This window comes from Azospirillum sp. UENF 312511, from assembly GCF_058780635.1.
This window is the reverse complement of sequence record NZ_JBSNCG010000002.1, coordinates 62,493-118,543: the sequence shown is the minus strand read 5'-3', so window position 1 is coordinate 118,543 and position 56,051 is coordinate 62,493. Positions and strand designations below refer to the sequence as shown.

The 56,051-nt window shown below is 69.4% G+C and carries 50 protein-coding genes and 1 tRNA gene (2 of these 51 cut by a window edge); 24 read left to right on the top strand and 27 right to left on the bottom strand.

What is annotated here, in order from left to right:
- Positions 1–533, bottom strand: partial view of an SDR family NAD(P)-dependent oxidoreductase gene (locus ACWPN7_RS08915; protein ID WP_200475391.1) — the 5' portion only. It extends 232 nt beyond the left edge of the window; only the first 533 of its 765 coding nucleotides appear in the window; it begins with the start codon at positions 531–533; the stop codon falls past the left edge of the window.
- A gap of 101 nt (positions 534–634) precedes the next feature.
- Between ACWPN7_RS08915 and ACWPN7_RS08910 the strand changes: the two genes are divergently transcribed.
- Together ACWPN7_RS08910 and ACWPN7_RS08905 are read left to right on the top strand one after the other, a co-directional pair.
- Positions 635–1,567, top strand: coding sequence for a LysR family transcriptional regulator (locus ACWPN7_RS08910; RefSeq protein ID WP_456511493.1), 933 nt, complete (start codon positions 635–637; stop codon positions 1,565–1,567).
- Between the two features lie 86 nt (positions 1,568–1,653).
- Positions 1,654–2,874, top strand: coding sequence for a S41 family peptidase (locus ACWPN7_RS08905; protein ID WP_137118149.1), 1,221 nt, complete (start codon positions 1,654–1,656; stop codon positions 2,872–2,874).
- A 4-nt stretch (positions 2,875–2,878) separates the two neighbouring features.
- Here ACWPN7_RS08905 and ACWPN7_RS08900 read toward each other — a convergent pair whose 3' ends face one another.
- The 4 genes from ACWPN7_RS08900 to ACWPN7_RS08885 all read right to left on the bottom strand — a co-directional run bounded on the left by ACWPN7_RS08900 (position 2,879) and on the right by ACWPN7_RS08885 (position 5,010).
- Positions 2,879–3,052, bottom strand: coding sequence for a DUF1328 domain-containing protein (locus tag ACWPN7_RS08900; protein ID WP_014199667.1), 174 nt, complete (start codon positions 3,050–3,052; stop codon positions 2,879–2,881).
- Between the two features lie 147 nt (positions 3,053–3,199).
- Positions 3,200–3,529, bottom strand: coding sequence for a hypothetical protein (locus tag ACWPN7_RS08895; RefSeq protein ID WP_040138316.1), 330 nt, complete (start codon positions 3,527–3,529; stop codon positions 3,200–3,202).
- 100 nt (positions 3,530–3,629) lie between these two features.
- A complete protein-coding gene (locus ACWPN7_RS08890) occupies positions 3,630–4,055 on the bottom strand; it encodes a PAS domain-containing protein (protein WP_201043938.1) in 426 nt (141 codons plus the stop codon).
- A gap of 28 nt (positions 4,056–4,083) precedes the next feature.
- Positions 4,084–5,010, bottom strand: coding sequence for a PDR/VanB family oxidoreductase (locus ACWPN7_RS08885; RefSeq protein WP_200475396.1), 927 nt, complete (start codon positions 5,008–5,010; stop codon positions 4,084–4,086).
- Positions 5,011–5,301: 291 nt separating this feature from the next.
- On the opposite strand from ACWPN7_RS08885, the gene ACWPN7_RS08880 reads away from it, so the two are divergent.
- Positions 5,302–7,056: a thiamine pyrophosphate-dependent enzyme gene (locus ACWPN7_RS08880; RefSeq protein WP_459197550.1), complete on the top strand. Its 1,755-nt coding sequence runs from the start codon at positions 5,302–5,304 to the stop codon at positions 7,054–7,056.
- A gap of 30 nt (positions 7,057–7,086) precedes the next feature.
- Here the strand turns inward: ACWPN7_RS08880 and ACWPN7_RS08875 are convergent, their stop codons facing one another.
- Positions 7,087–8,214, bottom strand: coding sequence for a saccharopine dehydrogenase family protein (locus tag ACWPN7_RS08875; protein ID WP_149649253.1), 1,128 nt, complete (start codon positions 8,212–8,214; stop codon positions 7,087–7,089).
- Positions 8,215–8,345: 131 nt separating this feature from the next.
- Here ACWPN7_RS08875 and ACWPN7_RS08870 point away from each other — a divergent pair, with 131 nt between their 5' ends.
- A complete protein-coding gene (locus tag ACWPN7_RS08870; protein WP_040138311.1) occupies positions 8,346–8,774 on the top strand; it encodes an Lrp/AsnC family transcriptional regulator in 429 nt (142 codons plus the stop codon).
- Between the two features lie 169 nt (positions 8,775–8,943).
- Complete coding sequence (locus ACWPN7_RS08865; protein WP_459197551.1) at positions 8,944–9,327, top strand: bleomycin resistance protein; 384 nt, start codon at positions 8,944–8,946, stop codon at positions 9,325–9,327.
- 117 nt (positions 9,328–9,444) lie between these two features.
- Here ACWPN7_RS08865 and ACWPN7_RS08860 read toward each other — a convergent pair whose 3' ends face one another.
- Together ACWPN7_RS08860 and ACWPN7_RS08855 are read right to left on the bottom strand one after the other, a co-directional pair.
- Complete coding sequence (locus ACWPN7_RS08860; protein WP_459197552.1) at positions 9,445–11,646, bottom strand: xanthine dehydrogenase family protein molybdopterin-binding subunit; 2,202 nt, start codon at positions 11,644–11,646, stop codon at positions 9,445–9,447.
- 3 nt (positions 11,647–11,649) lie between these two features.
- Positions 11,650–12,108: a (2Fe-2S)-binding protein gene (locus ACWPN7_RS08855; RefSeq protein ID WP_014199673.1), complete on the bottom strand. Its 459-nt coding sequence runs from the start codon at positions 12,106–12,108 to the stop codon at positions 11,650–11,652.
- Positions 12,109–12,385: 277 nt separating this feature from the next.
- Here ACWPN7_RS08855 and ACWPN7_RS08850 point away from each other — a divergent pair, with 277 nt between their 5' ends.
- The 5 genes from ACWPN7_RS08850 to ACWPN7_RS08830 all read left to right on the top strand — a co-directional run bounded on the left by ACWPN7_RS08850 (position 12,386) and on the right by ACWPN7_RS08830 (position 21,035).
- Positions 12,386–13,279, top strand: a complete 894-nt coding sequence (locus ACWPN7_RS08850; protein WP_137118141.1) for a LysR family transcriptional regulator — start codon at positions 12,386–12,388, stop codon at positions 13,277–13,279.
- 127 nt (positions 13,280–13,406) lie between these two features.
- Positions 13,407–15,791: a bifunctional diguanylate cyclase/phosphodiesterase gene (locus ACWPN7_RS08845; protein WP_459197553.1), complete on the top strand. Its 2,385-nt coding sequence runs from the start codon at positions 13,407–13,409 to the stop codon at positions 15,789–15,791.
- An 87-nt stretch (positions 15,792–15,878) separates the two neighbouring features.
- Positions 15,879–17,270, top strand: coding sequence for an ABC transporter substrate-binding protein (locus tag ACWPN7_RS08840; protein ID WP_459197554.1), 1,392 nt, complete (start codon positions 15,879–15,881; stop codon positions 17,268–17,270).
- The gene (locus tag ACWPN7_RS08835) at positions 17,267–19,681 is read left to right on the top strand and encodes an ATP-binding protein (protein ID WP_459197555.1); all 2,415 of its coding nucleotides are present in this window, start codon (positions 17,267–17,269) and stop codon (positions 19,679–19,681) included. The genes ACWPN7_RS08840 and ACWPN7_RS08835 overlap by 4 nt, the downstream gene beginning before the upstream one ends.
- Before the next feature lie 10 nt (positions 19,682–19,691).
- Positions 19,692–21,035: a sigma-54-dependent transcriptional regulator gene (locus ACWPN7_RS08830; RefSeq protein WP_459197556.1), complete on the top strand. Its 1,344-nt coding sequence runs from the start codon at positions 19,692–19,694 to the stop codon at positions 21,033–21,035.
- A 16-nt stretch (positions 21,036–21,051) separates the two neighbouring features.
- Here ACWPN7_RS08830 and ACWPN7_RS08825 read toward each other — a convergent pair whose 3' ends face one another.
- Together ACWPN7_RS08825 and aspT are read right to left on the bottom strand one after the other, a co-directional pair.
- A complete protein-coding gene (locus ACWPN7_RS08825; RefSeq protein WP_459197557.1) occupies positions 21,052–22,683 on the bottom strand; it encodes a bifunctional aspartate transaminase/aspartate 4-decarboxylase in 1,632 nt (543 codons plus the stop codon).
- 21 nt (positions 22,684–22,704) lie between these two features.
- Complete coding sequence (gene aspT / locus ACWPN7_RS08820) at positions 22,705–24,393, bottom strand: aspartate-alanine antiporter (protein WP_459197558.1); 1,689 nt, start codon at positions 24,391–24,393, stop codon at positions 22,705–22,707.
- A 511-nt stretch (positions 24,394–24,904) separates the two neighbouring features.
- Here aspT and ACWPN7_RS08815 point away from each other — a divergent pair.
- The 5 genes from ACWPN7_RS08815 to ACWPN7_RS08795 all read left to right on the top strand — a co-directional run bounded on the left by ACWPN7_RS08815 (position 24,905) and on the right by ACWPN7_RS08795 (position 30,426).
- Positions 24,905–26,251 carry an ABC transporter substrate-binding protein gene (locus ACWPN7_RS08815; RefSeq protein WP_040138303.1) on the top strand — a complete coding sequence of 449 codons (1,347 nt, stop codon included), beginning with the start codon at positions 24,905–24,907 and terminating at the stop codon, positions 26,249–26,251.
- A 75-nt stretch (positions 26,252–26,326) separates the two neighbouring features.
- Positions 26,327–28,039 carry an ABC transporter permease gene (locus ACWPN7_RS08810; RefSeq protein WP_035674852.1) on the top strand — a complete coding sequence of 571 codons (1,713 nt, stop codon included), beginning with the start codon at positions 26,327–26,329 and terminating at the stop codon, positions 28,037–28,039.
- Between the two features lie 14 nt (positions 28,040–28,053).
- Positions 28,054–29,169 carry an ABC transporter ATP-binding protein gene (locus tag ACWPN7_RS08805; protein ID WP_247887655.1) on the top strand — a complete coding sequence of 372 codons (1,116 nt, stop codon included), beginning with the start codon at positions 28,054–28,056 and terminating at the stop codon, positions 29,167–29,169.
- Positions 29,170–29,182: 13 nt separating this feature from the next.
- Positions 29,183–29,878: a phosphoglycolate phosphatase gene (gene gph, locus ACWPN7_RS08800; RefSeq protein WP_459197559.1), complete on the top strand. Its 696-nt coding sequence runs from the start codon at positions 29,183–29,185 to the stop codon at positions 29,876–29,878.
- The gene (locus tag ACWPN7_RS08795) at positions 29,872–30,426 is read left to right on the top strand and encodes a histidine phosphatase family protein (RefSeq protein WP_456525813.1); all 555 of its coding nucleotides are present in this window, start codon (positions 29,872–29,874) and stop codon (positions 30,424–30,426) included. Before gph ends, ACWPN7_RS08795 begins: the two co-directional genes overlap by 7 nt.
- Here the strand turns inward: ACWPN7_RS08795 and ACWPN7_RS08790 are convergent.
- The 3 genes from ACWPN7_RS08790 to ACWPN7_RS08780 all read right to left on the bottom strand — a co-directional run bounded on the left by ACWPN7_RS08790 (position 30,410) and on the right by ACWPN7_RS08780 (position 32,563).
- Positions 30,410–30,574, bottom strand: a complete 165-nt coding sequence (locus ACWPN7_RS08790; RefSeq protein WP_014199676.1) for a hypothetical protein — start codon at positions 30,572–30,574, stop codon at positions 30,410–30,412. The genes ACWPN7_RS08795 and ACWPN7_RS08790 overlap by 17 nt on opposite strands.
- Before the next feature lie 118 nt (positions 30,575–30,692).
- On the bottom strand, positions 30,693–32,201 hold the full coding sequence (locus ACWPN7_RS08785) for an FAD-binding oxidoreductase (RefSeq protein ID WP_459197560.1): 1,509 nt from the start codon (positions 32,199–32,201) through the stop codon (positions 30,693–30,695).
- Between the two features lie 286 nt (positions 32,202–32,487).
- Positions 32,488–32,563, bottom strand: a tRNA-Phe gene (locus ACWPN7_RS08780).
- A gap of 340 nt (positions 32,564–32,903) precedes the next feature.
- Here ACWPN7_RS08780 and adhE point away from each other — a divergent pair.
- The 3 genes from adhE to ACWPN7_RS08765 all read left to right on the top strand — a co-directional run bounded on the left by adhE (position 32,904) and on the right by ACWPN7_RS08765 (position 38,523).
- Complete coding sequence (gene adhE, locus ACWPN7_RS08775; RefSeq protein WP_492273253.1) at positions 32,904–35,564, top strand: bifunctional acetaldehyde-CoA/alcohol dehydrogenase; 2,661 nt, start codon at positions 32,904–32,906, stop codon at positions 35,562–35,564.
- Positions 35,565–35,859: 295 nt separating this feature from the next.
- Positions 35,860–37,509, top strand: coding sequence for a helix-turn-helix domain-containing protein (locus ACWPN7_RS08770; protein ID WP_040138298.1), 1,650 nt, complete (start codon positions 35,860–35,862; stop codon positions 37,507–37,509).
- A gap of 156 nt (positions 37,510–37,665) precedes the next feature.
- Positions 37,666–38,523 carry a hypothetical protein gene (locus ACWPN7_RS08765; protein ID WP_103040596.1) on the top strand — a complete coding sequence of 286 codons (858 nt, stop codon included), beginning with the start codon at positions 37,666–37,668 and terminating at the stop codon, positions 38,521–38,523.
- A gap of 123 nt (positions 38,524–38,646) precedes the next feature.
- Here ACWPN7_RS08765 and ACWPN7_RS08760 read toward each other — a convergent pair whose 3' ends face one another.
- The 11 genes from ACWPN7_RS08760 to ACWPN7_RS08710 form a co-directional block, all read right to left on the bottom strand.
- Positions 38,647–42,171: a hypothetical protein gene (locus ACWPN7_RS08760; protein ID WP_459197561.1), complete on the bottom strand. Its 3,525-nt coding sequence runs from the start codon at positions 42,169–42,171 to the stop codon at positions 38,647–38,649.
- 139 nt (positions 42,172–42,310) lie between these two features.
- On the bottom strand, positions 42,311–42,847 hold the full coding sequence (locus tag ACWPN7_RS08755) for a hypothetical protein (RefSeq protein ID WP_198129140.1): 537 nt from the start codon (positions 42,845–42,847) through the stop codon (positions 42,311–42,313).
- A gap of 179 nt (positions 42,848–43,026) precedes the next feature.
- The gene (locus ACWPN7_RS08750; RefSeq protein ID WP_459197562.1) at positions 43,027–44,106 is read right to left on the bottom strand and encodes a hypothetical protein; all 1,080 of its coding nucleotides are present in this window, start codon (positions 44,104–44,106) and stop codon (positions 43,027–43,029) included.
- A 22-nt stretch (positions 44,107–44,128) separates the two neighbouring features.
- The gene (locus tag ACWPN7_RS08745; protein ID WP_035680645.1) at positions 44,129–44,479 is read right to left on the bottom strand and encodes a hypothetical protein; all 351 of its coding nucleotides are present in this window, start codon (positions 44,477–44,479) and stop codon (positions 44,129–44,131) included.
- A 61-nt stretch (positions 44,480–44,540) separates the two neighbouring features.
- On the bottom strand, positions 44,541–44,996 hold the full coding sequence (locus ACWPN7_RS08740; protein ID WP_459197563.1) for a RebB family R body protein: 456 nt from the start codon (positions 44,994–44,996) through the stop codon (positions 44,541–44,543).
- Entirely contained in the window at positions 44,993–45,226 is a 234-nt protein-coding gene (locus ACWPN7_RS08735; RefSeq protein ID WP_040138293.1) for a RebB family R body protein, read from the bottom strand. Before ACWPN7_RS08735 ends, ACWPN7_RS08740 begins: the two co-directional genes overlap by 4 nt.
- Positions 45,227–45,350: 124 nt before the next feature.
- On the bottom strand, positions 45,351–45,623 hold the full coding sequence (locus ACWPN7_RS08730) for a RebB family R body protein (protein WP_014200162.1): 273 nt from the start codon (positions 45,621–45,623) through the stop codon (positions 45,351–45,353).
- Positions 45,624–45,719: 96 nt separating this feature from the next.
- The gene (locus tag ACWPN7_RS08725; RefSeq protein ID WP_014200161.1) at positions 45,720–45,986 is read right to left on the bottom strand and encodes a RebB family R body protein; all 267 of its coding nucleotides are present in this window, start codon (positions 45,984–45,986) and stop codon (positions 45,720–45,722) included.
- Between the two features lie 91 nt (positions 45,987–46,077).
- Entirely contained in the window at positions 46,078–46,347 is a 270-nt protein-coding gene (locus ACWPN7_RS08720) for a RebB family R body protein (RefSeq protein ID WP_014200160.1), read from the bottom strand.
- A 100-nt stretch (positions 46,348–46,447) separates the two neighbouring features.
- Entirely contained in the window at positions 46,448–46,738 is a 291-nt protein-coding gene (locus ACWPN7_RS08715) for a RebB family R body protein (protein WP_014200159.1), read from the bottom strand.
- Between the two features lie 407 nt (positions 46,739–47,145).
- The gene (locus ACWPN7_RS08710; RefSeq protein ID WP_162473423.1) at positions 47,146–47,337 is read right to left on the bottom strand and encodes a hypothetical protein; all 192 of its coding nucleotides are present in this window, start codon (positions 47,335–47,337) and stop codon (positions 47,146–47,148) included.
- On the opposite strand from ACWPN7_RS08710, the gene ACWPN7_RS08705 reads away from it, so the two are divergent.
- Entirely contained in the window at positions 47,336–47,875 is a 540-nt protein-coding gene (locus ACWPN7_RS08705) for a YitT family protein (protein WP_246654170.1), read from the top strand. The genes ACWPN7_RS08710 and ACWPN7_RS08705 overlap by 2 nt on opposite strands.
- A 235-nt stretch (positions 47,876–48,110) precedes the next feature.
- On the top strand, positions 48,111–49,298 hold the full coding sequence (locus ACWPN7_RS08700) for an arabinose transporter (RefSeq protein WP_459197564.1): 1,188 nt from the start codon (positions 48,111–48,113) through the stop codon (positions 49,296–49,298).
- Position 49,299: 1 nt separating this feature from the next.
- Here ACWPN7_RS08700 and ACWPN7_RS08695 read toward each other — a convergent pair whose 3' ends face one another.
- From ACWPN7_RS08695 to ACWPN7_RS08685, 3 genes are all read right to left on the bottom strand, one after another.
- Entirely contained in the window at positions 49,300–50,250 is a 951-nt protein-coding gene (locus ACWPN7_RS08695; RefSeq protein ID WP_459197565.1) for a flagellar motor protein MotB, read from the bottom strand.
- 9 nt (positions 50,251–50,259) lie between these two features.
- Entirely contained in the window at positions 50,260–51,147 is an 888-nt protein-coding gene (gene motA / locus ACWPN7_RS08690) for a flagellar motor stator protein MotA (protein WP_094305778.1), read from the bottom strand.
- Between the two features lie 70 nt (positions 51,148–51,217).
- The gene (locus tag ACWPN7_RS08685) at positions 51,218–53,605 is read right to left on the bottom strand and encodes a hypothetical protein (protein WP_459197566.1); all 2,388 of its coding nucleotides are present in this window, start codon (positions 53,603–53,605) and stop codon (positions 51,218–51,220) included.
- 143 nt (positions 53,606–53,748) lie between these two features.
- On the opposite strand from ACWPN7_RS08685, the gene flgF reads away from it, so the two are divergent.
- The 4 genes in view from flgF to flgH are tightly spaced (at most 20 nt apart) and all read left to right on the top strand, a layout consistent with a single transcriptional unit that may run on beyond the window.
- On the top strand, positions 53,749–54,477 hold the full coding sequence (gene flgF, locus ACWPN7_RS08680; RefSeq protein ID WP_014200151.1) for a flagellar basal-body rod protein FlgF: 729 nt from the start codon (positions 53,749–53,751) through the stop codon (positions 54,475–54,477).
- Between the two features lie 18 nt (positions 54,478–54,495).
- A complete protein-coding gene (gene flgG / locus ACWPN7_RS08675; protein ID WP_459197567.1) occupies positions 54,496–55,281 on the top strand; it encodes a flagellar basal-body rod protein FlgG in 786 nt (261 codons plus the stop codon).
- A 5-nt stretch (positions 55,282–55,286) separates the two neighbouring features.
- Complete coding sequence (gene flgA / locus ACWPN7_RS08670; RefSeq protein ID WP_459197568.1) at positions 55,287–56,018, top strand: flagellar basal body P-ring formation chaperone FlgA; 732 nt, start codon at positions 55,287–55,289, stop codon at positions 56,016–56,018.
- Positions 56,019–56,038: 20 nt separating this feature from the next.
- On the top strand, positions 56,039–56,051 hold the start of the coding sequence (gene flgH / locus ACWPN7_RS08665; protein WP_040138285.1) for a flagellar basal body L-ring protein FlgH. Its footprint extends 731 nt past the window's final position; only the first 13 of its 744 coding nucleotides appear in the window; its start codon is at positions 56,039–56,041; the stop codon falls past the right edge of the window.

Genomic DNA, 56,051 nt, shown 5'->3' with positions numbered 1-56,051 from the left:
CGGATGCCGCGGTCCTTCAGGTCCAGGATCCAGCTGCGGGCGAAGTTGCGCACCGCCGCCTTGCTGGCGCTGTAGACGCTGAAGGCCGCCGTGCCCATGCTGCCGGCGGTGGACCCGGCGAGGATCACCGACGCGCCCCGGCCGAGCAGCGGCAGCGCCTTCTGCACGGTGAACAGCACGCCCTTCACATTGCGGTTGAACGTGTCCTCGTACTGTTCCTCGGTGATGGCGCCCAGCGGCAGCATGCCGCCGCCGCCGGCGTTGGCGTACAGCACGTCGAGACGGCCCGCCTCGCTCTGGATTTGGGCATAGAGCCGGTCGAGATCGGCCAGATTGGACGAGTCGGCCTGCACCCCCGTCGCCGTGCCGCCGGCGTCCCGGATCGCGGTGACCGCGGCCTCCAGTTCGGATTGGCGGCGGCCGGTGAGATAGACGGCCGCACCTTCGGCGGCGAAGCGCTTGGCCGCGGCGAGGCCGATGCCGCTGGTGGCGCCGGTGACGAGGACGATCTTGCCGTCGAGCTTGCGTGACATCGGAAGTCTCCTTGATTGGGTTGTTCGCTGGAGACAAAGCTATCGACGGCGGACACCCATCGAAATAGAAACGACTGAAGACCATCGTTGCAGGAATGGCGATGTCGAAGCTGCCGGATTTCGAAGGGCTGGCGATGTTCGCCAAGGTGGTGGAGGAGCGCTCCTTCGCCGGTGCGGCCCGCGCCATGGGGGTGTCGGTCGCCACGGTGTCGCGCGCGGTCGGCCGGCTGGAGGAACGGTTGGGCGGACGGCTGTTCAACCGCACCTCGCGCCGGCTGGCCTTGACCGATTTCGGCCATTCCCTGGCCGAGCGCGCGATGCGCCTTTATGACGAGGCGGAGGCGGCCGAGAACGCGGCGCGCGAGCTGTCCAGCCGCCCGCGCGGCCTGATCCGGCTGGCGGTGCCAATGTCGTTCGGGTTGCGCTGGGTGGCGCCCCTGCTGCCGGACTTCTTCCGCCTCTATCCGGAGGTTTCCATCGACCTGCATCTGAGCGACGCGACCGTCGATCTGGTGGGGGAGGGCTTCGACGCCGCGCTGCGGATCGCCGTTCTGCCGGACAGCTCGCTGGTGGCGCGGCGGCTGTGCCCCATCGCCCCCGTCGTCCTTGCCGCCCCCGGCTACATCGCCCGCCACGGCTTGCCCCTGCATCCACGCGACCTGAAGAACCACCATTGCCTGGGCTACGCCTACCGGCGGCGCCAGGACATCTGGCACTTCACCAACGGCGCCGGCGAGGAGGAGAGCGTGACGCCGTCCGGCCCGCTGCGCGTCACCAACGCCGACGCCCTGGTGCCGATGCTCCTGGAGGGGCTGGCAATCGCCGAACTGCCGGAGTTCATGGCCGCGGAGCATCTGGCGAACGGGCGGCTGACCGCCATCCTGACCGACTGGTCGCTGCCGAAAGGCGGGCTCTACTTCGTCACGCCGTCAGCCCGCACACGCCCGGCGAAGGTCGGGGTGCTGGCCGACTTCCTGGTCGAGCGCCTGTCCGAGCCGGTATGGCGGCGGTCCATCGACGCGGACAAGGTCTAACACGTTCCGGTTATGGTTAACGGTACATAAACCAATTCACGGCTAATTTCGAAGCATCGCCGCTCCAATCCCGAGAGATTGCCGCCGTGAAGCTGCGCCTCGTCACTGCCGCCGCCCTTTGCGCCTTCCTCGCGATCCCGGGTGGCATGACCACCGGACGGAGCGCGCAGGCCGCAGGCGACTCCACCCCCTACGGCCACAGCACGGAGGCGGAAGAGGTCGACCGTTTCCTGCGGGCGCTGCGCACCATCCGCGGCCAGTATGTCGAGCCGCTGACCGACCATGAGTTGGTCGACATCGCCATCAGGGCGATGGCCGGGCGGGACCGCTACTCCGCCTATCTCGACGACGGCGAATACCGGCAGTTGCAGGCGTCGAACGACGGCGCCTTCGCCGGGCTGGGCATCCGCTACGAGGCCCACGGCACCCGCGTCCGCATTGTCGAGACCGTTCCTGAATCCCCTGCGGAGGCCGCCGGGCTGCGCTCCGGCGACGTCATCCTGGCGGTGGACCAGCAGCCGGTGGGCGGGGCGGAGCTGGCGACCGTCAAGCAGATGCTGAGCGGGCCGGAAGGGGCGGCGGTGTCGCTGACCGTCCTGCGCGCCGGGACGCCGGACCCCTTCGAGGTCAGCGTGGTCCGCGGCAAGCTGCGCATCCCCTCGGTCCGGTTGGCCGCCGTCGGGACGGTGGGCTACATCCGCATCACCCGCTTCGACCGCCAGACCGCCACCGGGGTCAGCACGGCCATCCGCTCGCTGCGCGAGCGGATCGGGTCGGACATCGGCGGCTTCATCATCGATGTGCGCGACAACCCCGGCGGGCTGGTGCAGGCGAGCGTCCGCGTCGCCGACGCCTTTCTCGACAAGGGAACGATCCTGACCGCCCGCGGCCCCGGGCGCGGGGCGGACAAGACCTACACCGCCACCCCCGGCGACGAGACGGACGGCCTGCCGCTGGTGGTGCTGGTGAACGCGAAATCGGCCTCCGCCGCGGAGATCCTGACCGGGGCGCTGAAGGACCACCGGCGTGCCACGGTGATCGGCACGACGACCTTCGGCAAGGGGATCATCCAGAGCGTCATCCCCTTCGACAGCGGGGCGCTGAAGCTGACCACGGCGCGCTACTACACACCGTCGGGCCAGTCCATTCACCAGATCGGCATCCAGCCCGACGAGACCATCGCGGAGCCGGCCGCGGAGGACGGGCAATCCGCCCCGCCGTCCAACGGCATCCCCAGCGCGGCCAACGATCAGGCCTTCGCCCGTGCGCTGTCCATTCTCCGTCCCCAGTCAGCGGGGCTCCGCTGACGGATCAGAAGATCACCTCGCCGGCCAGCAGGGCGAGGACCAGGAAGACCAGGAAGATGATCAGTGCGATCCCGAAGAGGATCTTCGCGACTCCCGCGGTGGCCGACGACACGTTGGTGAAGCCGAGCGCGCCGGCGACCAGAGACACCACGAAAAAGATCAACGCCCATTTCAGCATGGACCGCTCCTGCGCGTTCTGAAACCCAGCCGGCACGTCCGGCAGGGTAGGAACCTCGCGGACCGCCGCAGGTTCCAGCGCAGGCCGGTCAGGCTCCCCCTATTCGCCCGGGTCCGGAATTCCGCGGGATGGCCGTGCCGTTGCGGGTTACCACCCGGTGCCGGAGCGGTTCGGCAGGGATTGGCGCGTCATGCCCTGGTCCATGCCGGACTCGTTGGGCGACCGCGTGCGGCTTTGCGGCTCGCTCACGCCCGACCCGTAGTAAGAACCGCCGTTATAGGGGCCGGGGCTGGAACTGGTCCCGTTCGGGTTGACGTTGGGCTCGTCCACGCCCTGGCTGCCGGACGTGCCGCCGCCCGTGAGGCCGCTGCCGGGGCCGCCGCTGTTCATCCCGCTGCTGCCTGTTCCGCCGCCATCCATGCCCGAACAGGCGGCCAGAAGCATCGCGGCCGACGCCGCGATCATCAGATTGCGCATGACGCACTCCCTACGCTGATGTCTTGAAGGTATCGCCTCCTCTCAACGGACCCCGTCCGGGAGGGTTCCGATTTTGGAAGCCCGGGCATCCATGGGCGTTTTAGCGTCCGGCGGCTTGGCGGCGCAGGGCCTTCACTTCGTCGAACCGGGCGGTGACGTCGCGCATGACCGCCGCCATCCCCATCATCGTCCCATCGGCGTCCTTCAACGGCACGATGGTGAACTCCACCGAGATGCGGGTTCCGTCCTTGCGCGTCGCCGGCACCGACAGAAGATCGCCGCTGCCGTAACGGCTCTCGCCCGTCTTCATCACCTGATCGTAGCCGTCCCAATGGCGTTGGCGCTGACGGTCCGGAATGATGATGTCCAGCGACTGGCCGAGCGCCTCGTCGGCGGTGAAGCCGAACACACGCTCGGCCCCCGCGTTCCAGAAGCGGATGACACCGTCCCGGTCGGAATAGGCGATGGCCTCGGCCGGGCTGTTCAGCAGCGCCAGCCCCAGCCGTTGCAGGTCGTTCTCGGTCATGAGTTCCCCCCTCGTCCCTGTGTTTCGGTCAAATGTCCAGAACCAGGCGTGCACTGCGGGCGCGCGACACGCAGATCATCATCGTCTTTCCGGCGACGCGTTCGGCGTCGGACAGGACGCTGTCGCGATGGTCGGGCTCCCCCTCCAGCACCGCCGTCTCGCAAGTGCCGCAGATGCCCTGCTCGCACGACGAGGCGACGGAAACGCCCGCGGCGTCGAGCGCGTCCAGCACGCTCACCCCCTCCTTCACCGTGACGGTCACGCCGGAGCGGGCGCAGACGACCTCGAAGCGATCGTCCGGCGCCGCGTTACGCCCCGCATCCGCGCGCGGCGTGAACCATTCGAAGCGCACGTCCTGCGACGGCCGCGCCGCATCCGCGACCGCGTCCATCAAGCGCTGCGGGCCGCAGCAGTAGACGAGGGCATCGTCGGGCGTCGCCGCGAGCAGATCGGCCACCGCCAGCCGCCGGCCTTCGTCCGCGGCGTGGAGCACCACCTCGCCGTTGCCCAGCTCGCGAAGCTCGGCGAGGAACGGGGCCTCGGCCGCGCTGCGCACGCAATAATGCAGGACCCAGTCGGCTCCCCGGCGCGACGCCGCGCGGATCATCGGCAGCAGAGGCGTGATGCCGATGCCTCCGGCGATGAACCGGTAGCGCGGGGCGGCGTCGAAGCGGAAGTTGTTGCGGGGCGGAGCGACGGTGACGGCGGTGCCGAGCCGCAATTCCCCATGGATGAAGCGCGATCCCCGCCCGCCCGGCAGATTCAAAACGGCGATCCGATAGGCGGAGCGATCCGCCGGGTCGCCGCACAACGAGTAGGAGCGCACCGCCCCGTCCGGCAGATGCACGTCGATGTGCGCACCCGGCTCGTAGGGCGGCAGGTCCTCGCCGTCCGGGTCGCGAAGCTCCACCAGCAGCACTTGCGGTGTGACGCGCGCCATATGATGGACACGCATCGACCGCGTCGTTGCCGCCGACCGCTGCGCATTCTCCGTTAGACCGGTTGTCGTCATTCTTTCGCCCGCCCGGGTGGTTGCTCCATCCTGCACTCCGGCCTGCCTTTGGACGCCTGGACTGAATGGGGCATCACTGGCATGCCAGATACATTAAGCGTCACTCTAAAACCTCAACTTAACTTGAGGTCAAGGGCTAAGAACGTCCCATTGTTCGGGGAACCGTCCCGGCTCCGCTCGGTTGCCGATGGATCGAGCGACTTCATCACGACCGTTTGCGACGGAGACTCCCTTATGGCGAGCACGGCTTCCGACATCCTGGTGGATGTTCTGGTGGATTGGGGTGTGGACACGATCTTCGGCATGCCCGGCGACGGCATCAATGGCATCGTCGAGGCGTTGCGCCGCCGCCAGGACGAGATCCGCTTCATCCAGGTTCGTCACGAGGAGGCGGCGGCCTTCGCCGCCTGCGGCTACGCCAAGTTCACCGGGCGGCTGGGCGTGTGCATCGCCACCTCCGGCCCCGGCGGGCTGCATCTGCTGAACGGTCTCTACGACGCCAAGCTGGACCACCAGCCGGTGCTGGCGATCACCGGGCTGCAATACCACGACCTCGTCGGCACCTATACCCAGCAGGATGTGGAGCTGGACAAGGTGTTCCAGGACGTCGCGCTCTACAACCAGCGCATCATGGGGGCGGCGCATGTCCGCAACATCGCCAATCTGGCCTGCCGCACCGCGCTCGCCCACCGCGGCGTGTCGCACATCACCATCCCCGTCGATTTGCAGGAGCAGGGCATCGGCGCCGACATGCGGGCGCCGCGCAACGTGAAGGGCCACAACACCGCCCTGTTCGCCCCCCAGCTTCCCGTCCCGTCGGAGGCGCAGACCCGCCGCGCCGTGGAAATCCTCGACGCCGGCAAGCGCGTCGTCATCCTGGCCGGCCAGGGCGCGCTGAGGGCGACCGACCAGCTCGAACGGCTGGCCGACAAGCTGGGGGCGGTGATCGTCAAGGCGCTGCTGGGCAAGGCCGCGGTGCCGGACGACAGCCCCTTCACCACCGGTCAGGTCGGGCTGCTCGGCACCGCCCCCTCGCAGGAGGCGCTGGAGACCTGCGACACGCTGCTGATCGCCGGCTCGACCTTCCCCTACATCGAGTATTACCCGAAGCCGGGGCAGGCCCGCGCCATCCAGATCGACATCGACGCGGCGCGCATCGGCCTGCGCTACCCGGTGGAGGCCGGGCTGGTCGGCGACTGCGGGCTGGCGCTGGACATCCTGACCGAGCGGGTGCGGCGGCACGAGGACCGCTCCTTCCTGAAGACGGCGCAGGCGGGCAAGGCGGAGTGGATGAAGCTGATGGAGGAGCGCGGCACCCGCCCCGACCTGCCGATGAAGCCGCAGGTCGTCGCGTGGGAGCTGGGAAAGCGCCTGTCCGACACGGCCATCGTCGCCTGCGACAGCGGCACCATCGCCACTTGGTGGGCGCGTCAGATCCCGGCGCGGCGCGGCCAGATGCACTCCCTGTCCGGCAACCTCGCCACCATGGCGCCGGGCGTCCCCTACGCCATCGCCGCCCAGCTCGCCCATCCCGGACGGCAGGTGATCGCCTATGTCGGGGACGGCGGCTTTTCCATGCTGATGGCCGACTTCGCCACGGCGGTGAAGTACAAGCTGCCGATCAAGGTCATCATCAACAACAACAATTCGCTCGGCCAGATCAAGTGGGAGCAGATCGCCATGCTCGGCAACCCCGAGTATGTCTGCGACCTCCAGCCCATCGACTTCGCCAAGGTGGCCAAGGCCTGCGGCGGCAAGGGCTTCACCGTCACCGACCCGAAGGACTGCGGCGCCACGCTGGACGCCGCCCTTGCCCATCCCGGACCGGTGGTGGTCGACTGCCTCGTCGATACCAACGAGCCGCCGATGCCGCCGAAGGTCCAGGCCAAGCAGGCGCTGCACTTCACCGAGGCGCTGGCCCGCGGCACCCCCGACGCCCTGAAGATCGCCGCCACCGTCTTCAAGGGCCGCGCCCGCGAGGTGATCTGAGACGCGGCCCGTTGGGGGGTGAGGCGCCCCTCAGGCGGCGCGCCCCACCCCCTGCTGCGATCCCTGCTGGGGGGCCGCGTCGGTCATCGCGTAGTTGCGCCCGAAGCGGTTGGCGATGAAGTCGGCGTAGCGCACCTCCTCCTGCTTCACGAAGCCCCGCTGCGGCAGCGTGCCGTCGGCCAGCAGGTCGAGCACCGCGCACATGCCCGACGCGGTGGTGATCTGGATGCCGTTGTAGAAGGTGCCGCCGATCTCCCGCCCGTAGATCTTGTTGGCGTAGGTTTCCTGGAGCAGCCGGCCCCGCTTCGTCCCGGTCACCGTCACGAAGATCAGCACGACGTCCTGAAGGGTTGCCGGGATCGAATGCTCCAGGATGTCCTTCAGCAGCTCCCGCCGGCTGCCCAGCCGCAGGTCGTGCAGCAGCGCCTTCATCAGGTCGCGGTGCCCCGGATAGCGGACGGAGCGGTAATTGAGCGTCCGCACCTTCCCCGCCAGCGTCTCGCACAGCGTGCCGAGGCCGCCCGAGGTGTTGAACGCCTCGTACAGCACGCCGTCGAGGGAGAACTCCTCGCGCTCTTCCAGCGGCGGCACGGAGACGAGGCGGCCTTCGACGATGGCCTCGCAGGGCTCCAGATACTCGTTGATGACGCCTTCGGTGCTCCAGGTCAGGTTGTAGTTCAGGGCGTTGGACGGATATTTCGGCAGCGCGCCGACGCGCATCCGCACCGTATCCAGCGCGTCGAAGCGCGAGGCCACATCGTTGGCGACGATGGAGATGAAGCCCGGCGCCAGCCCGCATTGCGGAATGAAGGCCGAGCGCGCGCCGTCGGCCAGCTCCTTGACACGCCGCGTGCTCGCCACGTCCTCCGTCAGGTCGAGGTAATGGGTGCCGGCGTCCCGCGCCGCTTCCGCCACGCCGACCGTCAGGTGGTAGGGCAGTGCGCTCAGCACCGCGAACTTGCCGCGCATGGCCTCGGCGAGGTCGGCGGGATCGGCGGCGTCCACCACGCGCGTCTCCATCCGCGGGTGCGTCGGCAGCCGCTCCAGCGCCTCCGCCGAACGGTCGGCGACGGTGACCCGGTAATCGCCCGTGGCCTTCAGGAAGTCGCCGATGGTCTCGCCGATCTTGCCGCCGCCCATCAGAAGAATGTCGCGCATCGTCCCGTACCCCCGCTTCGTTGGTTTGCGTCGTTATGACGCAATCTTGACCGGACGGCCTGTCGATGTGCAGGGTACAGGGTGCCGAAACGCTTCAAACATGTCGGCAGATTGACGGAAAGGCCGGCGATATGATGGACGAGCTGGATCAGCATCTTCTCGACGCGCTTCAGGACAACGCTCGGGAGCCCACCGCCGCGCTGGCCCGCCGCCTGCGCGTGTCGCGCAGCACGGTGCAGAGCCGCATCCAGCGGCTGGAGGAGCGCGGGGTGATCGCCGGCTACACGGTGCGGCTGTCGGACGAGACGGCGCGCCGGATGATCCGCGCCCATGTCTCCATCAACCTGTCGCCCAAGCTGACCGCCGCCGTGGTCCAGGCGTTGAAGCGGATTCCCGAGGTGCGGGCGCTCCACGCCATCAGCGGCGCGCACGACCTGATCGCGGTGGTGCGGACTGGAACCATGGAGGAGATGGACGCGCTGATCGATCGCATCGGCGCCATCGACGGCATCGAGCGGACGACCTCGTCGATCATCATGGCGACGAAGTTCGAGCGCTGAAAAAAGGGATGTTCGCATTTCGTGGTTGGAGAGCAAAAAGGACGCGAACACACGGCACCGCGCATTCGTCTGTTTCCGAGCCCCGTTGAGGTCGGCCCCCTCAGGCTTGTGCTTCGCCGCGCCTCTCCTGCATCTTGGGCTACGGTTGGCGACTGGGGATGAGAGCACGATGGCTGTTCAGTTCGAACGGGTAACGCCGATTTTGCCGGTCCGGGACGTGCGCGCAGCGCTCGCTTATTACCGGCGTCTTGGCTTCGAGGCGTCCGCCTACAATGATGCGGTCGAGGAACCGATTTACGGCTTTCTTGCCTGGGGTGACGTGAACCTTCACTTGGCGCGGGTTCCCGACCTGGAACCGGCACGCTCAACGGTGGCCTGCTATCTCTACGTCAACGACGCTGATGCGTTGTATGCGGCGTGGCAGGCCGCCAAAGTCGATGGTCGTCTGACCGCCCCTGCCGACACGCCCTATGGCCTGCGCGAGTTTGCCCACATCGATCCGGACGGCAATCTGCTGCGGATCGGCGCGCCCATAACTCCGAACCCCAGGTAAGGTCGCAGCCGGGGCGCTGCGTCGCTGATGGTCAGATCAACCGCGAAATGCGAATGGCCAAAAAAAGAAGCCCCTCTCCCTGGACGGGAAGAGGGGCTGTTTTCAACGTGACGGCGCTTACACCATGCCCGAGCGGGTGAAGGGCAGGTGGTGCAGGCGCTTGCCGGTGGCGGCGAAGACCGCGTTGGCGACCGCCGGGGCGGCGGTCGGCACGCCGGGCTCGCCGACGCCGGTCGGACGGGCGGTGGAGGGGAGGATGTGCACCTCGACCGGTGGCATCTCCGAATTGCGGAGCGGCTGGTAGGTGTCGAAGTTGCTCTGGTCCACCAGCCCGCCGGTCAGCGTGATCTCATCGCGCAGCGCGTGACCGATGGCCCAGCCGGTGCCGCCGGAAATCTGCGCCTCAACGATGTTGGGGTTCACCACCTGCCCGCAATCCACCGCGCAGACCACGCGGTCGATGGTGACGCGGCCCTGCTCGTCCACCGAGACCTCCGCGACGTGGGCGACGAAGCTGCTGAAGCTCTCATGCACGGCGATGCCGCGGCCCTTGCCCTTGGGCAGCGGCTGGCCCCAGCCGGCCTTCTCCGCCGCCAGCTTCAGCACGCCCTGGAGGCGCGGGTGGTCCTTCAGCATCTCCAGCCGAAAGGCCACCGGGTCCTTGCCCGCCGCCGCGGCCAGCTCGTCGATCATCACCTCCTTGGCGTAGGCGGTGTGGGTGTGGCCGACCGAGCGCCACCACAGCGTGGTGACCGGGGACTTCGGCGACTGCAGATCGACGTACAGGTTCGGCACGGCGTAGGCCATGTCCGAGGACCCCTCGACCGAGGTCGCGTCCACGCCGTTCTTGACCATCACGGCTTCGAACGGGGTGCCCTCCATGAAGCTCTGCCCGACGATCTTCTGCCGCCATGCCACCAGCTTGCCGGAGGCGTCGAGGCCGGCCTTCACCATGTGCAGGAACAGCGGGCGGTAGCGGCCGCCGTGGATGTCGTCCTCGCGCGTCCACACCAGATGGACCGGAGCCTTGCCATAGGCTTTGGCGATGGACACCGCCTCGGCGATGTAGTCGGCGTCGGTCGTGGCGCGGCGGCCGAAGCTGCCGCCCGCCCAGACGGTGTTGATGACCACCTGCTCCGGCTTGCAGCCCAGCATGGCGGCGGCGACCTTCTGCTCGACCCCCTGGAACTGCGAGCCGGCCCAGATGGTGCAGCCGCCGTCCGGGTTCAGCTCCACGGTCGCGTTCAGTGGCTCCATCGGGGCGTGGGCGAGGTAGGGGAAGACGAACTCCGCCTCCACCACCTTGGCGGCGCCGGCCAGCGCCTTGGCCGCGTCGCCGGTGTCGGTGGCCACGTTGCCCGGCTGGTCGGCCAGCTTGCGGTAGTCGGCGAGCATCTCCTCGGTGCCGCGCATCTCCGCCTTGGCGTCGTCCCACTCCACCGTCAGCGCCTCGCGGCCCTTCATGGCGGCCCAGGTGTTTTTGGCGACGACCGCGACGCCCCTCGGCACGGTCAGCACGTCCAGGACGCCCGGCACCTGCTTCGCCGCGGCGGCGTCCACCGACTTCACCGTGCCACCGAAGCGGGGGGAGCGGGCCATCACCGCCGTCACCTGGCCGGGGCGGCGGATGTCCATGGCGAAGATCGCCGTGCCGTCAGTCTTGGACACATGGTCCAGCCGGTGCAGCGACGGGTTGCCGATGAGTTTGTAGTCCTTGGCGTCCTTAAGCGCGACGTTCTGCGGGACGGGCAGCTTCGCCGCGTCCTCCGCCAGCTCGCCGAAGCGGGCGCTGCGGTTGGAGGCGGCGTGGCGGACGACGCCCTGTTCCACCGTGACGGACGAGGCCGGGACCGACCAGCGCGCCGCGGCGGTGGCGACCAGCATGGCGCGGGCGGCGGCGCCGGCCATGCGCAGCTCGTCCCAGCTGTTGGCGACGGCGGTGGAGCCGCCGGTGCCCTGGATGCCGAAGAAGTGGTTGGCGTAGAGCGCGCCGTCCGCCGGGGCGAAGGCGCCGCGCATCTGCGCCCAGTCGGCGTCAAGCTCCTCCGCGACGATGGTGGTCAGGCCGGTCATGATGCCTTGGCCCTTGTCCAGATGCTTGACCAGCACGGTGACCGTGTCGTCGGCGGCGATGCGGATGAAGGCCTGCGGCCGCGGGTCCGCCGGGCCGACAACCTTGGGGGCGGCGGCCTCGCTGGCAAAGCCGGTCCGGGGGAGCATGGCGCCGAGAACCAGGGCGCCGCCGGCCCCCTTGAGGAAGCCGCGGCGCGAGGGGGAGGCGACGTCCGCCGCCGCCTGCTTGATGAGCTGGTTCAGCATGGCTCAGGCCCCCATCGCCTTGGCGGCGTCCTTGATGGCCGCGCGGATGCGCGGGTAGGTGGCACAGCGGCAGACGTTGCCGTCCATCGCCGCGTCGATGTCGTCGTCCGTGGGGTTGCGGTTGTCGGTCAGCAGCGCCACGGCGCTCATGATCTGGCCGGACTGGCAGTAGCCGCACTGCACCACGTCCAGCTTCTGCCAAGCGGCCTGGACAGCCTGGGCGACCGTGCCGGACACGCCCTCGATCGTGGTGATCTTCGTGCCAGCGGCGGATTCCGCCGGGGTCTGGCAGGCGCGGATCGGCGTGCCGTCCATATGGACGGTACAGGCGCCGCACTGGGCGATGCCGCAGCCGAACTTGGTGCCGGTCAGGTTCAATTCGTCCCGCAGGACCCACAGAAGCGGCATGTCGCCGGGCACGTCGACGTCCCGGTCCTGCCCGTTGATGTTCAAACGAATCATCGGATGATCCCTGTCTCTCGACTCTGCCTGTCGGGTATTATGATGCGGGCCTTCGGCGGGCAATTCCTGCGTGAATCCCAGCTTCGAAAAGACCGTGTGCAGTGTGGTCCCGTTCGGCGGGCGTGGCAAACATCCCAGTGTGGGAGTTGGTCTTCCGCGGAAGCGCCGGCCCTATCCGTTCGTTCGGCCCGCAAACGTGACCACGATCATCCTAACCGCTTCGCTGCGAGCCGAATAGCCGGTACAATCCGCTTGAGCTTATGAATTTGGTGCATGAATGAACCGGAACGACCTCAGCGATCTGGCGGCCTTCGCCGTCGTGGCGGAGGAGGGGAGCTTCACGCGGGCGGCGGCCCGGCTGGGGATGTCCCAATCCGCGCTCAGCCACGCCATGAAGGCGCTGGAGGACCGGCTCGGCCTGCGTTTGCTGGCCCGCACCACCCGCAGCGTGTCCACGACGGAGGCCGGGCAGCGGTTGCTCCGCACGCTGCGGCCGGCGCTGGACGACATCGCCGCCGGGCTGGCGGCGGTGGGAGAACTGCGCGAGAAGCCCGCCGGCACGCTGCGCATCACCACTGGCAAGCACGCCGCCGTGCGGGTGCTGTGGCCCGTGCTGTCGCGCTTCCTCGCCGACTATCCGGAGGTGCAGGTGGAACTGTCCATCGACAGCAGCCTGACCGACATCGTGGCCAGCCGCTTCGACGCCGGGGTCCGGCTGGGCGAGCAGCTCGAAAAGGACATGATCGCGGTGCGCATCGGCCCGGACATCCGGGCGGCCATCGTCGGCGCGCCCTCCTACTTCGCGCAGCGTCCGGTGCCCTGCGCCCCGCAGGATCTGGCCGGGCACGACTGCATCAACTACCGCTTCACCACGTCCGGCGCCGTCTATGTCTGGGAGTTCGAGGAGGACGGCCACCCGGTGAACGTCCGGGTGTCGGGATCGCTGGTCTCCAACGACATGGACGTCATCATGGCCGCCGTCCTGGACGGGCGGGGGCTGGCCTACATCTTCGAGGACGAGGTGGCGGAGCATGTCGCCGCCGGGCGGCTGGTCCGCGTGCTGGACGACTGGTGCACACCGTTTCCCGGCTATTACCTTTACTACCCCAGCCGCCGGCAGATCCCCCCGGCCCTGGCCGCGCTGGTCGACGCGCTGCGCTACCGACTGTAGCAACCGTGCAACTTACGCATGCCGATTCCGCGCTCTGGACGGATCCGAAAAAGGATTATTAACGTACCAAAAGATTAAGGTAATCGGATCAAGCGGCGTCGAGCCGCCGGAACGGGATGAACGCCGGATGATGCGTGTGTATGCCTGCATAACCCAGCAACACGATCTGTGGCTCGTGCTGCTGGCGGGGGCGGTCTGTGGATTCGGTGCCTGGGTGTCCCTGAACCTTGCCCGCCGCGCCGCGGCGGCGGTGGGACGGGCGCGCTGGGGGTGGCTGGCCGGTGCCGCGACGGCGACCGGCGGCGGCGTGTGGGCGACCCATTTCATCGCCATGCTGGCCTTCCAGACGAGCCTGCCCACGGGCTACGACATCGGCCTGACGGTCCTGTCGAGCCTGATCGCCATCGGCGGCGCCGCGGTGGGCATCCGCCACGCCATCGGCGGCGGGCGGCTGGCCGCCCCGCTGGGCGGGGCCATCGCCGGGGCCGCGGCGACCGCCATGCATTTCACCGGCATGGCGGCGCTCCAGGTGCCGGCCAACCTGCATTACGACCCGGCGTACGTCGCGGTGTCGCTGGGCCTGGGCGTCCTGCTCGCCGGGGCGGGCTTCACCGCCGCCCTGCGGAGCGGATCGCTGAAGGGGCTGGCGGCGGGGGCGGCCCTGCTGGCGCTGGGCATCTGCGGGCTGCATTTCACCGGCATGGCCGGCGTCACGCTGATCCCCGACCCGCTGCACGACATGTCAGACCAGATCATGGAACCGGGCCTGCTGGCGGTCGCCATCGCGGTGACGGCCACGGTGGTGATGGCGCTTGGCCTCGCCGGGGCCATCGTGGACCAACGGCTGGCCGCGCGCACGGCGCACGAGGCGGACCGTCTGCGCGCCAGCGAGGAACGGTTCCGCCAGCTTGCCGACGCCACGACGGAAGGCATCGTGATCCACCGCGACGGCGTGGTCCTCGACGTCAACCGCGCCATGGCGGAGCTGCTGGGCAAGCCGCAGGTCGATTTCATCGGCCAGTCCATGCTGCGCTTCGTGGTGCAGAACCGCCGCTCCGACATCGAGCGCAAGCTGACCCATCCGACCTCCGAGCGGGTCGAACTGGACCTGCTGCACGACGACGGCACGCTGGTGATGGTCGAGGCGCACGGGCAGGACATCACGCACGAGGGCCGGCCGGCCCGCGTCGTCGCCGTCCGCGACATCCGCGAGCGCAAGCGGGCGGAGGAGCGCATCCGCCATATGGCCAACCATGACCTGCTGACCGGCCTGCCCAACCGCTCCCTGTTCCTCGACCGGCTGAACGGCGCGCTGACCAGCGCGGGGCGGGCGCGCACCGGGGTGGCGGTGCTCTATCTGGATCTCGACCGCTTCAAGGCGGTGAACGACCTGCTGGGCCACCCGGCGGGCGACCGGCTGTTGCAGGAGATGGCGCGCCGCATGCTGGAGGCGGTGCCCAGCCACGACACGGTGGCGCGGCTGAGCGGCGACGAGTTCGCCGTGCTGCACCGCATCGCCCAGCCGGGCGAGGCTCTGGCCCTGGCCGACCGGCTGGTCAAGACGCTGGGCCTGCCCGCCGAGCTGGACGGCCAGCGCATGGTGGTCGGGGCGAGCGTCGGCATCGCCCTGTTCCCGCAGGACGGCAGCGGGGCCGAAGCGCTGCTCCAGCACGCCGACACCGCCCTTTACCGTGCCAAATCGGAGGGGCGGAACACCTTCCGCTTCTTCGAGGCGGAAATGGACGAGCGTCTGCAGGCCCGCCGCGGCCTGGAGCGCGATCTGCGCCAAGCGCTGAGCGACGGCGCGCTCAGCGTCCATTACCAGCCGCTGGAGGATTGCCGGACCCACCGCGTCCTGGGATTCGAGGCGCTGGTGCGCTGGAAGCACCCGGAGCGCGGCATGATCCCGCCGTCGGAGTTCGTGCCGCTGGCCGAGGAAAGCGGGCTGGTCATGCAGCTCGGCGAATTCGTGCTGCGCACCGCCTGCCGGGACGCCCGGAACTGGCCCGATCCGGTCAAGGTGGCGGTGAACCTGTCGCCGGTCCAGTTCCGCCATTCCGACCTCCCGGCCACCATCCTCGGCATCCTGGAGGAGGAGGGGATGGCGCCGCACCGGCTGGAGATCGAGGTGACCGAGGGGGTGATGATCGACGACACCGAGCGCGCCCTGGCCGCGCTGAGCGCCCTGAAGGCCGCCGGGGTGCGCATTGCCCTGGACGATTTCGGCACCGGCTATTCCAGCCTCAGCTACCTGCAGAAATTCACCTTCGACAAGCTGAAGATCGACCGCTCCTTCGTCCAGCTGATGGCGGAGAACCGCGAGTCCCTGTCGATCATCCGCACCATCCTGGCGCTTGCCAAGAGCCTGGACATCGCCGTCACGGCGGAGGGCGTGGAGACGGAGGAGCAGCGGACCCTGCTGAAGAACGAGTCCTGCAACCAGCTCCAGGGCTATCTGATCGGGCGTCCGGTCCCGGCGTCGGAGCTGGTGCGCTTCTACGAGCCGGCGTGAGGCCGGGCCGGCCGCCCCCACGGCACGGGGCGATGTGACGGAACCGTTGGACAAACGGACGGAGGCCGCCGCACAGTGGCGCCCGCCATGACCGGATTGCGTGCCTTCGCCGGGCGTCTCATCGCCGCACTTCTGTTGCTTCCCGTCCTGCCGCCGGAGAGCGCGGCCGGGCGGGAGACCCGCACCGCCGTCACGGTGCTGACCTCCTTTCCCGCGGGCTTCTACGAGCCGGTGCGCGAGGCCTTCGAGGCGGCGCACCCGGACTGGCGCCTGCGCATCGTCAACACCAAGACCACCGCCGCGATCAGCCAGTTGCAGGAGCGGAGCGACGATGGGGTGGACGTCTTCTGGGCATCCGCCCCCGACGCCTTCGAGGTGCTGAAGGCGGCCAAGCGCCTGCAGCCGCTCGCCGCCCGCCCGACGGGGGCGCCGCCGACCGTGGGAAACCAGCCGATCAACGATCCGGACGGCGCCTATCTCGGCTTCGCGCTGTCGGGCTACGGGCTGCTGTGGAACCAGCGCTATCTGGATCGGCACGGCCTGCCGGCGCCCAGGCGGTGGGAGGATCTCCGCCGCCCCGTCTACGCCCGGCATCTCGGCATCACCGCGCCGTCGCGGTCGGGCACCATGCATCTGATGGTCGAAACCGTGCTGCAGATGCAGGGGTGGGAGCGCGGCTGGGCGACGTGGCTGGAGATCGCCGGCAACCTCGCCACCGTGACGGCGCGCAGCTACGGCGTGGTGGACGGCGTCGCCAAGGGGCGCTTCGGCGTCGGGCTGAGCATCGACTTCCTCGGTCAGTCCGCCGGGTCGGAGGAGGAGGACCTGCGCTTCGCCTATCCCGCCGACAGCCTGTTCCTTCCCGCCAGCGTGGCGCTGCTGCGCGGTGCGCCGAACCCGGAGGGGGCCGGGGCCTTCATCGATTTCCTGCTGTCGCCGGCCGGTCAGACGCTGCTGGTTCGCCCGGACATCCAGCGGCTGCCGGTGCGGCCCGATGCCTACGCGGCGGCCCCCGCCGGCTATCCCGACCCCTACCGGACGGAGACCGGGGACGACCTGTTCCTGTTCGACCGCGCTCTGTCCGGTGCCCGCTACGAGCTGGTGAACCTGCTGTTCGACGAGTTGGTGACCTTCCGGGTCAAGACGCTGAACCGGGTCTGGCAGCTGATCCACGAGGGGGAGGCGCGCCTCTCTGCCCTCTATGGTGCCGCCGCCCACGAGCCGGTGGCGGCCGACCTGCTGCGCGCCGCGCGGGCGGCGGCCACCGCCGTCCCGGTCTCCACCGCGGAGGCCGCCGACCCCGCCTTTTCCATGGCGCTGCGCCGGCCGGCGCGCGGGCTTCCCGTGTCCAGCCGGCAGGCGGAGCTGGAAGCCGCGTGGCGGGCCTTCTCCCAACAGCGGCTGGACGAGGCGCTGGCCCTGGCGGAGCGCGCGCTGATCATCCTGCGTGTGGCCAGCGGCGAAGGGGTCTGGCCGTGAGCGCGGAGGCCGTCGCCGGGCGGGATCCCGGTCCCGTGCGGTTCGGCATCCGGGCGCGGCTGCTGCTGGCCTTCGTCGCGGTGGCGGCGCTGTCGGTGGTCGCCTGCGGGCTGGGCTGGCTGTCCTACGACCGGCTGGGCGGCACGCTCGACGAATTCGCGGAGAACCATCTGCCCGCCCTGGGCCTTGCCGCGCGCTTGGCGGAGGAGGGCGGCAGCATCATCGCCACCGCGCCGATCCTCGCCAACGCCCAGACGGAGCAGGAGCTGGGGGCCATCCGCGACGCGCTGGGCCGCCGGCTCGCCGCGCTTCGCGCGCTGGCGGCGGAGGGGGAGCGCGGCGTTCCCGGGCTGCGCCCGCTGGTGGACGCCCTCGGCCACAACCTGACCGACCTCGACGCCACCGTGCGGCACCGGCTGGCGCTGGCCCGCCGCAACCAGGAGGGCATCGAGCGGCTGCGCTGGCTGCACGCCGATTTCCTCGACGAGATCGAGCCGCTGGTCACCGACGCCCGCTTCAACATCCAGAGCGCGCTGGACCTCGTCGAGGCCGGCACCCGCTCCGCCGAGGCCGTCCGCACCCTGCGCGCGGAAAGCCGGCGCAGCGAGGCGGTGCTTCAGATCGGCGCGAACGGCAACCTCGCGGTCGGGCTGATCGCGCGGGCCGCGACGCTCGCCACCACCGAGGCGCTGGACGACAACGCGGGGTTCCTGGAGGAGACGGCCGACCGGCTGCAGCGCGACCTCGCCACCCTGGCGGACTGGGCGGATGGCGTGTCGCTGGCGCAGCTGGTCTCCCGCCTGCTGGAGCTGGCCCGCGGCGAGGGCAGCGTCCCGGAGCTGCGCCGCGCGGAGCTGGCCGCGGCCGACCAGGGGCAGGGCCTGCTGGCCGAGAACCGGACCCTGGTGGCCCGGCTGAACGGCCTGATCGCACAGCAGGTGCAATCGGTGGAAACCACCTCGCGCGCCGCCGCGGCGCGGTCGGCCCAGGCCATCGCCGAGGGACGGTCGGCCCTGCTGGCGAGCGCCCTGGTCAGCCTGTTGGTGGCGGTGCTGGTGGCTTGGCTGTACGTCAACCGCAGCATCATCTCCCGCCTGACGCGGCTGGGCAGCGCGGCGCACGAGATCGCCGCCGGCAACCTGAAGGCGGACATCCCGCTGGGCGGCAACGACGAGCTGTCGCAGATGGCCGCGGCGCTTCTGGTCTTCCGCGACACCGCCATCGCGGTGGAGGAGGCCAACGCCCAGGCCATCATCGACAACGCCCAGGCCGGGCTGGCGACCACCGATGCCGACGGGGTGATCGAGTTCGTCAACCCGCTGGCCGCCGCCCTGATCGCCGCGCCGGAGGGCGGGGCGGATGGGCGTCTGGCGGACCGGCTGGACCCCGCCGGCGCGCGGCGCGTGGAGGATTTCTTCCGCGAGGCCCGCGCGGCGCCGGACGAGGCGGCGCCGTCCCTCTCCATCCTGACCGCCGGGCGGCGGCCGAACGGCCGTCCGGTGCCGGTCCAAGTGGGTATCCGCCCCTTCCGGCGGCGCCAGCAGCAGCGCTTCATCGTCACCCTGACGGACATGACGGAGCGGGTGGAGGCGCAGCAGCTTCTGGAGCGCACGGTGGCGGAGCGCACCGCCGACCTGCGCACCACCAACGCGCGGCTGGAGCGGTCCATCGCCGAGCACCAGCGCGCCGAGCGCGACCTGCGCGACACCCAGGCGGAGCTGGTGCAGGCCGGCAAGCTGGCGGCGCTGGGCCAGCTCGCCGCCGGGGTGGGGCACGAGCTGAACCAGCCGCTGTCGGCCATCCGCTCCTACGCCCACAACGGGCGCAAGCTGATCGCGCTCGGGCGGGTCGCGGAGGCGGAGGGCAACCTCGGCAAGATCGCCGACCTGACCGCCCGCATGGCCAACATCACCAACCATCTGAAGCGCTTCGCCCGCCGCCCCGACACCCGGCTGGGCGCGGTCGAGCTGGCGCCGGTGGTGCAGGGCGCGCTTTCCCTGTTCGGCGACCGGCTGCGCGAGGAGGCGGTGGAGCTGGTGGTGGAGCTGCCGGAAGACGGCGAGCCGTTGCGCGTCCGCGCCGAGGAGGTGCGGCTGGAGCAGGTGCTGGTCAACCTGCTGAGCAACGCGCTGGACGCCGTGGCCGGCGCCCCCCAGCGCCGCGTCGCCATCGCCGCGGAGGCGGCGGACGACACCGTCCGCATTATGGTGCGCGACAGCGGTCCCGGCATCCCCGACGCGGTGGCCGGGCAGGTCTTCGACCCCTTCTTCACGACCAAGCCGGTGGGCGCCGGGCTGGGTCTCGGCCTCTCGATCTCCTACAACATCGTGCGGGACTTCGGCGGTGCCCTGTCGGTGGCCGAGAGCGGCCCCGGCGGAACCGCCTTCCTGCTGACCCTGACCCGTGCCTGAGCGACATCGCATGACCGTTCTTCTGATCGACGACGACCACGAGGTGCTGGACGCCAGCCGCCAGACGCTGGAGCTGGAAGGCTTCGCGGTGGAGGCGACGACCCGGCCCGAAGACGCCCTGGATCGGCTCGGCCCGTCCTGGCCGGGCGTGGTGGTGACCGACGTGCGCATGCCCGGACTGGACGGCTTCGCCCTGCTGGAGCGGGTGCGCGCCGCCGACCCGGAGGTGCCGGTGGTGCTGGTGACGGGGCACGGCGATATCGCCATGGCGATGCGCGCGGTGCGTGGCGGCGCCTACGACTTCATCGAGAAGCCGGCCGAGCCCAGCCATCTGGTGGAGGTGGTGCGCCGCGCCCTGGAGCACCGGCGGCTGGTGCTGGAGAACCGCAGCCTGCGGGCGCAGCTGGCCGGCGGCGGTTCGTTGGAGGCGCGCATCATCGGCCGATCCGCCGCCATCGAGCGGCTGCGCACCGCCGTGGCCGGGCTGGCCGACGCGGAGGTGGACGTCCTGCTGTTCGGCGAGACCGGTACCGGCAAGGAACTGGTCGCCCGCAGCCTGCACGACGCCGGGCGGCGGCGGGCCGGAAATTTCGTCGCCCTGAACTGCGGCGCCCTGCCCGACACCATCATCGAGAGCGAGCTGTTCGGCCACGAGCCCGGCGCCTTCACCGGCGCCCAGGGGCGGCGCATCGGCAAGCTGGAGCACGCTGATGGCGGCACGCTGTTCCTCGACGAGATCGAGAGCATGCCGATGCATCTCCAGGTCAAGCTGCTGCGCGTGCTGCAGGAGCGGGTGATCGAGCGGGTCGGCGGCAACCGGCCGATCCCGCTGGACCTGCGCGTGGTCGCCGCCACCAAGGTCGATCTGCTGCGGCAGGCCGGGGAGGGCAAGTTCCGCGAGGATTTGTACTACCGCCTCAACGTGGTCACCGTGCCGCTCCCGCCCCTGCGCGAGCGGCGGGAGGACGTGCCGCTGCTGCTGCGCCATTTCCTCGACGCCGCCGCGGCCCGCGCCCGCCGTCCGGCGCCGCCGGTGGACGCGGCGGCGCTGGCCCGTCTGGCCGCCCACGGCTGGCCGGGCAACGTCCGCGAGTTGCGCAACGTCGCCGAGCGCATGGCTCTGGGCTTTGGTGACGGTCTGGCGGGCGGACCGGTGACCGGAGCGGGTGGCGGCGGGATCGAGCCCTTGGCCGAGCAGATGGACCGCATCGAAAAGCAACTCGTCGAGGACGCGCTGGCCCGCTGCGGCGGGCGGGTCGGCGAGACGGCGGACAAGCTGGGCATCACCCGCAAGACCCTGTACCTGAAGATGCGCCACCACGGTCTTCACCGCGGCGACTTCACCGAGGAATGAAAGCGGGCGGGGGCGGTCAGTTGGGCTTCGTCTTGCCGTCCGGTGTCTTCCCGTTCTGCCGTTGCCTTTTGAACTCCTCGTAGGACTGGTCGGCCATTCCGCGCAGCGAGTGCCCGATCGCCGCGTACTCGTACTCGTTCAGATTGGCCAGCGAGACGCGGGCGGCCGGTTGCAGGGTCCCGAAGCCCTTGCCCGGCAGCAGGACGATGCCGGTTTCCGCGGCGATGCGGAACAGCAGATCGTTCGGAACGAAGTTCGCCTTCACCCAGGCCGCGTAGTCCGGGCCGTAGAGCTTCAGCGCGATGTCCTCGAGATCGAGGAGCGTGTAGTAGTCCACCGCGTTCGGGTCGGACAGCGTCGGCAGGCCCAACTCGCGGTACAGGGCGGCCTCGCGCCGGCGGATGACCTTTTTCAGCTCGGCCTTGTAGCCGTCCTGCTCGTCCATCAGGGCGAACAGCGAGAACAGCACCATCTGCACCTGCTGCGGCGTGGACAGCCCGGCGGTGTGGTTCAGCGCCACGGTGCGGCTGTCGGCGACCAGCCGGTCGATGAAGCGCAGGCCGCGCGCGTCCGGAACCAGCGAGCCGTAGCGGCGGTCGAGCACGGCCTTCCGCTCCTCCGGCAGGCTGGCAATCTTCTGGTCGCAGACATTCCGCTTGTGCGTGGCGATCACGCCCAGCCGCCATCCCGTCGCTCCGAAGTATTTCGAGAAGGAATAGACCAGCATGGTGTTCTCGGGGCAGACGGCGAACAGCGACCGGAAATCGTCGGCGAAGGTGCCGTAGACATCGTCCGTCAGGATGATCAGGTCCTTCCGCTCGGTCTTCACGATGGCGGCGATGCGGTCGAGGCTGCGGTCGTCCATCTTGACCGAGGGCGGGTTGCTGGGGTTGACACAGAAGAACACCTTGATCGCCGGGTCCTTCAGCTTGTCCAGCTCGGCGTCCGGGTACTGCCAGCCCTTGGCCGGGTCGGCGTTGATGGCGACCTCCGTCAACCCGTATTCGTCGAGTTCCGGAATCTCGATGTAAGGGGTGAAGACCGGCAGGCCGATGGCGACCTTGTCGCCCCGCTCGACCAGCCCGTTCTGCTTCATCGAATTGAAGATGTAGGTCATCGCCGCGGTGCCGCCCTCGACCGCGAACAGGTCGACGCTGCCGGGCGGCAGGAAACCCCCGACCATCTCCTTCACCAGATAGTGCCGGACGACGTCCTCGCTGATCGTCAGCATGCGCGGGGGCACCGGGTAGTTCGCCCCCAGCACCCCTTCCACCATCTCGTGCAGGAAGCCGGAGCCCGACAGGCCGAGCTGGTCGCGCACATAGCTCAGCGCGCGGCCGAGAAACACGACGCCCTCCTGGTCGCGGTGCTCCGAGACGTAGCGTTCGAACCGGCCCTCGATGCCCTCGATCCGCGGCAGGCCGCCGACGCCGTTCGGCATGTAGGAGAAGGATAGCTCGGCCTCGGCGACGGCGAACAGGCCCAGCCGGAAGAAGGCGCGGCGCGGCAGGGTCGCCAGGAAGTTAGGGTTGCCGCGCCCCGCGTTCAGCATCAGCCGGTTCTCGCGGCCGGAGGCGAGCTTGATCAGTTCGTCCTTCAGTTCGAAGGGACTGAGCTTCGCGTATCGGCTGTAATCGACAGAGTCCATCAGGGGATCTCCTCGCATGGATTACACGAAGGCCACCACCAGCGGCCCCAGCAGGGTCAGGAAGACGTTCGCCAGCGCGTAGGTGATGGCGAAGGGAACGGTCGGGATGGAGTTGCCCGCCTTGTCGAGCACCTCGCCGAAGGCGGGGTTGGCGCTTCGCGATCCGGCGAGCGCGCCGGCGAAGATGGCCGCGTTGTCGTAGCGCAGCAGGTAGCGCCCGACGAACAGGGTCAGGATCATCGGCACCAGCGTCACGACCACGCCGACCAGGAAGATGCTCAACCCGCTCTCGATCACGGTGCTGACCGCCTGCCGGCCCGATTGCAGGCCGACCACGGCGACGAAGCCGGCCAGACCCAGGTCGCGCAGCAGCGTGGAGGCCGGCGTCGGCATGTTGCCGATGGCGAGGTTGCGGGTGCGGTAACAGCCGAACAGCAGACCGGCCAGCAGGGCGCCGCCGCCGCTGCCCAGCGTCAGCGGGATGTCGCCGATGCGGATGACGGCGAGGCCGACGAGCAGGCCCAGCGCCAAGCCCAGCCCGTGGTAGATGAAGTCGGTCTTGTCGCTCGCGATGACCTCCGTCCCCACCGACGCGGCGACGCGCTGAACGTCCTCGGCGGTGCCGTAGAGCGTGACGACGTCGCCGGCCTCGATCACCGTGTCGGGGGCGATCGGCAGCGGCCGGTCGCTCCGCTTGAGGCCGGTCACATAGACGCCGTGGTACAGGTTGGCGGAGGACAGCTTGCGGATTTCGGCGACGGTTCGGTGCACGAAGGCGGGGTTGGTGATGGCGACGTCGCGCACCAGCATGATGAGGTCCATGCCCTGCGAGGACTGAAGCTCCGGGCCGAGCGTGTCGGCGAGGCCGACCACCCCGGACCGCCTCCCGACCAGCAGCGCGACGTCCCCGGCCTCCAGCCGCAGGTCCGGCTGCAACCCGATCAGCGCGTTGTTGCGCTTCACCCGTTCCACGCTGACCGGACCGTCGGTGGAGTCCGCCTCGATCTGCGCCACCGTCCGTCCCGCCGCCCGCTCGATGCGGTAGAGGCGCCCGACCAGGGGCGGCATGGCGTATTCCTCGCCCCGCGCCAGGAAATGGGCGCCGGCCAGCATCGCGGTTTCCGCCTTGATGGCGTCGTCGCGGATGCCGCGCTTCATGATCCAGGGCAGCAGGTTGACGCAGACCAGGATGGCGCCGAACGACCCGAAGATGTAGGTGACGGCGTAGCCGACCGCGACGTTGCCCTGGAGGCGCTGCACCTCCTCCGCTGGCAGCCCGAGCTTGCCGATGGCGGAACTGGCGGTGCCGATGATCGCCGACTGGGTCAGCCCGCCGGACGCGATGCCCGCCGCCAGACCTTTGTCGAGGCCGGTCAGGCGGGCCATGATCACGACGGTGACCAGACCGCTGATTGCGAGAACCGCCGCCAGGACGATTTCGCGGATCGACTGCCGGCCGAGCGATTGAAAGAACTTCGGTCCGCTTTCAAAGCCGACCGCGTAAATGAACAAAGCAAACAGAACCGCTTTGACGCCGTTGTCGACCGATACGCCAATCTGGCTGATCACCACGGCGACCAGCAATGATCCGGCGACACCGCCAAGCTGAAATTTACCGAATTGAAATTTGCCGATCCAATAGCCGCCGGCCAGGGAGAGAAATAACGCGATTTCCGGGGATTGATTGACGATCGAATGGAGCCATGACATGGCGATTCCTTCAAAAGTTCATTTTGCGCGCGCATCGTTGATCGGAGAGAACGTCAAGTGAAATAGCAATCATGATCGGCGGTCAAGGCGCGCAAATCCGCTCTATAAATGACAATATTTTTGGGAATACGATTGTGTTTTAAATGGACTGGTAGGTTATATTGTGTTTTGTCAGCGTCTTGCGGGGTTTTTGCGATTTGTTTTTATTTTAAATACTCTATTCGATCACCGATGCACCGCACGAACCCATTCAAGGAGAGTATGGATACTTTGAAAGGCGGTAACGCTTTCGGCCGCGGCATTATCTTCTTTGTGGCCGGGCGGAGCGGATGTCCGATGCGCCCCGTGGGGACGAGAGTTTGGAATGTTCCCGCCGTTACCCATCACAGTCGCCCGATGTTACCGGCTTTACCCATTCTCCGGGCGCCACCCCAGTGAATTCGCCTGCGAACGGTCTGGCACGCGGATTGCTGAAAGAGCACGCAGAAAAACACTGGGAGGAACCATACCTATGTCTCGCACGCTGCACGGCGTCGCGGCCGCCCTGGCCGTCCTGCTCGCTTCCAGCACCGCCGCCTTCGCCCAGGACCCGTCGGGCAAGCTGGTCGTCGTCACCTCCTTCCCGAAGGACCTGACTAGCGCCTTCCAGCAGGCCTTCCAGAAGGCTTACCCGAAGGTCACGCTGGAGGTTCTGAACCGCAACACCAACGCGGGCGTGAAGTATCTCCAGGAAACGGCGTCGAACAACGGCACCGACCTGTTCTGGGCCTCCGCCCCCGACGCCTTCGAGGTTCTGAAGGGCGCCAACCTGCTGCAGGCCTACAAGCCGAAGGTCGAGGGCATTCCGGAGAAGGTCGGCGCCTACCCGATCAACGATCCGGAGGGCATGTACGCCGGCTTCGCCGCCTCGGGCTACGGCATCATGTGGAACAGCCGCTACATGAAGGCCAACGAGCTGCCGGCCCCCAAGGAGTGGTCGGACCTCGCCAAGCCGGTCTATTACGACCACGTCGCCATCTCGGCCCCGTCGCGCTCCGGCACCACGCACCTGACCATCGAGACCATCCTCCAGGGCGAGGGCTGGGAGAAGGGCTGGCGGACCAACAAGGAGATCGCCGGCAACTACCGCACCATCACCGAGCGCAGCTTCGGCGTGCCGGACGGCGTGAACTCCGGCAGCTTCGGCATCGGCATCGTGATCGACTTCTTCGCGCTGTCGTCCCAGGCCTCGGGCTTCCCGGTGGAGTTCGCCTATCCGACGGTCACCACCATCGTGCCGGCCAACATCGGCATCGTGAAGAACGCCCCCAACAAGGCCGCCGCCGAGACCTTCGTCGACTTCATCCTGTCGCCGCAGGGCCAGGAGGTGCTGCTGCAGCCGGCCATCCGCCGCCTGCCGGTCAACCCGGCCACCTACGCCAAGGCGCCGGCCGACTACCCGAACCCGTTCAAGGACACCTCGCTGGGCTCGCAGGTGAACTTCGACGTCGAGGTGTCGCAGGCCCGTTACAACGTGGTGGACGCGCTGTTCGACCAGCTCATCACCTTCCAGCTCGACGGGCTGAAGGCGGCGACCCGCGCCATCCATCAGGCCGACGCCGCGCTGGCCAAGAAGCCCAACGACAAGGCCAAGGCGCTGCTGGCCGAGGCGCGCGACCTCGTCGCCGCCATGCCGGTGACCGCCCAGGAGGCCGCCGACCCGCAGCTCTCCGGCGCCTTCACGGTGGAGCGCAAGAGCGCCACCGACGCCGTGCCGGAGCGTCAGGCCCAGGTGGAGCAGAAGTGGGCCGCCTTCGCCAAGGACAACTACGCCGCCGCCCGCAAGAAGGCCGAAGAGGCCCTGGCGCTGGCCCGCTGACCCGAGCGTGACGGGAGGGGCGCCCCGCGCGGGCGCCCCGCCTCGCCTTCTCCCCCGATACCATTGGGCTGAACCATGACGTCTCTTGCGCTCACGCGCGAAAGCATCGCGCGCGTGCGGCCGGGGCCGGCGGTGGCGGCTGTGCTGATCGCGCTGTTCCTGCTGCTGTTCCTCGTCGTGCCGGTCGTCCAGGTCATCTTCGTCGCCTTCCAGGACAAGACGACCGGGTCCTTCACCCTGATCAACTTCGCCGACTTCTTCCGGAACGACCTGTTCATGCGGTCGTTCTGGAACTCCTTCTACGTCTCCGCCATGTCGGTGGTGGTGGCGAGCGCGCTGGCCCTGCCGCTGGCCTATCTGACGACGCGCTTCGAGTTCCGCGGCGCCGTGCTGATCCAGAGCCTGGGCATCATCCCGCTGATCATGCCGCCCTTCATCGGCGCCGTGGCGATGCAGCTCCTGTTCGGGCGCAACGGCACGGTCAACCTGCTGCTGCGCGACCATTTCGGCATCTCCATTCCGTTCATGGAGGGGCTGAACGGCGTCATCTTCGTGCAGAGCATCCACTATTTCCCGTTCATCCTCATCAACCTGTCGGCCAGCCTGAAGAACATCGACCGGGCGATGGAGGAATCGGCGCAGAACCTGGGCTGCCACGGCTTCCGTCTGTTCCGCCGCATCGTCTTCCCGCTGGCCATGCCGGGCTACGTCGCCGGCGCGTCGCTGGTCTTCATCAAGGTGTTCGACGACCTCGGCACGCCGCTGCTGCTCAACGTCAACGACATGCTGGCGCCGCAGGCCTACCTGCGCATCTCCTCCATCGGCATCGCCGACCCGATGGGCTACGTGATCTCGGTGGTGCTGATCGTCTGCTCGCTGCTAGCCCTCTGGGTGTCGGCGCTGGCGATGAAGGGCAAGGACTACGCGACCGTCCAGCGCGGTGGTGGCGGTCTGGCGCGGCGGCGCATGAAGCCGCTGGAGCTGGTGGCGGCCTACGCGGTCGTGCTGCTGATCCTGGTGCTGGTGCTGGCGCCGCACATCGGCCTGACCCTGCTGTCCTTCGCGACGATCTGGTCCTTCAGCCCGTTCCCCGATGCCTTCACGATGAAGCATTACGGGACCGTCTTCCTGGAGAGCGGCCAGTACATCACCAACACGCTGCTCTACGCCTCGCTGGCGGCATTGCTCGACGTGGTGATCGGCACGGCCATCGCCTATCTGGTGCTGCGCAGCAAGCTGCCGGGCCGGCAATGGCTGGACTACATCGCCATGGCGGCGCTGGCGGTGCCGGGCGTGGTGCTGGGCATCGGCTATTTGCGCAGCTTCTACGACGTGCCGATGCCCTTCACCGGGCAGCCGCTGTCCGGCTTCTGGCTGATCCTGGTCTTCGCGCTGGCGATCCGCCGCCTGCCCTACGCGCTGCGCGCCTGCACCGCGGCCCTGCAGCAGGTCAGCAACTCGCTGGAGGAGGCGGCCGAGAATCTGGGCGCCACCAAGCTGCGCACCATCAGCCGCGTGGTCGTGCCGCTGATGTCCGGCGGCATCCTGGCCGGCTTCGTCACCAGCTTCGCCACCGCGGCGGTCGAGCTGTCGGCGACCATCATGCTGGTCCATTCGCAGAGCGACGCGCCGCTGGCCTACGGCCTCTACGTCTACATGCAGTCGGCGGCCGGGCGCGGTCCGGGGGCGGCGCTGGGCGTCTTCGCCGTCGTCATCGTCGGGCTGGGCACCTACCTGTCGCACGTCATCATCGAGCGGGGCCGGCGCGAGCGCGGCCAGGACCATTGAGGGGAACCGCCACCATGAACCATCAATTCTCCCCCACCTCCCTGGCCGCCGGGATGGAGAGCGTCGGCGTCCGCATCGACGGCGTGGACCTCTCCTACGGCAGCCACCGCGTGCTGAAGGACATTCATCTCGACATCAAGCCGGGCGAGTTCTTCGCCTTCCTCGGCCCGTCGGGCTGCGGCAAGACCACGCTGCTACGGCTGATCGCCGGCTTCAACACGGCGCAGCGCGGGGCGGTGACGATCGGCGGGCGCGACATCTCGGGCCTGCCGGCGCACAAGCGCGACGTCGGCATGGTGTTCCAGAGCTACGCGCTGTGGCCGCACATGACGGTGCGCCGCAACGTCGCCTTCGGGCTGGAGGAGCGGCGCGTGCCGCGCGCGGAGATCGAGCGGCGGGTGGACGCGGCGCTCGACCTCGTCGGGCTGAAGCATCTGGCCGACCGCCGGCCGTCGCAGCTGTCCGGCGGCCAGCAGCAGCGCGTCGCGCTTGCCCGTACCATCGTGATCGAGCCGAAGGTGCTGCTGCTGGACGAGCCGCTGTCGAACCTGGACGCCAAGCTGCGCGTGCAGATGCGCCAGGAACTGCTGAGCCTGCAGCGCAAGCTGGGGCTGACCACCATCTTCGTCACCCACGACCAGGAGGAGGCCAACACCATCTGCGACCGCATCGCGGTGATGGAGGACGGCATCGTCCAGCAGGTCGGCACCCCGCAGGAGCTGTACGACCACCCGGCCAACCTGTTCGTCGCCGGCTTCCTCGGCACCGCCAACGTGCTGGAAGGGCAGGTGCGCGCCGTGGACGGCGGGACGGCCTTCGTCATGGGCGGCGGCGTGCCGATCCCGCTGCCGCACGGCGTGGAGCCGGGGGCCGAGGGCAAGCTGATGTTCCGCCCGCAGAACCTCTTTATCCGCCAGGACGGCGGGCCGCCGCGCGCCGGCCATGTCCGGCTGATGGGCGTGGTGCGGCACCGCGAGTTCCTGGGCGCCTCGATCCGCTACGCGGTGGACATCGGGGGGCAGCAGGTGCAGGTTGACGCCCCGCACCAGGCCGGCGACGCGCTGCTGCCGACCGACACCCCGATCACCCTCGACCTCGCGGCCGACAAGGCCCGCTTCCTGCGCCGATAGGAGTCGCATTCCGGTGACCAGCCTTCCCAACCGCACGTCCTTGCGTGCCGTCGCCTTCGACCTCGACGGCACGCTGGTGGACAGCGCCGCCGACCTGATGCACGCCTCCAACGCCCTGCTCGCCGAGCTGGGCCGCCCGCCGGTCGACCTGCCGGCGGTGCGCTCCTTCATCGGCGACGGGGTGGCCAAGCTGGTGGAGCGGGTCCTCGCCGCCACCGGCGGCCTGCCCGGACCGGAGGAGACGGCGGCCCACATCCGCCGCTTCCTCGCCATCTACGAGGCCGACCCCAGCGCCCACAGCGCGCTTTATCCCGGCGTGGCGGAGACGCTGACGGCGCTGGCCGGGGCCGGGCTGAAACTCGGGGTGTGCACCAACAAGCCGATGGCGGCGACCCGGCGGCTGCTCGCCGACCTCGGCATCGCGGACCGCTTCACGGCGGTGGTCGGCGGCGACAGCTTCCCCACCCGCAAGCCCTCGCCCGAACCGGTGCTCGGCCTGCTCGACCTGATGGATGTCCGGCCGGAGGAGACCGTCTTCGTCGGCGACAACGAGCATGACGTGGCCGCCGCCCGCGCCGCCGGGGTGGCGCGGGTGCTGGTGCTGCGCTACGGCTACGCGCGGGTGCCGCTCGACAGTCTTCCCCATGACGGCATCCTGGAGCGCTTCGGCGACCTGACGGGGGCGCTGTCCGCGGCCTCGGCATGCTGAACCGTCTCGTCTTCTGCCGGCATGGCGAGACGGAGAGCAACGTCGGCGGCTGGCTGGCCGGGTCGCGCGATGTGTCTCTGACCGAGCGCGGGCGGGCACAGGCCCACGCGGCGGCGGCGGCGCTGGCCGCCCAGGGAAATCCAATTGCCGCCATTCACTCCAGCCCGCAGCGGCGCGCGCTGGAAACCGCCGGCGTCATCGGCGCAGCGCTCGGCCTGCCGGTGACCGTCGTTCACGGTCTGGAGGAGCGGCGCTGGGGTGACTTGGAAGGGGGCGCCGTGCCGGGGGACCTCCTGCGCGAAGAGGTGCCGGGCGGCGAAAGCCTCACCGCCTTCCAGGTCCGCGTCGCCGCCGCGCTGGACGGTTTGCCGGTTCCGGCTGACGGGCGCCCGCCGCTGGTGGTGGCGCACGCCGGCACGTGGCACGCCCTGTGCCGCTGGCTGGGCCTCGCCCCGGACACGCTGTGGCCGCCCAACGCGATGCCCGTCACGCTGGAGCGCGCCGGGGTTCGCGAAGGCGTCGGAGTGCCGGTCAGCGGATCTCGATGAGGTCCGTCAACTCGCGCACGACCAGTTCCAGACTGTCGGCCACCGCCTCGCAGGACACCCGTTCCTCCGGGGTGGTGAAGTCGGCGGAACGCAGGGTGGCGATCTGCTCCTTCAACCGGCCGATGTAGGCGATCAGCTTTTCTTCCATGCCCGGACCCCGTGGCGCGAGAGGCTTCCCGCTACGATAACAGGCGAGCGGCGGCTTTGGCGCCCGGATTCTCCGCCGAAGGGCGGATGCCGGCGCCAAAGAGCGATCGGCGGCGCCGTCACAACGGCTTGATGCCCTGCCGGTAGGTGAACAGATCGTCTTTGTCATACGCAGTCTTCACCCGCCGCAGCCGGCCGTAATTGCCGCCGTAATAAGCGTCCGACCAGTCCTTCAGGGACGGGTCGGGGAAATTCTGGAAGGCGCCCACCGCCTTGGTGCCCGTGTTGACGGCGGTGTAGAACCACTCCTGCCACGCCAGATTCTCGTCCACCAGGGACTTCGGGTCCTTCCGGTTCCACCAGTTCACTTCGGAGGAGAACAGCCAGTCGTAGCCGCGGTGGACGTAGGCGGTGGCGTCCGCCGCCGTGGCGTTGATCCGGCCGCCGACCTGGAAGAACTTGAAGGCGTTGGCCATGCTGGTGCCCGGCATGCGCTCGGCGAGCCGGATCATGGTGGCGATGGACTCGGGCGTGATGTCCGCCGCCCTCATGTAGGAGGATTTCTCCTGATAGAAGTAGGGGTAGGTGAACTCGCTCAGCAGGTCCTGCGCCGGCCAATAGGCGATGTCGCGGTCGATCCGCGTCTTCGACGCCTTTTCCAGGACCGGGCCGATGATCGCCTCGACCGTCGTGCTGCACTTGTGCAGCTGGCCGAGGATGGAGACGGTGAGCCGCGGATCGCCGCTGCCGCGCGCCGGCTTGGTGATGTTGATCTTGCTGCCGAACTCCGGCGGCGCGTCCGCCAGACGCGTCAGCAGGGTGTGGAGCACCTCGCCCACATCCGTGGTCCAAGTGATGTCGAAAAAGGTGACCGTCTCCACCGGGAAGGTGCGCAGGGTGAAGGACGTGTTGATCCCGAAATTCCCGCCGGCACCGCCGCGGCAGGCCCAGAACAGGTCGCTGCCGTCGCCGCTGTCCTGGATATCGGCATGCAGCGCGCCGTCCGCGGTGACGATGCTCGTGGCCTGGAGCAGGTCCGACCCCATGCCGAACATGCGCATGTTGAAGCCGATGCCGCCGCCCAGCAGGAAGCCCGCCGCCCCCACGGTGGTGCAGCGCCCGTGGGTGACGGTGCGGTTCAGCCGTTCGAGCGCCTGATAGACCATGCCGTTCAGGGCGCCGCCGCCCACCTTGACCAGACCGTCCCCGCCGGGCAGGGGGGTGATCGTGCTGAGCGGCGTCATGTCGATGAGCAGGCCGGGGGTGGTGGAGAAGCCCGCGTAATTGTGCCCGCCGCTGCGCACGGCGAAGCGGGCGCCGTGCTTCCTCACCCAGGCGACGCAAGCCTGCACGTCCGTCTCGCTTGCGCAGCGCGCGATGGCGGTCGGAAGCGTCCGGAAACGCAGGTTGTTTGGGCGTGCGTAATCGTCGAAGAACGGATCGTCGGGCAGCACGACGCCACCCTGGACGGCCCCGGCCAGATCCTTGAGCGCCGAGGCCGCGATCCGGTGGGGACGCGGTTCCGCGATGGCGGGGAAGGGGGTGACGCTGGTGAGCGCCGACGCGGCGGCGAAACGGCCCGCCCCGACCAGGAAAGTGCGGCGACTCGGCTGAACGGCGCTGAACATCGGATTCCCCTCCCGCGAATTATTATGGGAGTGTTTACAACTTTTCGGGAATGCCGGGAAGATGCCCGCTTCTTATCGGCGATCGGGGCGGTGAAAGGCGTCGTTGCGGCTGTGATCTGTCGGGCGTGTCTGTCTGAACCGGCTGCGTTTCGCTTGCGCAGAAGACGGTCGTGGTGCGCCATCGGGACGCCGGATCGAACCAAAGACATGGGAGAATGGAGCGCAACGTCCGGGTTCGGCCAGTGTGGCCGGAACACCATCTCCTCGAACAGGACCGTGAGGAGAATGGTGCCCAGGGACGGAGTCGAACCGCCGACACGGGGATTTTCAGTCCCCTGCTCTACCAACTGAGCTACCTGGGCGCCGCTGCGTGCGGGGGCGTCTTATAAGAAGAAGCGGAGCGCTTGTCCAGCGCAATTCGACACCCGATCGGAAGAGATTTTTCCGGTCCGGCCGGGCGGGTTGGGGGTGGCACTACCCCGAAAGTGGTCATACCAGTTTTGACCTGAGTCATGGTCCCTCACCCATGCTCGGGGGATAGTTTCCCTGCCGCGCGGACAGGACCAAAGCGCCGCCCGGCATGACCGATTTTCCGTGCGTGCCCTGGATGCCGGTGTTTGAAGGGTGACAGTCCGCCCGCACCCGTTGTCCAGGACCGGCCCGAAGGGGCCGGCGGCGCGCCAACCGCAGAGGCGACACGATATGCCCGTCACCACGCTTGCAGACCTCAACGACCTCGTCCTTCGGGTCCGGGAGGCGCAGAAAGTCTACGCCGGCTTCCCGCAGGAGACCGTGGACCGCATCTTCCGCAGCGCCGCCCTGGCCGCGGCCAACGCGCGCATCCCGCTGGCGAAGCTGGCGGTTGCCGAGACGCGCATGGGCGTGATGGAGGACAAGGTCGTCAAGAACCACTTCGCCTCTGAATACATCTACAACAAGTACAAGGACGAGAAGACCTGCGGCATCCTGGAGGAGGACCCGGAATACGGCATCATGACGATCGCCGAGCCGGTGGGCCTGATCTGCGCCATTGTGCCGACGACCAACCCGACCTCGACGGCCATCTTCAAGGCCCTGATCAGCCTGAAGACGCGCAACGGCATCGTCTTCTCGCCGCACCCCCGCGCCCGCAAGGCGACCTGCGAGGCCGCGCGGATCGTGCTCCAGGCCGCGGTGGAGGCCGGCGCGCCGCCGGACATCATCGGCTGGATCGACGAGCCCTCGGTGGAGCTGTCGAACGCGGTGATGCACCACCCCGACATCAACCTGATCCTGGCGACCGGCGGGCCGGGCATGGTCAAGGCGGCCTACTCCTCGGGCAAGCCGGCCATCGGCGCCGGCGCCGGCAACACCCCGGCGGTGATCGACGAATTCGCCGACATCAAGCGGGCCGTCGCCTCCATCCTGATGTCCAAGACCTTCGACAACGGCGTGGTCTGCGCGTCGGAGCAGTCGGCCATCGTCGTGGACGCCGCCTATGACGCGGTGCGCGACCGCTTCGCCCACCATGGCGGCCACATCCTGTCGGCGGCGGACGCCGACGCGGTGCGCAAGGTGCTGCTGAAGAACGGCGCGCTCAACGCCGACATCGTCGGCCAGTCGGCCGGCGCCATCGCCGCCATGGCCGGGGTGAGCGTTCCCGCCCACACCAAGGTGCTGATCGCCGAGGTCGAGGCGGTGACCGAGGACGAGCCCTTCGCCCACGAGAAGCTGTCGCCGACCCTGGCGCTCTACCGCGCCCGCGACTTCATGGACGCCTGCGACAAGGCGGCGGCGCTGGTTGCGCTGGGCGGCATCGGCCACACCTCCGCCCTCTACACCGACCAGGACCAGCAGCCGGAGCGCATCCGCCATTTTGGGCAGGCGATGAAGACGGCGCGCATCCTGATCAACACGCCGTCCTCGCAGGGCGGCATCGGCGACCTCTACAATTTCCGGCTGGCACCGTCACTGACGCTCGGCTGCGGTTCGTGGGGCGGCAACTCGATCTCCGAGAATGTCGGGCCGCAGCACCTCATCAACCGCAAGACCGTGGCGAAGCGGGCCGAGAACATGCTGTGGCACAAGCTGCCGAAATCCATTTACTTCCGCCGCGGCTGCCTGCCCTTCGCGCTGGAGGAGCTGCGTGGCAAGAAGCGCTGCCTGATCGTCACCGACCGCTTCCTGTTCGAGAACGGCCACGTCGACGAGACCGTGCGCATCCTCAAGGGGCTGGGCCTCGCCGTGGAGACCTTCTTCGAGGTCGCCGCCGACCCCACACTGGCGGTGGTGCGGCGCGGGCTGGCGCTCGCCAACGCCTTCCAGCCGGACGTCATCCTGGCGCTCGGCGGTGGCTCGCCGATGGACGCGGCCAAGATCATGTGGGTGATGTACGAGGCCCCGGACGTCGCCTTCGAAGATCTGGCGCTGCGCTTCATGGACATCCGCAAGCGCATCTACACCTTCCCCAAGCTGGGCGTGAAGGCGCAGTTCGTTGCCGTCCCGACCACGTCCGGCACCGGGTCGGAGGTCACGCCCTTCGCCGTGGTGACCGACGAGCGCACCGGCATCAAGTACCCGATCGCGGATTATGAACTGACGCCGACCATGGCGATCATCGACGCGAATCTGGTGATGGACATGCCGAAGGGCCTGACCGCCGCCGGGGGGATCGACGCGGTGACCCACGCGCTGGAGGCCTACGTTTCCGTCCTGGCCAACGAATACACCGACGGGCAGGCGCTGCAGGCGCTGAAGCTGCTGAAGGAGCATCTGCCCTCCGCCTACGCCAACGGCGCCAAGGACCCCAAGGCGCGCGAGCAGGTGCACAGCGCCGCCACGCTGGCCGGCATCGCCTTCGCCAACGCCTTCCTCGGCGTCTGCCATTCGATGGCGCACAAGCTGGGGGCGGAGTTCCACCTGCCGCACGGCGTCGCCAACGCGCTGCTGATCGCCAACGTCATCCGCTACAACGCCGCCGACATCCCGACCAAGCAGACCGCCTTCAGCCAGTACGACCGGCCCAAGGGCGTCGCCCGCTACGCCGAGATCGCCCGGCACCTCGGTCTCGGCGGCAGCCGCGACCATGAGCGGGTGGAGACGCTGGTGGCCTGGGTGGAGGAGCTGAAGCGGACGCTGGACATCCCGGCCTCGATCCAGGCCGCCGGGGTTCCGGAGGCGGAGTTCCTGGCCCGGCTGGACGCCATCGCCGAGGCCGCCTTCGACGACCAGTGCACCGGCGCCAACCCGCGCTTCCCGCTGGTCGCGGAGATCCGCCAGCTCCTGCTCGACAGCTACTATGGCCGCGCCTACGCCGAGGGGGCGGAGCGGGCTCCGGAGGCCGGGGCGGAGCGCAAGCCGGTGGCGCTGGTCCGTTCACGCTGACCCCTTCACACTGATCCACGCCTGACAAGGGCCGCTTGGCGCCGGGAAACCGGAGGCCGGGCGGCCCTTTCTTTTGTCCGGAAAAAAAGCCGGTCTGCCGAAGACTTCACGCCCTGACGCCATGAAACGTCGATTGGCTGTGAACCCATTGTCTGAAACGGCGGCAGGTGATTCCGGTCATGATTCGATCCTATCAATCCGATTACCGCCATCGCGGCCCCGCGATGCATGCATTCGTCTTCAAGGTCCGGCGCTCGCGGAAGACGCGGCACGGCTTTACCAAGGAGGCGGTGCGATGACTGTGTCGGTCTGTGGCACGCTGGACGAGATCCTGCACCCGGCCTCCGCCGATTTCCGCAGTCTGCCGGACCTGATCGGCGGGCTGATGGGGCGGCTGGCCGACCGCGCGCCGCTGCGCGGCGGGGCGCTGTGGCTCCAGGACATGGGCACGCTGGTGCTCGCCCAGGATCGGGCGGGCGGGCGCCTGTGCTGGACGGCGGACGGCGACCCCAACGACGCCGCGGCCGACCCGGAGGCGGTGGTGGTGCCCATCACCTACGCCGACGCGCCGGTCGGCGAGATGCGGCTGGTCCTCGACCGCGCGCCGGACGGCGCCGCGCCCGAAGCGCCCATGCTGCAGGACGTCGCCCGCCAGTGCGGTTATCTGGCCAAGCGCTACGAGGTGCGGCGCTGGGCGGAGCGGCGGTTCGGGCGGCCCCTGATGATGGTCGGCATGAGCCCGGCGCTGCGCGAGCTGGACGCCTTCCTGGAGCAGGCCGCCCACAGCGCGCTGCCCGTCCTGCTGACCGGCGAGTTTGGAACGGAGAAGGCGCAGCTCGCCGCGGCGATCCACGGCTGCGGGCCGCGGCGCGACGGCCCTTTCGTCCAGGTCAACGGGGCGGACCCGGCGGGCACTCCCGCCGACTGGTTCGCGCGGGCCGCAGGCGGCACCCTGTTCCTCAGCGGCGTGGACGAGATGACCCCGGCCCTTCAGGGGCAAATCGTCCAGCACATGCCCTCCCAGCTCGGCCAATGGCTCGACGCGCCGGGGGGCTGGCCGCTGTCCGCCACCGGGGCGGCCGCCGGGATGGCCAGTGGGATGGGGGAGCCGCGGGTCATCGCCTCGACGACCGCCGACCTGCGGCGGCTGGCGGAGGAGGGGCGCTTCTCCCGCCCGCTGCTGGCCGAACTGGATTTCCTGTGCGCCACCGTGCCGCCGCTGCGCGACCGGCCGGCGGACATCGAGCCGCTGGTCCTCGCCGCCCTGGAGCGCCACGGTGGGCGTGCCGACGAGACGCGGACCGACGAGTTGATCGCCCTGTGCAAAGCCCACAGCTGGCCGGAGAACCTGTTCGAGCTGGAGCGGGTGATCGCCCGGCTGGCGGTGATGACCGGCGGCCGGCCGATCCGCCACGGCGACGTGCGCCGCCACGCCCCCTGGATGGTCGGCGGCGCCATGCCGACGGACCCGGAGGCCGGCATTCATCCGGTGGGCCATCCGAACGGCCATCCGGAGCCCGCGTCCGTTGTCCCGCCGGCTCCCTCGCCCGCGGACCATTGGGTGCACTGCGCGCTGACCCGCGACCAGGACGCCCTGGCCCGGCTGCACGGCGGCCTGCGCAAGGCGCTGGTGTTCCTGGGTGAGCGCTTCGCCGACCCGATCACGCTGGATGAGCTGTCCCGGCAGGCCCATGTCAGCCCGTCGCACCTCAGCTACCTGTTCCGGACGGAGCTTCAGACCTCCTTCAAGGGTCTGCTTGGCCGCATCCGCATCCACAAGGCGCGCGAGCTTCTGGCCGCCGACCGCCGCCTGCCCATCACCGAAGTGGCGATGAGCGTCGGCTACGGCGACCTCAGCCATTTCGAGAAGAGCTTCCGCCGCCTCGTCGGGGAAAGCCCGCGAGAATTCCGGCGCAACCTGCCGGGAGCCGGCCGGCGGCCCTGAACCGGCCTTCACGCCTCATTTCAACGAAACGTCCGAAGCGTACGGGAACGTTCCCTGTTCCGTGCCGGCGTCCACGGCCCGGCGTGGTTCGGCATTGGCGTTCCCGCTTTTTTCCATGGCCGGCCATCGGACCGGCATCGCAAGACGGGTGGGATCATGGATAGGTACTGCGTTGGATTCATTGCCGTTGCCAGCCAGAAGACGGCCTTGTATGCCGGCAACAAGGACATCGATGAATATTTCAAGAATATCGATCCGGACAAATTGGATGCAATGGATTTCATTGTTTACTGTAGGTCTGTGCTTGGCTATCAGGCAAATGGGATCTATCGATTTTTAAGGTATATGAAATCATCCCCGCTATCCAACAGCGCCCTGCAGGCTCTGGCGTCCATCTATGCCGGCCATTTCGCGATCTTCGCCGAAGCGTCCGGCGACGGCGGGATACAGCGTACGGTGACGGGCTTCAACCCGGCCTCGCTGACCTCCAGCATGATCAAGACGACGCCTTTGAAGCAAGGTGGCGCGATGCCGGGAAAATGGTACGACGACAAAGAGATGTTCATGGACCCCACCCGGCGTGTCATCTCCATCCCCGTCTCAAAGGCGGTTTATGAGACATTCAGGGATGACTTGGAGGAATTGAAGAACAACCGGTCGACGTTGCTGACGGGAGCGAACAGCAGCGGGAACATGCTGTACGGCTGGTACATGCTCGACAAGAGTGCCAGCAAATACAATTGCGTTACCGCCAGCATAACGGCGTCATCGAAAATCATCGAAAAACTGGAACGGCAAGACCCGAAACCAGAGGGTTTGGACGAGCTGAAAAATGTGACGGACAAGCTGGATTATTGCGCGAACACCCTCACCAGGGGCGGCGCCGGGACACTGACCTGGGTGTTGTTGGGGATGCAGGCCGGCAGTTTTCTGGTGGAGGATCGGAAATTGCTGGATGGCATTCTCTACGAGGCGCTCAACAGGCGGTCGAAGGTGTGGTCGCCGAAACTATGAGTGTCTCCGCGGAAACGGCCCCGCCCGAGAGGAGGTCATCCTTCGGGCGGGGCCGTTTTCTTTGGCGAAGCGGGAACCGTGGTGACGCCCGCAATCGATGCCAACGCATCGATCGGCTTCCATTCATCCGATCAGGTTGACCAGCCTGATCTCGCCGGTCGTGGCCTCGTAGACGGCGAAGTACCCCGCCCCGCGCGACAGGCCGGGATCAAGCGCCAGAATGTTGGCCCAGCGGTTGCCGATGAGGGCCCAAAGGCTGTCCAGCTCCGAACCGTACAGGGGGCGGGCCGCCAGCCATGCCGGGTCCATGCCGATGCGGAAGCCGGGATCGGACAGCACGGTCTCCACTCGCCGGCGCAAAGCGTCGCGGAACCGTTCCAGCGAATCCGCCGTCATGTCCTTGGCCGAGCCTGGGAAATCATCGAGCAGAGCCTGATCCTCCGCCGCGAAGTCGTTCCTGGGGAGCGGCGTGCCGCGCAGCGCCCGCAGAACCTCGTCGATGCGGTCCAGCGGCGTGTTCGGGTCCTGGAGAACGTCGCCGATCGGCTTCAGGCAGCGCAGGACCGACACCGCGTCCCGTCCGTCGGGATGGCTGGCGAGATGCTCGTGGATCGCCGCGTTGGACGCGGTCAGGATGTCGTCCAGATGCAGGCGGCCAACCGCGGCGGCGGTCATGGCCGCGACCTGCCTGTCGATGGCGTCGCGGACCGCCTCGGCGTCGCCTTGGCCCAGCGCCGGCCGGATGGTCTCCCACATCCCCCGGTCCATGATCGGTTCCAGGCTGTCGCCCAGCGTCATGACGATCCGGCCCTCGCCGGCGCACAGCGGGGCGAACACCCCCAGCATTTGGACCGAGAAGGGGAAGTCGAGAACCACGGTCCGCGCCGTCCATCCGGACGCCATCAACGGCGCGACGACGCTTGCGGCCAGGGCGTCCGCCGTCCAGGTTCCGGGGGACAGCAGGGGCTGTCCGTCGGCGCTCCGTCCGCCGCTGCCCTGGTTCACGACGAGCAGGTCCAGAGTTCGTTGCGCCTCGGCGCCGGTCGGGGAAGGGCCGAGCCGTTGCGCCGCGTCGACGGGGTTGTCGTTCAGGGTGATCCGGAAAGCGTCGTCGGGGTGGTAGCTGCGCGGGTAGTCGGCGGCGGACCCCTGGGCCAACTCCGCGCTGCTCAGCATCAGATGGCGGCACCGGCCCTGGCGCAGCGCCGTCACCGACGGGTCGGCGCCCTCCGGCGCTCCGGTGCGCAGGCCGAGGGCGGTCAGGGCGTTCAGCGTGGCGGCCAGCCGGCCGCGGACGGCGCCGTCGTCGGTCTGTGCGAGGCTCTCGCGGACCGAACGGATCGTCTCGGACAGGGCGGCGACGGGCAGTCCCCAGATCAGCGAGGGCGGCGGCGCGCCTGGCGTGGTGCCCGTCACGGTGAGCGTGGCCCCGACCGGGGCATAGCGGAACGGGCCGAGATCCGCCTCGTCATGCCAGACGATGGCCAATTGCCCACCGTCACGGGTCAGCGTGAAATTGCTGCGGTGGGTGGCCAGCCAGTCCTCGATCTGCGAGGCGGCGGCGCTGAGGATGTCGTCCGGCGGGCGCCTGGGCTCACCGTCCTGGAGCAGAATGGCGACGGGGGCCGCGGCGGCGGCGTGCTCTTGCCCTGGCAGGCCCTGCTCCAGCTGCAGCGCCGCGGCCCAGGGACCCTGAATCACCGGCTGGATGCCCGGACCGTTCAGCGCCGCCGCCAGCGAGGGCAGGGAGGTGAGGTGGTTCAGCAGCGCCCCGGAATCCTCGAAGCCATTGCGCAGAAAGGCCGCCCGCTTCTCCAGATGGCTTTCCATGGCCGCCGACACCCAAAGGCCGAATCCCACGGCGCTCGCGATGGCCGCGTCGCCATCGCTCCAGGCGCCCTTGTCCTTGGCAGCCTTGATGGCCGCGGAGACCGTGGCGGGCAGGGTGGCCAGATCCGCGTAACCGGGAAGCTTGGAGGCAAACCAGCCGTCGAAGGCCGTCGCCAGCGCCTTGTCCGTGGCGAGCGCGTAGCCCTGGCAGAGCTGCTCCAGGATCACGACGAACAACCGCTGCACCGCGATGTCGCCAAGCCCGTCGATGGCCTTCAGGGACAGCGGCGCCACGCCTTCCCGGATGCGGGCGCGGATCGCCGCGATGCCGTCCGCCGTGGCCTGGTCCTGGTTGGCCAGCAGACCGTGCAGCCGGGCGATCAGCGCCGGAGCCGCGTTCCGTGGCGGGGGCGCTGAGCGGCACAGGGCATCGACCGACCGCAGGGCCGAGGTGATCCGGTAGGCCGTTCCCGGCCGCGGCAGGCCGTCTTCGAGCCGCAAGTCGCCGGTGAAGCGCCGCCATTGCTGCTGGGCGGCCAGGGTGCCGTGGCGTGGGATGGTCACGTCGACCAGCACGGCGGCGCAGCCGTTGCGTCCGTAATCCGCCTTCTCCCGGCTTCCGACGCCCGCTCCCCCGACGCCCGACGCCCCGCCTCCGGTGTCGTCCGCCGCCGGGCTGTCCGCGGGCGCCGCACCGGCCAGCCGGTGAAGCAGTCCGTACAGCTCCAGCTTGAGCGAGAACAGGGCCATGACAAGGACGTTGTGCAGACGCTGGAACAGCGCGAACCAGGCCGGCGCCGGCAGGGCGGGGTTGACGAGAACCCGGGCGACCCACCCGCGGGTGCCCGCGCGCCCGTCCTCCAGGACGATGAAGCGGCTGTTTCCGGACGGATCGGTCTCGGCCGCCCGCTGCGCCAGCGCCCGCATGCGGTTGCGCAGCCAGACCGCCAGTTGCGGATAACCGCCGTTGAGGAGGCGCGTCAGCGCGCGGTCGGCGTCGGCCAGACGGTCCGCGGGAAGCGGCCCGTCGGACGCGACCTTGAAGCGGATGGCGAGCCGGAGGCGGCAGGCGGCCTCGGCGGTGTAGGACAGATGAACGCCGGCGGCGGCCTGCGCCGCGTCGTCCAGCCCGTCGATGATGCGGGCGAGTCCCGCCATGATGGCTTCCACCGCGTCCCAGCTCTGCGCCGCCGCCATGTCCTGGTCGAGGCCGCGAAGCTGGCGCCGTTCCTCCTGGAAGGGAGCGGTGCCGCCCGCCTCCGCCGGTCCTGCAAACGCCTCGATCAGCGGTAGCAGGATGTCGCGGACGCCGCGCAGCCGGCGCGAAATGGCGTCGGACCCGATGGGCTGGCCGGCCTTCGCCGCGCCGACGACGCCCGACGTCTGTTTCAGCAGGCGTCGGGCGCCGCTCAGCCGGTCGTCGGGAAGGGGAAAGCGCTCGCCCTCATAGACCGCTCCGGGTGGCACGCCCAGCAGGCCCGGCGTTCCTTCGCCCGCCACGAACAGGCGCTCCATGGCGGCGGTCTGGATTGCGGCGGTCTCGGCGGTGGCCCGCGCGCCGGGCGCTCCGATCCCGAAGGAGGCCCCGCGCACCATCCGCAGCCAGTCCGTCTCGGACGGCTGGAGCGGGTGGACGGCCACCGCGGTCCAGCCGAGCGTGACGTCGCGCTGGGAGGACGGCACGACCGGCAGGCCCAGCGCCTGAGTTGCGGCACCGGCCACCGCGTCCATGCTCGCCTCCACCGGAGTGGCGGGCGGGGCGGAGGGCGGAGTTTCGGGCGCGACAACGATCAATTTCCGGCGCGTGCGGGACGGCATGCGGGATGTCCTTCAGCTCGGTTGGGGCCCGGATTTGCGTCCAGGTTCGGAAACGGGCGGAAACGCCTCCGCCCCGCGCGAGCCGGGAAACCGCGCGACGTCGCGGACACCCCGGGGCGGCAGGTCGGTGGCGGCGGCGTCAAAGGGCCGGGTCGCCCTTGCTGTTCATCGCCCGCGCGATCTGCGCGCTCGCTGCGGCCATGGCCTGCTGCGCCGCCTCGTTGGCTGCGGCGACGGCCTTCTGCTGCTGCTCGCTGGCCTGCTGCATCGCTTGGCCGCCGGCTCCGGCTCCGCTGGCGGCCTGAAGCGCCTGGGACATCGCCTCGTTCGCCTGGGACATCGCGCCCTGCTCGTCGGCATGGCCGCCGGGGTGGGCGGTCAGGCCGGGGATCGCCTCCACGGCATGGCCGGCGAGCTGGATGGCCTGCTCGACGGCGGCCAGCGCCTGCTCGGCGGCGGCGTTCACGCTTTTCACCGCGTGGTCGAGCAGCGCGCTGGCGATTTCGGCGGGCGTCTTGGTGCCCGCCTCGAACGGCGCCGTATCGGGCGCTGCGACCGGAGCGTCGGCCGGCGGCGCCGCCGGCGCGGCGGGCGTGGCCGGAACCGCCGCGTCCGGTGCCGCCGGAGCGGCCGCCGGTTCAGGGTGCGGGCTGCTGGGGGGCTGGGAAACGCCCATCCTTCGATCTCCTTCGTCCGGTTCGGTTTTGCGGCGGGCGTGCCGCCGTGGCCGTCCGCGTCTCCGCCGGCGCCGCCGCGGCTTCGGCGGTCGGTGTGGATGGCGCAGAGGGCGGCGCAGAAAGCGGTGCACAGGGCGCTGCAGAAGGCGCCGCCCCGGTCACGGCCTGTTGAGGCGAGTCAGGCGGCGGCAGTGGTGGCGGCAGTGGTGGCGGTGGCGGGGGGATCGGGGCGAAAGCAGCGCAGCGAGATCACCCCCGCGGCCCCCATCTGGATTTCCGCCTGGATGCCCTTGCCGAAGACGGGGAAGAGACAGGACGCGCCGTCCTGGCCCATGATGCCGCGTTGCGGCGGCGTCGCCGACAGCAGGGCCTGCGCCCCGGCGAGATAGCCGGCCACCAGCACCCGCACCGCGTCGCCGGTCTCGTCCCGGAAGGCCGTGTCGCGGACGATCTGCAGCGCCCCGTCCGACAGCCGGGCGAAGCCGACCGGCCGGCCGCGCTTCTGCCAGTTGGAAACCGCGTGCGCCACCTCCGCCGGGGCGGCCAGCGGGGGGACCTGCGGGCATTCCAGGAAGCCGAACAGCTGCGGCAGGATGGTGTCCAACGCGCCGCCGGCCCGTTTCTTCCGGTCGTCCGGCGTCGCGGTCAGGGAGCCCAGCCGGTTCACGTAGATCAGATAGAACTGATAATAGTCCGCGAACTCCTGCACGGTGCGCGCCTGCTCCACCGCGAAGGCGGCCGCCTCCTTCTGCAGCTCGGGGTTCGCCGTCCCCTGGCTTTCCTTGCGGTAGAGCAGCTCCTGCACCGCCAGCTGCTCGTCGAAGCCCATGAACTGGAAGACCGGAGCCCCGGAGACTCCCAGCCCGGCAAGGAAGGACGCACTGGCGGCGAAGTCGTCCTGCGTCAGGAGAGTGTGGTCGGCGAGGATGCGCTTGACCTGGGCCGACACCGTGGCGCTGGTCTCGCCGGATTCGGCGTCGGCCAGCGTGCGCAGGCTGTCCACCCCGAGCGTCATCAGCTTCACCGGGCTGACCATCAGCTTCAGATTGGGCAGCAGGGCCAGCCGCGTCGCGTGAAGACCCTGCTGGACCTGCTCCACGAGCGTGCTCTCGTCCGGGAAATCGTAGCGCGGACCGGCGTTGCTGATGGCCCAGTCGAGCCACTCCGACCCGCCATCGATGAAGGCGAGCGCAAGCCGCCCCAGGTCGGTGAGCCCGGCGCGGTTCTGGATCATCTTGTTGGCGACAGAGACGGTCATGGTGGGGACACCTGCGTAAGGGTCAGCTCGACGGGAAGCTATTCAGGACCGTGGAGGCCGCGGTACCGATGCTGGTGAAGTCGTTGGCGGCGCTCGTCATCATCCCCTGCGCCTGGGTCAGGGCGGTGACGTATTTCGGGTCGCCCGTCGCCAGGAGCTGCGCCATCGCGACACCGATCGCCGTGGTGGCGATGGTCGAGACGTTGCGCAGCGTGTCCGTCGCGTCCTGCACGGCCATGGCCGTGGACTGGGCGACCGCCTGATAGGCTTTCCCCGCGCCGCTGGTGGTGACGACCTGCGGGCTCATGGTCGCCGTCTGCGTCTGGTTTATGACGTCAATGATCTGCGCATTGACCTTCGTGGGCTCCGACATGAAGGCTCCTTGCTCGTTGTGGCCTGGACGGCCGGCCGCTGGGAGATGGACGCGGGGTCAATCACGACCCGCCGCTGACGGTGCTGTTGCCGGTGCCGCCGGTGACGGTGCTGTTCCCGGAGCCACCGGTGACGGTGCTGTTTCCAGAGCCGCCGGTGACCGTGGGGGGCAGGGTGGTGAGCGAGGTCGTCAGCAGCGGGGTCAGCGGCTGCAGCGGCGACGCGCTGCCCCCCGAACCGGATGAGCCCGAACCGGACGACCCCGACGGCGGCGGCGGGGGCGTGGTGGGGAAGGGCACGGACAGCATCTTGGCGCAGGCGGCGGTGACCGCGGCGGAATTGACCATGCCGGCGTTCTGCTGGCGGTGCACGGCGTTGTGCATCGCCATGCCGAGTGTCTCGACCATCACGGCGTCGAGCATGGCGAACGACTGCGCGGGGGACTGTCCCGTCAGAAGCGTGACGATGTCCGACGTCGCGTCGATCACCTGGGTGTTCACGGTGCCTTCGTCGCTCATGATTTTGCGGTTCCCTTGGTGATGATCAGCGTGAGGACCTGGGCGAGCGCGGCTTCGGTGATGACCTGGGCGCGCTGCTGGTTGGCGACGGCGTTCTGCATGGCCAGGCCGAGGCTGTCGGCCATGGCGACGTAGGTCATGTCCATCGCCAGGGATGGGGTCAGGCCAAGCGGTATCGCCGTGTTCGCCGCGACCGATCCGGCAAGGCTGGCGGAGCTTCCGTCCGGCATTCACACACTCCAGCCTTCAGGCTCCCGCCACAGCTTCTGCGGACACGGGCTTCTGCGCGACCGGGCGCTTCAACCTGTGGCGGAGGCCGCCCCCGGTTTCCCGAGGGCGGCCCGCCGGCTCTCCTTAGGAGAGGCCCAGGATCTGGGTGGTGACGACGCCGGTCGAGGCCGTGTCGACGGAGTACAGGGTCGACAGGCCCTGCGTGGTCGCCGCCTGCATCACCACGTAGGACTGCTGCTGGTTGTTCGTGGCGTTGTGGGCCGCGTTCGACAGCGCCTGGCTGGTGGCGACGAACAGGTTGCCCATCGCGACGGCCGGGGCGTCGCCCAGGACCTTGGTGTTGACCTGGGAGACCGAGTCCGTGATCTGGTTGTTCAGGGCGGTCGGGAAAGCCATCGTGTTTGCTCCTTACATCAGATGTTGCGTTGGTTCGAGGCCAAAGCGCCGGCGGCGGTGCGGCGGACGGCGGCGGGTGCCGCGCCCGCCGACCGGTCAGCCGAGGAGCTTCGACGTGGCGGCGCCGGTGGTCGCGGTGTCGATGGAGTAGAGCATCGCGACGCCCGTCGTCGTGGCGGCCTGCGCCGTGACGTACATCTGCTGCTGCGCCAGGGTCGCGTTGTGGGCCGCGTTGGCCAGCGCCTGGGCGGTGGCCTGGTACAGGTTGCCCATGGCGATCGCCGGCGAGCTGCCAACGACCTGGACGTTGCTCTGGGCTACGGAATCGGTGATCTGGCTGTTGACTGCCGTCGGGAAAGCCATCTGACGTTATTCCTTGGCGAATGGTTCGGGATGGATGGCCGGCGGCCCGTTCCGGATGCCCGTGGGCGCCCGGTCCTGGCCGGTCGGCTCATCAGCTCCCCAGGATCGACTTGGTGGCGACGCCGGTGGAGGCGGTGTCGATCGAGTAGAGCGTGGCGACGCCCATGGTCGTGGCGGCCTGCATGGTCACGTAGGACTGCTGCTGGTTGTTGGTGGCGTTGTGGGCCGCGTTGGCCAGCGCCTGGGCCGTGGCCTGGAACAGGTTGCCCATGGCGATCGCCGGAGCGTCGCCCAGGACCTTGGTGTTGGCCTGGGTGACGGAATCGGTGATCTGGTCGTTCACGGCGGTCGGGAAAGCCATTTGTTCGTCCTCTTCGGTTGCCTGCCGCCCGCCCGCCATCCCTCATGGAAGGCGGGGTGGCGCAGGTGGTTTGAAACGTCGATGGCGGCGCGGGTCCGGCTTACGAGCCGAGGCCCTTGACGCCGGTGCTGAGGATGCTCTTCGTCGCCACGCCGGTGGAGGCGGTGTCGATCGAGTAGAGCGTGGCCACGCCCTGGGTGGTGGCGGCCTGCGCGGTCACGTAGGACTGCTGCTGGGCGTTGGTGGCGTTGTGGGCCGCGTTGGCCAGCGCCTGAGCCGTGGCCTGGAACAGGTTGCCCATGGCGATCGCCGGAGCGTCGCCCAGGACCTTGGTGTTGGCCTGGGTGACGGAATCGGTGATCTGGTCGTTCACGGCGGTCGGAAATGCCATTGTCTTTCCTCACTGGTGGGGCCGGTTTCAAAGGCGGCCGCTGGTGGCGTCGATCATTCGCGCAGCCTCATGCGACCATGGGATGCGTGAACAGCGGACGATGCGACTGTAGCGATGTGGAATGCCGTCCGATTGGTCTATCCGGCGAAAGAATCCGGCGGATCGCGTGAGTTTTGTGCGCTTGGGTTGCGTGTCGGCGATCGATGCGGAGAAAGCGTGTGGCGCCGGTGCGACCGATTCTTGCGCAGCGGGCACAACGATGGCCGCAAGGCCACGCAATTCCGCGTCCCGCCGCCCGCGCCGCCGCCCGGGAAACCGGCGCCATCCGGAGGAATTGACGGCGAGGGGAGGGGCGACGGGAACGCGAAGCGGCGTCGCTCCACGGATTGCGGGGATGACGAACGAAATCACGCCGCTCTATTCTTGGTCTGGTCTTTGATGATACTGTCGATATGGAACGAAGTCTGGAAGGTGCCGAGCGTGCTTAAGAAAAGTGCAGTATCCGTGGCCCCAAACACTGCCGTTGCAACAAATGAAACCAAACGGGCGGCGCACAGCGCATTTGATAATGCGCAGGGGCAGCTGTTCGGCATCATCATGACCGCGTTCGGGATTTCCATACTGCATGCCGCCGGATTGATCACCGGGCAGGCGGCGGGGCTGTCCTTCGTCATCGCCTACGCCACGGGGCTGGATTTCGGCCCGGTGTTCTTCGTGGTGAACCTGCCCTTCTACGCGCTGGCGCTGGCGCGCATCGGCTGGCGCTTCACCGCGAAATCGCTTCTGGCGGTCACCAGCATCTCGGTGCTGACCACGCTGGCGCCGCAGGCGATCCGCTACGACGCTCTCCACCCCTATGTGGCGGCGGTTCTGGCGGGCTTCTGCATCGGCATCGGGGTGATCGGCCTGTTCCGCCACGGCTCCAGCGGTGGCGGGGTGGGCATTCTCGCCTTCTACATCCAAGAGAAGACGGGCTTCCGCGCCGGCTGGCTCCAGGCCATGTTCGACGTGGTGATCTTCTCCATGGCGGTCTTCGTGATCGACGGGAAGGCCGTGCTGGCTTCGATGCTGGGGGCGGCGGTGCTGAACGCCTTCGTCGCCTTCAACCACCGGACGGACTGGTACGTGGCCCGCTGAGACCCTTCGTCCGGCACCATCCCGTCGCGACCGTCGCAGCCTGTTGCATTTCTCCGCGGGATTGGTACCCTGTCCCGCATCGCCAGCCACGCTGGCCGTAAGCGTTCAACGTCAACCAACGCACTCAACGATCCTCGCCGATCGGAGTGCGTTCGCATGTTCGGACGGACGGCCATCGGCGGGGACCAGTGTGGAGCACACCATGGGTCCCCAGCAAAGGCCGGATCATAGGCCGGTGTCGGCGCGCGATCCGGCGCAAGGCCGCCTAGTCGTCCTGACTGCCGTCCTCTTCGTCTCCTACCTCTGTGTCGCCCTGTCCCTTCCCGTCGTGCCGCTGTTCGTGGCCGGGGATCTCGGGATGGGCAATGTCTGGGCCGGGCTGGGCGTGGGAAGCGCCTTCCTCGCCACCATCCTCAGCCGCGGCTTCGCCGGAACCGTCTCTGACCGACGCGGCGCCAAGCGCGCGGTCGGGCGGGGGCTGGCCTTCTATGTGGCCGGCGGGCTGGTCTCGATGGCCGCCGGTGCTCTGTCGTTCTCGCCATGGGCGGCCTTTTCCGTGCTGGTGGCGGGCCGCCTGCTCATCGGCGTCGGCGAAAGCCTCGTCGGGGTCGGGGTGGTCGCCTGGGGGATCGGCATCGTCGGGCCGCAGCGCTCGGGCCGCGTGCTGGCGCTGATCGGGGCGGCGCTCTACGGCGCCTTCGCGGCGGGCGGACCGCTGGGGCTGGCGCTGCTCGACCGCTTCGGTTTCTCCGGCGTCATGGCGGTCAGCGCGCTGCTGCCCGCCGTCGGGCTTCTGGCGATCCGGCGCATGGAAGGAACCCCGGCCCATCCAGACGCCGAGCGCCCGCCCTTCCGCAGCGTGCTGGGGCGGATCTGGCGGCAGGGCGCCATCGTCAGCCTCCAGGGCATCGGTTTCGCCGCCATCGGCGCCTTCTTCTCGCTGCACTTCGTCCGCGAGGGCTGGCCCCACGCCGGGCTCGGCCTGACCGCCTTCGGCCTCGGCTTCGTGCTCGTCCGCTTCGCGCTGGGCCATCTGCCCGACCGCTTCGGCGGCCTGCGCGTGGCGATGGGGTCTCTGGCGGTGGAGGCGGTCGGGCAGGCTCTACTATGGACCGCGGGCGACCCCGTCACGGCGCTGGCCGGCGCCTTCCTGACGGGGCTCGGCTGCTCGCTGGTCTTTCCCGCCATGGGGCGGGAGGTCGTCCATCTCGTCGAGCCGCAGCTCCGCGGCACCGCGCTCGGCGCCTTCGCGGCGTTCCAGGACGTCGCCTACGGCCTGACCGGACCGCTGGCCGGGCTGCTCGCCGACCGGGTGGGCTACGGCGGCGTCTTTCTGCTGGGGAGCGTCGCCGCCGTGCTGGGCTTCCTGACCACCGTCCAACTGCTCCGCGCGCGGCCGGTGGTAAAGACCAGCCCGACCTAAGCTATTCCCCCGCCGCGGCCTTCAGGAGGGTGATGCTGATCCGCCGGTTCTGCGGGGCCAGCGGGTTGGCGGTGTCGAGATGGTCGAGGTCGGCGCGGCCCTCCACCCGGACGATCCGCCGGGCCGGCACGCCGGCGGCGATCAGCTCGCGGCGGGCGGCGTTGGCGCGGTCGCTGGACAGCTCCCAGTTGCCGTACTTCGCCCCGTCCGCATAGCCCAGCGCGTCGGTGTGGCCGGTGATGCTGAGGCGGTTGGGCGACGACGCGACGGCGCCGGCGACCAGCCGCATCAGGCGGCGCCCCTGCTCGTTCATCTGGGCGGAACCGACGTTGTACATCGATACCTTCGCCTGATCGGTGAGCTGCACGCGCAGGCCGACGGACGTCTGCTCGATGACGACGCTGCCGGCGAGCGCTCCCAGCTCGGGCATCGTCTCCAGCGCCGTGCGCAGGTCGCGCTCGGCCTTTTCCAAACCTTGCTGCTCGCTCAACGCCGCGGTCTGGCGGTCGAGCAGGGCCTCCAGCTCCGCCCGCGCGTCGCGGTCCGTCTGGCTTCGGCCGCCGGGCGGGTTGGGCATGGGGTCCTTGCGCCCGGCGGGCTCGCGGTCGCTCTCGCCCAGCGAGGCGACGACGGGCGGGGCGGCCACCGGCACGCTGTGCTCCCCCGGCGCGTTGGGGGTGGACAGCGCCCCCGTCTTGTCCACCGCCCGCCCGGCGAGCATGCCGTCGGCGCCCGAGTTGGACTGCGACAGGGCCACCGGGTTGAAATAGTCGGCGATGCCCTTGCGCTGCTCCACCGTGGTGATGTTCATCAGCCACATGATCAGGAAGAAGGTCATCATCGCCGTCACGAAGTCGGCGTAGGCCAGCTTCCAGGCGCTGTTGTGCTCTTCCTCCTCCTCGCCGTAGCGGCGCTTGATGATGATCGTCGGCTCGATGCGCTTGCGGGGCATGGCGGGGCCTCAGGCGGGCTGGCTCGCCTCGCGGGCCTTCGCCTGCGAGGAGAGGGTGGTGGCGACCTCGACCTCGGCAAGGCTCGGCTGCGTGTCGGCGAACAGCACCTTGCGGGCGAACTCCGCGCAGACCTGCGGGGGGCTGCCGCGCAGATAGGCGCCCAGCCCCGCGCGCACGCAGATGAACAGCGTCAGCTCCGCCTCGCGGCGATGGCGGGCGGCGGCGGCGATCGGGCCGACCAGCCCGTAGGACAGCAGCACGCCGAGGAAGGTGCCGGTCAGCGCCCCGCCGATCATGTGGCCCAGCACCTCCGGCGGCTCGCTGATCGCGCTCATGGCGTTGATGACGCCCAGCACGGCGGCGACGATGCCCAGCGCTGGCAGCGCGTCGGCCAGATTCTGCAACGCCTTCGGCACTTGGTTCAGTTCGCGCCCGATGGTCTCGATCTCCTCGTTCATCAGGGCTTCCAGATCGTGCGGGTTGTCCTGGCCCAGCGCGATCAGGCGCATGTAGTCGCACAAGAAGGTGACGCAGCGCGGCTGGCGGAAGACCGAGGGGTACTGGGCGAAGATCGGGCTGTCGTCCGGCTTGTCGATGTCGCTTTCGATGTTCGACACGCCTTTGGACTTCGCCTGCCGCAGCAGGGCGTAGAGCAGCGAGATCAGGTCCAGATACTCGTCCTTGCTGGTGTGCCGTCCGCGGGCGACCGCGCCGATGGTGCGCACGGTGGCGCGCAGCACCGCCATGGAGTTGGCGATGACGTAGCCGCCGATGCCGGCGCCGACGATGATGACGATTTCCACGGGCTGCCACAGCACGCCCATCCGGCCGCCCATGGCGGCGAAGCCGCCGAGCACGCTCAGGAAGACCGCGACGATTCCGAACAGCAAACGCATGATGTGAGTCCTCCGGCTCGGCCGAAAAAGGGGATCGGGCTCAGGGAGCCGTCGTATGGGGCGGGGGCCGTCAGGGCGCCTTCCACCGGCGCAGCACGCCGGCCAGCGCGTCGGCGGCGGCGAGCTGGCCGCCGACGGTGGCGCTGGACAGCGGCTTGCCCGCCGGGTCGGGCGGGACGGCCAGGGCGTCGAGCAGACCGGCCCAGCGAGTCCCGGCCAGCGCCTTGCCGTGGCGCTCCGCGGCGGCGGTGACCGCCGCGTCGTCGCCCGCCCGGAAGGCGGCCAGCGCGTGGAAGGCGATGTCGTCCGGCAGGGGCGCATCCTGCCCGCCCAGCAGCTCGGCGTAGGCGGCGCGGGCCGCCGGCCACTCGCCGGCCCGGAACAGGCTGTCCGCCCGGATGCGCGCCGCCTCGGGTCCGGTCAGTCCGCGCAGCGCGTCGAAGGCGCGCATCGCCTCGCCCTCGGTGGCGAAGGCCTCGGCGCGCAGCAGGGCGCGGCGTTCGGCAGCCTGGGCGTTCGGCGCGGGGCCGGCGGTGTGGTCCAACACGGCCAGCGCCTCCGTTCCACGGCCGGCGTCTAGCAGCACGCGGGCCAGTTCCAGCCCGACCGCCGCGCGCTCGGCGCCGCGTGTGGCCTCGGCGACGGTGTGGAGCAGGCGTGCGGCCTCCAGCGTGAAGCCGCCGCGGGCCAGCAGCCGGGCCATCCGGCGCTGCTGCGTTCCGGCATCGTCGTCGGTCAGCGCCACCGTGCGGCCGTAGCGCACCTGCAGGGACAGCGCGTCGAGCGCGCTGCCCGGAGTTTTCTCCAGATGGCCGATCACCGCGTCGAGAAGCCCTCGCCCGGTGGTCAGCGCCGCCTGCCCGCGCGCCGTCGCGCCGAAGCGGCGGCCGAGCAGGCCGAAGATGTCGAGCGCCGCGTCGATCCGCCCGGCGCGGGTGTAGGCGGCGCCCAGCGCGGCCAGCGCGTCCGTCTCGACGTCGCCGCCGCGCCAGGCGTAGCGCAGGCTTTCCAGCTCCGCGATGGCGCCGGGATCGTCCAGCGCGCCGCTGGCCAGCCGCAGCTCGATGGAGCGGACCTGGGCGCGGTGGCCGTAGAGGTTGGGCAGGGCGGCGGCCCGCTTGTAATGGGTCAACGCCTCCGCCGTCTCGTTGTGCAGCTCCGCCAGACGCCCGCGGAAGAAGTCCAGCCGCCCGTCGGTTGAGCCGATGCCGTCCAGCGTGATCATCTCCAGCACGATCAGGTTCAGCGATGGGCCGTCCGCCGCCTCGCCCGCCGATTCGGCCAGCAGGGTCAGAAGGCGGCCGCGCAGGTCGGCGGGGTAGGACAGCAGCCGCTTCAGCGCGATGGGCAGGCTCGATTTCGCCGCGGTCCAGCGGCTGGGAGCCAGGGTGGCGCTGCGCCAGACATGGTGGTCGGCGGCGGCGGGGGTGGGCTGCGCGCGGACGAACTGGCTGTCGTCGGGATCGGCGGTGCCGTCCAGCGCGCGGAAGGCGTCGCGCAGCAGGCGCAGCTCGTAGCGCTGGTCCGGCCCCGGCGTCAGGCTCTCCGCGGCGTCCAGCGCGGCGCGGCCCTCCTCCGGCAGGGCGCGGGCCAGCGTGAAGCGGGCCATGGCGAGCAGCGCGTCCACCCGCGCGCGGCCCTGGCTGTCGGCGATGCGCTGCTCCAGATGCTGCTTGCGCGCCGGGTAGTCGTCGCCGGCCCAGGCATCCAGGTCGAAGGCGCGGATCGGCGGGTCGGCCTGGACGGCCGGGGCAGGGGCCGCGGTCGGCGGCATGGCCGACGGCGGCACGGCGGCCACCGTCCGGGCGGGTTCCGGCTTCGGCGGCGGGGCCTTGGCAACCGGTTGTGGCTGAACCGGTGGCGGTGCCTGGACCACGGGTTGCGCCTGGACGATCGGCTGCGCCTGGGCGCTGGCGACCGGGCTCAGCCGTTCGGCTAGGCTGACAGGCGCCGCTTGGGCCGGCGCCGGTTCAGGAACCGGCGGCGGCGCGATCATCGGAAAGACCGACGCGCCGGGCGCCTCGGCCAGCAGGACGCTTTCGGACGCCGGGACCGGGGCGCCGGGCTTACGCGCCGGGCGCGGCGGGTCGGCGACGTCGATGAAGGTGATCCGCCGCTCCCGGCGCACGGTGACGCGGGCGCCGCAGGGCCAGTCCATGGTCAGGCTGCGCCCGTCCTCGGCCGTCTGGAAGCCGGTCAGCCGCCGCGAATAGGTGCCGTTCAGCGCCTCCAGAGGCCAGGGGACCGCCTGCGAGAAGGCAACGCGCCCGCCGCAGCTTCCCACATCGACCGCCGGGGCGCCCTGCGCGTTGACCAGCGCCAGACGCGAGAAGTCGGCGTGGTCGCCCGTCTGCACGGTGATCGTTGCCGGTGCCTCCGCCGCGGCGGGAGGCGCCGTCAGGGCGGTGGTGACCGACAGCAGGGCCAGGGAGATGGACAGGGTCCGGCAGGGATGCATCGCGACTGCCCCAAATTTTATCTAAATCGGAATCAAATCCCCCAAGACACCGGTCAGTTCCCGTCGCGGCGCCTCAGGTTGAAACCCGGCTTTAAACTGCATCACCTAGGTTAAGGCGGCGTTCAAACCGAAGGTGTCCGGCGATGGAGAATCCCCTTTACATTGGATTGTCGCGGCAAGTGGCGTTGCGCCGGCAGCTCGATGTCGTGGCGAACAACATCGCCAACATGAACACTGCGGGATTCCGCGGTGAACGCATGCTGTTCGAAGCGGCGATGGAGCGCGGCGGCATGAAGCCGTCCGACAAGATCGCCTTCACCATCGACCGCGCCACCTACACCGACTTCACCGCCGGCAGCCTGAAGCCGACCGACAACCCCTACGACGTGGCGCTGGACGGCGACGGCTGGCTCCAGGTGCAGACTCCGGACGGCCCGCGCTACACCCGCGACGGGCGGATGCGGCGCGACGTCGACGGGCAGCTCGTGAACGCCGGCGGCTTCCCCTATCTGGACGACAACCAGCAGCCTATCGTCATCCCGGCCGACCGCAGCCGGATGGAGATCGGCACCGACGGATTGGTGTCCGCCGACAACGAGATGATCGCCCGGCTGCGCGTCGTCCGCTTCGAGAGCCCGCAGGCGCTCGCCCAGACCGGCGACGTGCTGTTCGACGCCGTGGACGCCCAGCCGCTGCCGGCCCCGGACACCCGGATCATCCAGGGCAAGGTGGAGCAGTCCAACGTCCAGTCCATCGCCGAGATGTCGCGGATGATGGAGCTGACGCGCGACTACCAGTCGGTCACCCGCATGATGGACGACGGGCAGGACCTGCTGCGCTCCGCCATCAACCGCCTCGGCAAATCCGCTTAAAACCAGGAGATTGCGTCCATGCGCGTGCTCAGCATCGCTTCGACCGGCATGATGGCCCAGCAGTTGAACGTCGAGGTCATCTCCAACAACATCGCCAACATCAACACCACCGCCTTCAAGCGCGGGCGCGCCGAGTTCCAGGACCTGATGTACCAGTCGGAACGGCGCCAGGGCAGCCAGTCCACCGACGCCGGCACCATCATCCCGACCGGCATCGAGGTCGGCCTCGGCGTGCGTCCGGGGGCGGTCAACCGCATCAACACGACCGGCAACCTGACCTCCACCGGGAACGAGCTGGACCTCGCCATCGAGGGGCGCGGCTACTTCAACATCCGCATGCCGGCGGGCGAGACCGCCTACACCCGCGCCGGCGGGTTCAAGCTGTCGCCGGAAGGGACCATCGTGACCAGCGACGGTCACCCGGTGCTGCCGGAGGTCACCGTGCCGCAGGGCACGCGGGAGATCGCCGTGAACAGCTCCGGCGAGGTGCAGGCCTTCGTCGACGGACAGACCCGCCCGCGCGTGCTGGGCCAGCTCGTGATGACCGTGTTCGTCAACGAATCCGGGCTGGAGGCGATGGGCGACAACCTCTACCGCGCCACCCCCGCCTCGGGCGAGCCGCAGGACGGCACCAGCGGGCAGGCGGGCTTCGGCACCATCCGGCAGAAGTATCTGGAATCCTCCAACGTCAACGTCGTGCAGGAGATCACCGAACTCATCTCCGCCCAGCGCGCCTACGAGATGAACGCGAAGGTGGTCGAGGCCGGCGACCAGATGGCCTCCACCCTCTCCAACATGCGGTGACCGCCATGCGGCGTTCCGTTCGTCATCTGGCCGGACTCGCGGTCGCTCTGCAGCTGTTTGTCGTGCCCGCCCAGGCGGCGTACCTGTCCGACGGCGAGGGAGCGGTGGAGGCGCTGCTGGCGCAGGAGCTGGCGGCCTCGCTCGGCCCGGCGGTGCCGCCGGACGCGCGGGTGTCGCTGGTGCTGACCGCGCCCTTCTCCGGCCCGGTGGAGGCGGTGCGCGACCTGTCCTACGATCCGCGCGGCGGGCTGGTCCGTGCGCTGGTCAGCAGCAACGGGCGCGTCGTCGAGGTGAAGGCCAAGGCCGACATCATGGTGGAGGTGCCGGTGCCGACGCGCCGCATCCTGCCCGGCGAGGTGATCGCCGACAGCGACCTGACCACCATCCCGATGCCGCTGGAGCGGCTGAACGGCGCCGTCGTCACGTCCCGCGACAGCCTCGCCGGGCTGGCCAGCCGCCGCCAGCTCTCCGCCGGGCGGCTGATCCAGACCTCTGCGGTCGGCGCCCCGCTGGTGGTCCAGCGCAACAAGCCGGTCAGCCTCGTCTACGAGGACGGGCCGCTGCAACTGATGGCGCGCGGCCGTGCTTTGCAGGACGGCGGGGTGGGGGAACTGGTGCGGGTGATGAACATCGCCAGCAACATCGTCGTCACCGGCACCATCACCGGGCCGCAGACCGTCACCGTCAGCGGGCCTCCGGACGCGATGCCGCCCAACGCGGCTTCGGCGAAATTCTGAGTCCAATCAAGGACACGCCCATGCGCACGCTCC

Bases quoted from the DNA above. Each gene is read 5' to 3' on its own strand.
- ACWPN7_RS08910 (WP_456511493.1), top strand. From the start codon at position 635: ATGTCGAAGCTGCCGGATTTCGAAGGGCTGGCGATGTTCGCCAAGGTG.
- ACWPN7_RS08900 (WP_014199667.1), bottom strand. From the start codon at position 3,052: ATGCTGAAATGGGCGTTGATCTTTTTCGTGGTGTCTCTGGTCGCCGGC.
- ACWPN7_RS08895 (WP_040138316.1), bottom strand. From the start codon at position 3,529: ATGCGCAATCTGATGATCGCGGCGTCGGCCGCGATGCTTCTGGCCGCC.
- ACWPN7_RS08890 (WP_201043938.1), bottom strand. From the start codon at position 4,055: ATGACCGAGAACGACCTGCAACGGCTGGGGCTGGCGCTGCTGAACAGC.
- ACWPN7_RS08885 (WP_200475396.1), bottom strand. From the start codon at position 5,010: ATGCGTGTCCATCATATGGCGCGCGTCACACCGCAAGTGCTGCTGGTG.
- ACWPN7_RS08880 (WP_459197550.1), top strand. From the start codon at position 5,302: ATGGCGAGCACGGCTTCCGACATCCTGGTGGATGTTCTGGTGGATTGG.
- ACWPN7_RS08875 (WP_149649253.1), bottom strand. From the start codon at position 8,214: ATGCGCGACATTCTTCTGATGGGCGGCGGCAAGATCGGCGAGACCATC.
- ACWPN7_RS08870 (WP_040138311.1), top strand. From the start codon at position 8,346: ATGATGGACGAGCTGGATCAGCATCTTCTCGACGCGCTTCAGGACAAC.
- ACWPN7_RS08865 (WP_459197551.1), top strand. From the start codon at position 8,944: ATGGCTGTTCAGTTCGAACGGGTAACGCCGATTTTGCCGGTCCGGGAC.
- ACWPN7_RS08860 (WP_459197552.1), bottom strand. From the start codon at position 11,646: ATGCTGAACCAGCTCATCAAGCAGGCGGCGGCGGACGTCGCCTCCCCC.
- ACWPN7_RS08855 (WP_014199673.1), bottom strand. From the start codon at position 12,108: ATGATTCGTTTGAACATCAACGGGCAGGACCGGGACGTCGACGTGCCC.
- ACWPN7_RS08850 (WP_137118141.1), top strand. From the start codon at position 12,386: ATGAACCGGAACGACCTCAGCGATCTGGCGGCCTTCGCCGTCGTGGCG.
- ACWPN7_RS08845 (WP_459197553.1), top strand. From the start codon at position 13,407: ATGATGCGTGTGTATGCCTGCATAACCCAGCAACACGATCTGTGGCTC.
- ACWPN7_RS08840 (WP_459197554.1), top strand. From the start codon at position 15,879: ATGACCGGATTGCGTGCCTTCGCCGGGCGTCTCATCGCCGCACTTCTG.
- ACWPN7_RS08830 (WP_459197556.1), top strand. From the start codon at position 19,692: ATGACCGTTCTTCTGATCGACGACGACCACGAGGTGCTGGACGCCAGC.
- ACWPN7_RS08825 (WP_459197557.1), bottom strand. From the start codon at position 22,683: ATGGACTCTGTCGATTACAGCCGATACGCGAAGCTCAGTCCCTTCGAA.
- aspT (WP_459197558.1), bottom strand. From the start codon at position 24,393: ATGTCATGGCTCCATTCGATCGTCAATCAATCCCCGGAAATCGCGTTA.
- ACWPN7_RS08815 (WP_040138303.1), top strand. From the start codon at position 24,905: ATGTCTCGCACGCTGCACGGCGTCGCGGCCGCCCTGGCCGTCCTGCTC.
- ACWPN7_RS08810 (WP_035674852.1), top strand. From the start codon at position 26,327: ATGACGTCTCTTGCGCTCACGCGCGAAAGCATCGCGCGCGTGCGGCCG.
- ACWPN7_RS08805 (WP_247887655.1), top strand. From the start codon at position 28,054: ATGAACCATCAATTCTCCCCCACCTCCCTGGCCGCCGGGATGGAGAGC.
- ACWPN7_RS08795 (WP_456525813.1), top strand. From the start codon at position 29,872: ATGCTGAACCGTCTCGTCTTCTGCCGGCATGGCGAGACGGAGAGCAAC.
- ACWPN7_RS08790 (WP_014199676.1), bottom strand. From the start codon at position 30,574: ATGGAAGAAAAGCTGATCGCCTACATCGGCCGGTTGAAGGAGCAGATC.
- ACWPN7_RS08785 (WP_459197560.1), bottom strand. From the start codon at position 32,201: ATGTTCAGCGCCGTTCAGCCGAGTCGCCGCACTTTCCTGGTCGGGGCG.
- adhE (WP_492273253.1), top strand. From the start codon at position 32,904: ATGCCCGTCACCACGCTTGCAGACCTCAACGACCTCGTCCTTCGGGTC.
- ACWPN7_RS08770 (WP_040138298.1), top strand. From the start codon at position 35,860: ATGACTGTGTCGGTCTGTGGCACGCTGGACGAGATCCTGCACCCGGCC.
- ACWPN7_RS08765 (WP_103040596.1), top strand. From the start codon at position 37,666: ATGGATAGGTACTGCGTTGGATTCATTGCCGTTGCCAGCCAGAAGACG.
- ACWPN7_RS08760 (WP_459197561.1), bottom strand. From the start codon at position 42,171: ATGCCGTCCCGCACGCGCCGGAAATTGATCGTTGTCGCGCCCGAAACT.
- ACWPN7_RS08755 (WP_198129140.1), bottom strand. From the start codon at position 42,847: ATGGGCGTTTCCCAGCCCCCCAGCAGCCCGCACCCTGAACCGGCGGCC.
- ACWPN7_RS08750 (WP_459197562.1), bottom strand. From the start codon at position 44,106: ATGACCGTCTCTGTCGCCAACAAGATGATCCAGAACCGCGCCGGGCTC.
- ACWPN7_RS08745 (WP_035680645.1), bottom strand. From the start codon at position 44,479: ATGTCGGAGCCCACGAAGGTCAATGCGCAGATCATTGACGTCATAAAC.
- ACWPN7_RS08740 (WP_459197563.1), bottom strand. From the start codon at position 44,996: ATGAGCGACGAAGGCACCGTGAACACCCAGGTGATCGACGCGACGTCG.
- ACWPN7_RS08735 (WP_040138293.1), bottom strand. From the start codon at position 45,226: ATGCCGGACGGAAGCTCCGCCAGCCTTGCCGGATCGGTCGCGGCGAAC.
- ACWPN7_RS08730 (WP_014200162.1), bottom strand. From the start codon at position 45,623: ATGGCTTTCCCGACCGCCCTGAACAACCAGATCACGGACTCGGTCTCC.
- ACWPN7_RS08725 (WP_014200161.1), bottom strand. From the start codon at position 45,986: ATGGCTTTCCCGACGGCAGTCAACAGCCAGATCACCGATTCCGTAGCC.
- ACWPN7_RS08720 (WP_014200160.1), bottom strand. From the start codon at position 46,347: ATGGCTTTCCCGACCGCCGTGAACGACCAGATCACCGATTCCGTCACC.
- ACWPN7_RS08715 (WP_014200159.1), bottom strand. From the start codon at position 46,738: ATGGCATTTCCGACCGCCGTGAACGACCAGATCACCGATTCCGTCACC.
- ACWPN7_RS08705 (WP_246654170.1), top strand. From the start codon at position 47,336: ATGACCGCGTTCGGGATTTCCATACTGCATGCCGCCGGATTGATCACC.
- ACWPN7_RS08710 (WP_162473423.1), bottom strand. From the start codon at position 47,337: ATGATGATGCCGAACAGCTGCCCCTGCGCATTATCAAATGCGCTGTGC.
- ACWPN7_RS08695 (WP_459197565.1), bottom strand. From the start codon at position 50,250: ATGCCCCGCAAGCGCATCGAGCCGACGATCATCATCAAGCGCCGCTAC.
- motA (WP_094305778.1), bottom strand. From the start codon at position 51,147: ATGCGTTTGCTGTTCGGAATCGTCGCGGTCTTCCTGAGCGTGCTCGGC.
- ACWPN7_RS08685 (WP_459197566.1), bottom strand. From the start codon at position 53,605: ATGCATCCCTGCCGGACCCTGTCCATCTCCCTGGCCCTGCTGTCGGTC.
- flgF (WP_014200151.1), top strand. From the start codon at position 53,749: ATGGAGAATCCCCTTTACATTGGATTGTCGCGGCAAGTGGCGTTGCGC.
- flgG (WP_459197567.1), top strand. From the start codon at position 54,496: ATGCGCGTGCTCAGCATCGCTTCGACCGGCATGATGGCCCAGCAGTTG.
- flgA (WP_459197568.1), top strand. From the start codon at position 55,287: ATGCGGCGTTCCGTTCGTCATCTGGCCGGACTCGCGGTCGCTCTGCAG.